This is a genomic window from Streptomyces sp. NPDC002888, assembly GCF_042888465.1.
Taxonomy (GTDB): domain Bacteria; phylum Actinomycetota; class Actinomycetes; order Streptomycetales; family Streptomycetaceae; genus Streptomyces.
Genome location: NZ_JBIAPU010000035.1, coordinates 56622 through 113069 on the forward strand (window position 1 = coordinate 56622; position 56448 = coordinate 113069).

A 56448-nucleotide genomic window follows, 5' to 3' on the forward strand; every position below is an offset into this window, starting at 1 on the left:
CACGGGCATCGCCACCGATGCCGCAGCCGCCCTGGCGCTGATCGCCCAGGACGCCGTCGATCTGCTCCTGTCCGCCGAGATCCGGCGCGTGCGCGTCTGCGGCGCGGACATGTGCGCCCTGCGCTTCGTGGACCGCTCCCCCGCCCGCAACCGCCGCTGGTGCTCCATGTCCCGCTGCGGCAACCGCACGAAGGCCCGCCTGCACCAGGCCCGGGCCGGACGGAGTGAGCGCACCCCGGCAGACTGAGCCCCCCACCCGCTCCTGGCGCGACCGCGCTCAGCTCACTCGGCGGGCCTCATGCGAAAGGCGGGGCCGGGGACGCTCTCGATGTCCACCGCCTGCACGGCGTGGCCCCGTTCGCAGAGGATCTGGGCGTCGACGTGCGCGCCGCATCCACGGTGCCGCGTGAGCATGGCCGGGCCCTCGGGGTCGGCGCGGTAGCGGTCACCCCACTGCAGGAGCCCCATCACAGCCGGGACCAGATCCATGCCCATGGGCGTGATCACGTACTTCGGCCGACTCCGCGAGCCCGGCTCCTTGTAGGTCTCGGTGGCCAGGATCCCCTCCTCGACGAGCATCTTCAGCCGCGCCGCGAGAAGGTTGCGAGGACAGCCGAGGACGCGTTCGAAGTCACTGAAACGGGACGAGCCGTACCAGACCTCGCGCAGGATCAGGATCGTCCACTTCTCCCCCACGACCTCAAGAGTCCGGGCGATAGAGCAGTTCGACATGTCCCGGTCGAGACGGGCGTCCATACCGGCGTCCTGAAGAGTTTCGGTCCTCGCATCCATGAGGGTGATTCTAACCTCTCCTGAGTTTACTTTCCTATACTCAGTCAGTAGCGTCGTGGCCAGCAGATCCACCCGGCCGCACACGAGAAGCGGGCGCGCAGGGGACCTGCCCCAAGAATCACATCGACCACCGAGACACCCACGCAGAAAGGGCGGCCGGCATGAAGGCATTCGTCGTCGAGAAGTACGGCAAGGACGGCGTGCGCGCCGCAGAGGTACCCGAGCCCACCGTCGGGGACCGTGACGTCCTGGTCAAAGTGAGCGCCGCCAGCATCAACCCGCTGGACAAGATGGTCCGCAACGGGGAGTTCAAGCAGCTCCTGAAGTACAAGCTCCCGTTCGTGCTCGGCCATGACGTGGCCGGTGTCGTGACGCGGGTCGGCTCCGCCGTACACAGCTTCAAGGTCGGCGACGAGGTCTACGCCCGTCCCCGCGACCTGCGGATCGGAGGCTTCGCGGAGTTCGTCGCGATCGACGTGGACGACGTCGCGCCCAAGCCGGCCTCGCTCACCCTCGAGGAGGCAGCCGCGGTGCCGCTGGTGGCGCTGGCCGCCTGGCAGATCCTCGTCGACCGTGACCATGTGAAGCCGGGCCAGAAGGTGCTCGTCCACGCCGGTGCCGGTGGCCTCGGGTCGACGGTCATCCAGCTCGCCAAGCACCTCGGCGCCACGGTGGCGACGACGACGGACACCGACACCGAAAAACTGGTCAGGAGCCTCGGCGCCGACGTCGTCGTCGACTACACCAAGGAAGACTTCTCCACGGTGCTGTCCGGCTATGACCTGGTGCTGGACTCCCTGGGCGGGGCGAACCTGGAGAAGTCACTGACAGTGCTGAAGCCGGGCGGCCTGGCCATCGGTGTCGTCGGCCCGCCCGACGCCGGGTTCGCCAAGCAGCTCGGCGCTCCCTCGCTGTTCAAGGTGGTCATGAACACCCTCAGCCGCAAGGTCCGCAAGCAGGCCAAGGCGCTGGGTGTGCGCTACCAGTTCTTCTTCATGCAGGCCAACGGCTCCCAACTGCGCAGACTCGGTGCCCTCTACGACAGCGGGCAGCTCCGCCCGGTCATCGACACGACGTTCCCGTTCGACCGGACGCTCGAGGCGATGGCGTACGTCGAGCAGGGCCGCACCAAGGCCGGCAAGGTCGTGGTCTCGATGGTGCCCGACAACGGCTGAACCCGTGCCGGCCACAGACCCTTGCGTCCGGCACGGTCACCACCCCCTTGCGTGAGGCGATGTCCTGCTCACCGGCGGACATGCTCAGGCCGGCGGTGTCCGTCCGTCGAGCGACGCACGTTGCCAGTGGGGAGTGCGGTCCTTGTCGACCAGGGCCGCACGGACGCCCTCCAGGAAGTCCGGCGTGCGGATGGTCGTGCGAGTGAGGGCGAGTTCGGCGGCCAGGCACTCGCGCAACGTGCGCTGCCTGCCCTGGGCCAGCAGAGCATGAGTGATCTCCAGGCTCTGCGGCGAGGCGGACTCCAGGGCGGCCGACGCGACTTGCGCCCAGGGGGTGCCGAGGTGGCGCAGGCGTTTGTCGATCTCGCCGAGGCTCGGCGCGCCGAACGCCCGGTCCACGTCTGCGCGTACCTCCGCCAGCGCGCTCTGCGCCACCGGGGAACGGCCGGCGAGGCGGTTCAGGACGACGTCCACCGGGTCGTCGGGGCTGTCGGCCAGGGCGTCCCCGACCGCTTCGAGCCCGTCCGCGGCGACGAAGTGCGTGGCCAGCCCCGTGTACAGGGCGTCGGCCGCGTCGAGCTGGTGCCCGGTCAGTCCCAGGTACATGCCGATCGCGCCGGGCAGCCTCGGCAGGAAGTAGCTGGCCCCGACGTCCGGGAAGAACCCGATCCCGGTCTCGGGCATCGCCAGCACCGCGCGCTCGGTGACGACGCGGAAGCTGCCGTGAATGGACAGACCGAGACCGCCGCCCATGCACACGCCGTCGATGAGCGACACGACTGGCACGGGATACTCGGCGATCCGGGCGTTGAGCCGGTACTCGGAGGCGAAGAACCGCTCACTGGCCTCGGCATCCCCGGCGAGGCTGTGTTCGCGGATCGTACGGATGTCTCCGCCGGCGCAGAACGCCTTCGTGCTGGTGCTGGCGAGCACCACCGCGGACAGCGGTGTGTGCTCCCACGCGGCGAGCACACGGTCGATGGCGGCGACCATGCCTGTCGTCAGGGCGTTGAGCGCCTTGGGCCGGTTCAGCAGGATGCGGCCGACGCCGCGGTGCACGTCGGCGAGAACCTCGATTGCAGCGGTATCAGTCATGGGCCGTCATCTCGTGCTCCGCGCCTCTCGTGGCCATCACAGTTGCTCACTCACAGGATGTCAGGCGTAGATCTGCGCGTAGGGATCCTGGATCTCGTCCACGGTGGGTACGACGGGGTTGTTGGCCGGGGATCCGGACGCGAGGGCCTGCTCGGCCATGAGGGGTGACAGGCGGAACCACTCGTCCTTGTCGATGCCGTGGGCTCTGGGGGTGGGCACCTCAAGATCCTGGCACAGGGCGCGGAGCGCCTCCACGAACTTCCCCGCGGCCACGGCGTCGCCGTCGCCGTCGGTTGCGGCTCCGAGGGCGCGGGCGCAGTCGGCGTACCGGCTCTCGGCGGCGGGCACGGAGAACGCCGTCACGGCGGGGAAGAGCATGGCGTTCGACAGACCGTGGGCGACGTGGAGGTGAGCGCCGATCGGGCGGCTCATGCCGTGCACGAGTGCCACTCTCGAGTTGGAGAAGGCGGTGCCGGCAAATGACGTCGCCCAGTTCACCGACGGCACCGCCGCCGACGTGCAGGATCCGCGGGAGGGAAAGGCTGGCGACCATGGCGGCCCTTTCAGCAGAACGGCGGGGCATCTCGCGCCCACTGCCCCGACTGTGCGACCCCGCACCGTGTGCAAACAACCACCAATGACGCACACCCGCTGTGCACAAATGCAGATACGGTCGGGCCGTGCACCCTCGCTCCCCGGACGAGAGCCCCGCCCCGCAGCCGGGCCGGCTCCCCTCGCCCCGTCGATCCGCGCAAACTCCGCGCGGACGATCTGCGCTACCTGCTCGCGGTGTCCCGCACCGGACGCCTGGTGACAGCCGCCGACGCACTGGGCGTGGACCACACCACCGTGTCACGCCGTATCGCCGCACTGGAAAAGCGCCTCGGCCTGCGCCTCATCGAGCGCGGCCCGGAGGGATGAACGCTGACGGACATCGGACGAGCCGTCTCGGAGAACGCACGCGCGATCGAGGAGGCCATCGACCGCGTCGTCGACACCGTGGCCGGCCAGGACTCGCCGTCCCTGCACGGCACGGTGCGCGTCACCGCGCCCGACGGCTTCGGCACCGCCTTCGCCACACCCGCCCTCGTACGGGTACGCCGCCGGCACCCCCGCCTCCAGGTCGAACTCATCACCGCGACACGGCAGCTCGCCCTGCGCCCGTCCGGTTTCGATCTCGCTCTCGTCATCGGCACTCCCTCCAGCAGCCGTCTGGTGACCGAGCACCTCACCGACTACACGCTGGGGCTCTACGCCTGTGACGACTACCTCACCCGGTACGGCCGCCCCGAGACGGCGGCCGAGCTGCGCGAGCATCCGCTCATCTTCTACATCGAGTCGATGCTGCAGGTAGGCGACCTCGACATCGACCGCCACCTTCCCGGCATGACCCCGGCATTCTCCTCGACGAACGTCTTCGCCCAGCTCGAAGCCACCCAGCAGGGAGCAGGCATCGGCGTCCTGCCGGCCTTCCTGACCCAGCGGACGCAACTGCGCCGACTACTCGCCGACGAGATCGACATCCGGCTCCCCATCACCCTGGCCGTCCGCCGCGAGGCCGTGACGCACCCCGCCGTACGCGCCGTCTGGACCGCTCTACGGCATGAGGTCGCCGAACGGGCCGCCGAACTGCTCCCGGAATGACCGTGCCTGCGGCGTTCGCTCTCGGGTGGCTCGGCAGCATCAGCTCGCCCGGAGATTCCGAACTCGAGTTCCGTCACACGCAATACCGAATCCTGACGGGAAAGGCAGTCGAGTCTCAGGCCGCCGATCCGCAACGGTAGGCGTCCTGAGTCGCCGACCGCTTTGCGAGTGGACCGGCGGGGGCCTGGTGTCGCCGTCAGCACGGGAGGCAGTGTCCTCCGTCGTCTCCCCCTCGCCGGCGCGTACCGCCGGGGGCGGCCTGCAGCCCCTGGAGGTGCAAGTGCACCCGCAGCAGCCGATGCCGCGTTCCCTGCCAGGGCGTCGCTCTCAGCGGCGGCCCAACGGCAGAGGAACACGGTGGGTCCACGGGGTGTCGTCGCCGCGTTCGACCATCCGAAGGGGATGGTCGAGCTTGCGGGCGGCCCAACCGACGAGGCGGCCGGTGCAGCCCCTTCGATCCAGACCAACCAGGCGCAGCCTCCGCAAGCACTCCCGGAAACGCGCCGTACCAGACCTCGCGCAGGATCCGGAGCATCCACGTCTCACCCCCAACCTCAAGGGCCCGAGCGATCGGGCGGTTCGACGTGCCCGGATCGAGAGAGGGCCACACCGATGCCCTCACAAGGGCCTCCTCGCATCCATGGGGGTGATTCCAACTCATCTGAGTTTACTTTCTTATACTCAGCCAGTAGCGTCATGACCAGCACATCGACCCGGCTGCCGCGGGGGAACCCCGCACGGCACCCGTCCGAGAAGGAGCGCCATCATGGGAGTCAGCAAGGAAGCACACGAGTTCGCGGAGTTCCTCGCGAGCGTGAGCGCTAAGTCGTCGACGCCCGGCCTCGACCTGGCCGTCATCCGCGACATCGTCGACTCGAACCACAAGGCGTCGACCGAGCCGGAAGGCGTCACCTACGCCGAAGTCGACGCGAACGGCGTCCCCGCCCTGTGGGCCATCCCCGAGGGCGCCGACCCCGACCGGGCGTTGCTCCACTTCCACTTCGGCGGATCCGTCACCGCCTCGATGCACTCCGACCGCAAGGCCGCGGGCCACATCGCGAAGGCGGCCGGCGCCCGCTCCCTCGTCGTGGACTTCCGCCTGGCGCCCGAGCACCCCTACCCCGCCCAGCTCGACGACGCCGAGACCGCCTACCGCTGGCTGCTCTCGCAGGGCTACCAGCCCCAGAACATCGGCAGCACCGGCCACTCGATCGGCGGCACCCTCGCGGTGATGCTGCCGCTGCGTCTCCTCGCCAAGGGCGAGGCCACCCCGGGTGCCATCGTCAGCGTCTCCCCGTGGACCGACCTCACTCTCCAGAACCCGGCGGTCGACGAGAACGAAGAGAACGACAAGATGCTCAGCCGGGGCACGCTCGAACTCTTCCGGGGAGCCTGGCTGCAGGATCCCTCCGTGGACTTCACGGCCCCCGAGATCAGCATCGCGAAGGCCGATCTGACCGGCCTGCCGCCCACGATCGTCTACTACGGTGAGTACGAGACCCTCGCCGACGACGGCGCTCAGCTCGGACGGCGCCTCGCGGACTTCAAGGTCACCACCGAGGTCCACTCGCTGCCCCAAGGGCAACACTCGTTCGTCCTGGGCGCGGGGCGCGTACCCGAGGTGGACCAGGCCATCGCCCAGATGGGCCAGTGGCTCCGCACGCACCTCGGCGCGTGAGCGAAAGCTGCGCCTGATGGCGGGGCCTGCAGGCCAGGCCGCCGCACCACCGCGATGCCGGTGACCGTTCCCCCCGGTCTCCGGCATCCTGCTCGACCATGCCGGCCGACATGCGGTACTGGTGTCCGGCACGGTTCCGCACGCAGCAACACCACCGTCCCTTGATGCCACAAAGGAGTGCGCGATGGGAACGTACGAGGATGTCTTCCGCGCCAGCACCGAGGACCCGGAGGCCTTCTGGCTGAAGGCGGCAGAGGGCATCGACTGGGATGTCACTCCGCAACGCGCCCTGGACTCCTCGGGCGCACCCTTCTACCGCTGGTTCCCCGACGGGCGGCTCAACGTCTGTTTCAACGCGCTCGACCGGCACGTCGAAGCCGGTCGCGGCGAACAGCGCGCGCTCATCTACGACTCACCCGTGACCGACACCCGGCGCACCTACACCTACACGCAGTTGAGGGACGAGGTGGCGGCCTTCGCCGGAGCGCTCGCGCAGCTCGGCGTGGGGCACGGCGACCGTGTCGTCATCTACATGCCGATGGTTCCCGAGGCCGTCGTCGCGATGCTGGCCTGCGCACGGATCGGCGCGGTCCACTCGGTCGTCTTCGGCGGATTCGCGCCGCGCGAACTCGCCCTGCGCATCGACGACGCGGCCCCCAAGGTCGTCGTCTCCGCGTCCTGCGGGATCGAGGGCAAGCGGGTCATCGCGTACAAGCCGCTGCTGGACCGGGCGATCGAACTCGCCGTCCACAAGCCGGAGAAGAGCGTGATCCTGCAACGCCCGCAGGAACGTGCGGAGTTGGGGCCCGACGATCTCGACTGGGGCGACCTGGTCGGCGCCGCGCCCGCGGCCGAGTGCGTTCCCGTCCCCGCCACGGACCCCCTCTACATCCTCTACACATCCGGAACGACCGGAAAACCCAAGGGAGTCGTGCGTGACTGCGGCGGCTACGCGGTGGCCCTGCACTGGTCGATGGACGCCGTCTACGACGTGGGTCCGGGCGAGACGATGTTCACCGGCTCCGATGTCGGCTGGGTCGTCGGGCACTCGTACATCGTCTACGCACCCCTGCTGGCCGGCGCCACGACGGTCCTGTACGAGGGCAAGCCGGTCGGCACCCCGGACGCGGGCCAGTTCTGGCGGGTGGCCGCCGAGCACCGGGTCAAGACCATGTTCACGGCGCCCACCGCCTTCCGGGCCATCCGCAAGGAGGACCCGAAGGGAACGCTCACCGCGGACCACGACCTGACCGGCCTGCGCCATCTCTTCCTGGCCGGTGAGCGCCTCGACCCCGAGACCTATCACTGGGCGAGCGCCCTGCTGGGCATCCCGGTGATCGACCACTGGTGGCAGACCGAGACCGGCTGGCCCATTGTCGCCAACCCCGTGGGCATCGAGGCCGCTCCCCTCAAGCCCGGGTCCCCCACCCGCCCGCTGCCCGGCTGGGACGTCCGTGTCCTCGACGCTTCGGGCGAGCCGGTGCCCCCGGGCGTCGACGGTGCGATCGTCGTGAAGCTCCCCCTGCCACCCGGCGCACTCCCCACCCTCTGGAAGGACGACGACCGCTACATCGCCTCCTACCTCTCCGCCTACGACGGCTACTACCTCACCGGCGACAGCGGCCACCTCGACGACGACGGCTACGTCTTCGTCATGGGCCGCACCGACGACGTCATCAACGTCGCCGGACACCGGCTGTCCACCGGCAGCATGGAAGAGGCCCTGGCCGCCCACCCCGACGTCGCCGAATGCGCCGTCATCGGCGTCGCCGACGAACTCAAGGGACAGGTGCCGCGCGGCTTCGTCGTCCTGAAAGCCGGCATCGACCGCGAACCGGGCGAAGTCGAGGCCGAACTCGTCCAGCTCGTACGCGAGCGCATCGGCGCCGTCGCCTCCCTCAAGGACGTCACGGTCGTGGCCGCCCTGCCCAAGACCCGCTCGGGGAAGATCCTGCGCAAGACGATGCGCGGCATCGCCGACGGCCACGACGAACCCATCCCCTCCACGGTGGACGACCCCGGCGTCATCGAGGTCCTGCGCCCTGTCCTCCGCCGCGCCGGTCACACCCCGTGATCGGCTGCCCCAGCCCTGGCCGACGGTGGGTGAGCGCGGCCACCGGACTCCGCGCGGCACGGTCCGTCGGCCGGGGTGGGCGTACCTTGTGATCATGGGTATCGACGCCCATGTCTTCCTCAGCGATCTCGCTCGGGGCCTCGCACCCCGAGCGGATCAATTGGCCGACGTGGTGCTGCAGCACCTGCTCGGCGAGCTTCCCGAGGTGTGGAAGTACGAGGACATCGCCGCCCAGGCGCCAGTAGGGTTGTCCGAACACGTCGCCGCCAGTCTGGATTTCCTCGAGCGCGGCCTTGATATGACCTAGGTCAGGACGCCACCTGGCGCCATAGAGTTCGCTTGCCTACTCGCTGAGCACGGGGTGCCGATCAGTCAGCTCCTCCGCGTCAATCGGCTCGCCCACGCGAGTCAGCTTGATCAGTTCTATGCGGAAATAGCCCGGGTTCGCCGGGTCCCAGGAGCTGATCAACGCGGCGACGGTCACGCTGAGCGCGATGGCCTTCGAGTACGTCGATCGCACGTCGGAACAGACTGTCGCTGCTTACCAGAGGGCACGCGACCGCTGGCTGCAGCGGCGGCTGCTCGTGATCAACGAGGCCGGGACACGGATCGGGACCACCTTGGACACCACCCGCACCCCGCAGGAACTGGCGGACGTCGGTGCCGACCACCTCGCCGACCTCGTCACCGTCGACCTCCTGTCCTCCGCCCTCCAGGAGGAGGGGACATACCCGGTGGACGGTCCTGCGACGCTCCGCCGCATCGCCCAGGCGGTCTCGGACGGCTGTCCGGACCCGGCAGTCGGCACAGGGCAGACACATACCTACCCGCACGGCTCGGAGCCGGCTCGCGTACTGGCCACCGGACAGCCCCTCCGGCTCCGTATCACCGCCGATGACATCCCCACTTGGCCGGCGATGTCAGCGGACAACGAGCTCGCCCTACGCACCATGGGGCTCCGCTCCATGCTCCTGGTCCCGCTGTGGGCCCGCGGGAGCCCGCTGGGAGTCGCACAGTTCGCTCGTGGTCACACGGCGGATCCCTTCGACGACGACGAACTGCTGTTGGCCCAGGAGATCGCGTCCCGAGCAGCGGTGAACATCGACAACGCCCGGCGCTACACCCAGGAGCGTTCCACCGCACTCGCCCTCCAACGCAGCCTGCTGCCACAAGCCGTGCCGGAGAAATCCGCCGTCGAGACGGCATCGCGCTACCTGCCCAGCGGATCGCGAGCGGGCGTGGGAGGCGACTGGTTCGACGTGATACCGCTCTAAGAACTGGCCTTCACCACCGAGCTCGTGGTCAGCGAACTGGTGACGAACGCCATCCGCTACGGCAAGAGCCCCATCCAACTGCGGATGATCCTTCAATCCGCCCTGACGTGCGAAGTTTCCGACGCCAGCAGCACGGCCCCGCACCTGCGCCGCGCCCGGGTCTTCGACGAGGGCGGCCGCGGCCTGCTCCTCGTCGCCCAGCTCACCGAACACTGGGGCACTCGACACAACCGCGAGGGCAAGGTCATCTGGGCGGAGCAGGCACTCCCAGCCTGCCTCGCCGACGTCTCATCCGCTATGGCCTGAGGTTCAAGCGGGAGATACGCCGCAAAACTTCCCACCCCCCGGGGACCCCACTTGCGCCAGCCCCCCAAGCCGCATAATATTACGGTCGTAATTCTATTGGACGCGCCGACGACAGCTCGGCCTGCAGGGGCACGGGCTGCGCCATCGGGCCCGAAGCAGAAGAGCCCGGTGACCCCGTTCACACGGTGTCCGCCCCCGCGCCTCTGCGATCCACCACCCATCATCTGAGGAATCACCCATGCTCAACGCCCTGTGGAACCCGACCGCCGCCGGAGAGATCGCCCTGCCCCACCGGCTGGCCATGGCCCCCCTGACCCGCAGCAGGGCCACCCCGGACGGCGTACCGACCGAGCTGAACGCCGAGTACTACGCCCAGCGCGCCTCACACGCCCTCATCATCACCGAGGGCACCCAGCCCTCCGCCGACGGCCAGGGCTACCCGGTGACCCCGGGCATCTACACCGAGGAACACATCGCCGGCTGGCGCAAGGTCACCGACGCCGTACACAAGGCCGACGGGCGCATCGTCATCCAGCTGATGCACGTCGGGCGGATCTCCCACCCGGACAACACCCCTCACCACCGGCAGCCGGTGGCCCCCTCCGCGATCAAGCCGGCGGGCCTCACGTTCACCGCGTCCGGGCTCCAGGAAATGCCGGTGCCGCGCGAGCTGTCCACGGAAGAGGTCGCCGCGACGGTCGACGACTTCCGGCGCGCCGCCGCGGCCGCCATCGCGGCCGGCGCGGACGGCGTCGAGATCCACGGGGCCAACGGATACCTGGTCAACCAGTTCCTCTTCCCCAGCACCAACCAGCGCACCGACCAGTACGGGGGCTCCCTCGACAACCGAATCCGCTTCGCGGTCGAGGTCGCCACGGCCGTGGCCGACGAGATCGGCGCCGGCCGCACCGGCATCCGGATCTCTCCCGGCAACCCCTTCCAGATCAACGACCTCGCGGAGAGCGACCCCCACGAGCTCTACCCGCACCTCCTGCGCGCCCTCGCCCCCCTCAACCTCGCCTACCTGCACATCGGCCACGGCGGCGACGAGGAACTCCTCTTCACCCTCCGCAAGCTGTGGCCCACCACGCTGATCCTCAACCGGGGCGGTGCCGACATCGCCACCCGCGCCAAGGACGTCGAAGACGGCCTGGCCGACGTCGTCACCGTCGGCACCATGGCCCTCGCCAACCCCGACCTCGTCGAGCGCGTACGCTCCGGCGCCCCCCTGAACACCCCCGACCCCAACACCTTCTACGGCGGCGGCGCGGCCGGCTACACCGACTACCCCACCCACGCAGCCTGACCAAGGGCCACGACGCCCAGCGAATCACCGACTTCGGGCGCCTCGACACGGCTGCGGCGCACGACGGTCCGGCAACCCGAGGAATTACGGGCCGCCACCGCCGTGCGCCGCAGCTGTTTCACCCCGCATCCCGGCGTTCTGCGCCGAGGTCGAGGGAGTCCGGCATCGCCGCACCGACATCACCGGTCGCCGCCGATGCTCACCTTTGAGCGGGAGGCACCGGGAAGAGCATGCAGCTACTGGTGGCGTGGGCGAGCAGACGATCCGTCCCGTCGATCAACTGCGCCTGGGCCAGGGCGGTTTGACGGCCCTTGTTGACCACCGTGCCGATGGCGCGCACCGTACCCGTGTCCACGGTGATCCGCCGCAGGAACTTCACCGTCAGGTCGAGCGAGGTGTACGCCATGCCCTGCGGGAGGGTGGACTGGACGGCGCACCCCGCCGCCGAGTCGAGCAGGGTGGCGAAGATGCCGCCGTGCACGCTGCCGATCGGGTTGTAGTGCTCCTCCCCCGGCGTCAGCGAGAAGACCGCCCTGCCGGGCTCCACCTCGTCCAGGGTGAAGTCGACGGTGTAGTTGATGGGCGGTCCCGGCAGTCGCCCCGCCTGCAGCTCGCGCAGGAAGTCGATGCCGGCCATGCGTCGGGCGGCTTCCGCCAGGAGCGCGGGATCTTCCCATTGATACGTACGCGTTCGTCCCACGACCAGCGCCTTCCCATCTGACTTTTACAAGTGAAGCTAGCCGCGAGCCCATCTGGCTGTCAATGACGAAGCCAGGCCCCTACGATGGCGGGATGGAGTGGCTTGAGGCGAGCATGGAGAACTGCCCCGTCCAGCGCACGCTCGACGTGGTCGGAGAGAAATGGACGTTGCTGATCCTGCGTGACGCCGTCAACGGAGTCCGCCGCTTCGACGACTTCCACCGCCACATCGGCCTGTCGGAGGCCGTCCTCAGCGACCGCCTCCGGAAGCTGACCGCGGCCGGCGTCCTCAAGACCGTCCCGTACCAAGAGCCGGGCAGCCGCCCCCGCAAGGAGTACCGCCTGACCCGCAAGGGCTGGGACCTGTGGCCCGCCCTGATGGCGCTGAGCCAGTGGGGCGAGACGTACACCCTCGGCCCCGAGGGCCCCGTACTGGACGTCCGTCACACCGACTGCGACGCTCCGGTCCGCGTCGTCGTCGAGTGCTCCGCGGAGCACTCCGCCCTCACTCCCGGGGAAGTCACCGCCCGGCTGGGACCTGGCGCCCGCCTCCGGACCTGAGCCATCGCTCCCGGTCCGTACGATCACAGATCAGCGGCCGAAATCACCTGTCGATCGTAATATTACGTGTGTCAGGTCATGGATTAGTCTTGAGCACGAGGCAGCGGCCTTACGGAGCGAATGGAGGAAGCCCGTGGTGCGTTACGCCAAGGAGCACAAGCAGGTGACGCGGCAACGCATCATCGAGACGGCCGGCCACCGGTTCAAGCAGGACGGCATCGACGGCTCGGGCATCTCCACGCTGATGTCGGACGCAGGGCTCACCAACGGAGCCTTCTACGCCCACTTCGCCTCCAAGGACGACCTCGTCGCCCATGTCGTGGCCGAAGAACTGCGCACCCAGGTCGCGAGTTACGGCACCCTGCGGCCCGGCCGCCCGGGACTCGAGGATCTCATTCGCGAGTATCTCTCGCCCGAGCATCGGGACCACCCCGGCCTCGGATGCCCTTCCGCCGCCCTGCTCGACGAGGTCGGCCGCTGCGGAGACGGGACCAAGCAGGCCTACACCGACGGCGCGCGGAACATCCTCGATGAGATCGCCGCCCGTCTGAAGCCCGAGGATCCCAAGTCCGCCCGCGGCACAGCCATCGGGCTCTACACCATGCTGGTGGGAACGTTGCAACTGTCCCGCGCCCTCTCCGACCGTAAGTTCGCCGACGAGGTCCTTGAGCAGGGAATCGAGAACGCCCTCGCATTCATGAGGTGAGGGGAAGACCTACGGCCGCCCGCGGACTCACAGGAAGGCTTCTCCGCGAGACCCGTGCTTTCGTCGGGCCCCCCTTCGCCGGACTCAAGGACTCAGAAAGCGACGAGCAGGCACCTCGAGCCGCTCACCCAAAGGGCGTCACGGCTCTCAGGCAACGTCCTCGGCCCGAGCGACGACTGCACTTCACGCCCACTACCGTCCGAGGAACTCGAGAGCCGTCTCCACGAACTGCCGGTGGAACTGGAAGACGCCACCGTGGCCGGCGTCGGGGTAGATCACCAACTCGGCGTTCGGCAGTCGTCGTGCCAGGTCGGCCGAGTTCTTGGACGGAACCATCCTGTCGCTGTCACCGTTCGCGACGAGCACGGGCTGGTGGACGACGGAGAGATCGTGGGGCTTCTCCAGGCCCCAGCGGTGAATGGCCTTGAGCTGGTTGCTGTACGCGATGGGGGACATGGCCTTGTCCCGGTCGGCGGTGCGCTCCTTCAGGCGGGCCAGGAACTCCTTGCCGGCCCGGCGCCCGCCCGCGGTGCGGGTGAAGAAGAGGAACTGCTTCGGGTCCTGGAAGGTGAGCAGGGCCCGGACGGTGTCGAGATGGGACAGCACCGTCACGTTCTTGATGCCCTCACCGCCCGCGGGACCGGTGCCGCTGAGGATCAGCTTGCGGACGAGCTGCGGGTCGGTCTGCACGATCACCTGGGCGATCATGCCGCCCATCGAGAAGCCGTGGATGTCGACGCGCTCCAGTCCGAGCGCCCGGATGAACGTGACGGCATCCTTGGCCATCTCCTGGATGGTGCGCGGGGTCGAACCGGTGGAAGTGCCGACGCCCCTGTTGTCGAAAGTGATGACGTGGTGCTTGGCGGCGATGCCGTCGACGACCCGGGGGTCCCAGTTGTCGAGGACTCCGTAGAGGTGGTTGAGAAAAACCACCGGGACGCCGGAGCGGGGACCGAGCTCGCGGTAGGCGAACGTCACTCCCCCGGCGGCGATGGTGCGGGTCGGCGCATTCTTGTACGACGTCACCACGTCGCCTCGTACTTCCTGCGAGTCACTCACGGCCGTGCCTTTCAGAATGGGGTTTCTGCGACGACGCCGCCCCCCTCCTCTTTAGGTGGGGAGGGCACAGAGCAGTTACCCGCGTCTCCCGGCTGCGGCTGCAGCTGCGGGGTCGACGCCAAAGGCGTGGGCATCGGAACCCTGAGCGGTCGAGCCCCTCAGCATCACGTCGACGATTAAAGTATGACTGTAATTCCATGGAGTGGCAAGCCGACGGCTCGACCGTCTGGACCGTCGTACCCGGTGTTGCAGGTCGACTGGTCCAAGGCCGCCCCGTTGGCGGTCGACCCCCCGGCGACCTCGAGGCACTTGCCGCTGTTGACGTTGGTGAAGGTCACGTAGCCGCCGATCACCGTCGTCTTCGTCCACAGTTGCTGTGCGGCTCCGGTGCACGTCGACTGGACGGCGACCGCACCGTCGGCGGTGGAGGCTCCGGAGATCTGCAGGCACTTGCCGCTGTTTACGTTGACCAGCTCGTAGTTGGAGCCGACGGCCGTCGGCACCCACTGCTGTTGGCCCCGGAGTTGCAGTTCCCCGCGTTCACGGCCGCGCCGTCCGCCGTACTCAGGAACCAGACGTCCGCGCACTTGGCGCTGTTGCGGTTCAGCAGGTGGTTGTTCGCAGCCCCCAGGGGGCCGGCGAGGACGGGCCAGCCGCCGGAGAAGGTGACCTGGCGTATGTCGAGGGTCTCCTGCCCGGAGTTGTTCCCGTCGTAGTAGTGGTAGGCGAGGAACTTCGACGAGCCGTCGTCGTAGGCGTCCGCACCGCCCGCGGCCACCCTCGGGTAAGCACCGGTGAGGACGCTGGTCCCGCCGCCGGAGGCCATGTCGGTGCCGTTCTGGTCGAGGTACGGCCCCGTGATGCTGGTGGACCGGCCGACCACGGTGTAGTAGGTGCTGTTGACCCCGTTGCAGCAGTTCCCCTTGGAGCCGAAGAGGTAGTAGTAGCCGCCATTGAGGATGATCGCCGGCAGCGCGGGCCGTCTCCGTCTCGGGGTAGAACAGGTAGAGCACGTCCTTCAGGTCGGCATCGGGCTTGGCCATGATGCCCAGGACCTTCTCGCTGAAGGGCGGAGCGTCGGGCACCCAGCCGGCCGGGCCGCTGCCCGCCACTATGAGCTTGCGCACCAGCTCGGGGCGCCGCACGGCCACCCGCTGGGCCACGATGCCACCCAGGGACCAGCCGAGCAGGTCGGCATGCGCGAAGCCGAGTGCGTCGATGAACTCGATGGCACCCTCGGCGAATCCCTCCAGGGAGTCGCGCGGCTCGCCGTCGGTGTAGCCGACGCCGACGTTGTCGAACACGATCACGTCGTGGTCGGCGGCCAGGTAGTCCAGGAACTCCGGGTCCCACCAGTCGACGGTCCCGCGGAAGCGGTTCAGCAGGACCAGCGGGACACCGCCCTGCCGACCCATCCGCCGGTAGGTGAACGTCGCGGAGGGGCCCTCCACGGTGAGGTTCTCGGCCTTGTCTGTCAGATACGTGCTCATGATGCCCTTCCCCTGTTGACGGGTGTTCGCGACATCTCGCGGGCCGCCCGCGCGGCACACCGAAGACGTGCTGGTACGGCGGGACGGAGTTCCCTTCGCCGGCACCCGATGTGCTGAGCCGGCATTGTCGACCAGGTCGCGGATCCGCCCGAATGGGCCGATCACCTGCTCGACCACGTTGGTGACGTAGGCGTCCCCGGTTGCATCGAGCTCGCTCGAGGTGCATCAGCCGCCGCGACGGGTGACATCCCTGTCTTCCGGCTCATTTCGATCACCCCGGATCCGCCTTGCCAAGCGCAAGGGGGTGCCTCCCGGGTGACGAGTAGATTACGCTCGTAATATTATGCATGGGGGCGCCGGGCGCAAGCGGGTTCTCGCGACCGACCGCACTCCACCGACCCCGAGCCGGCCACGCGCCTCACCATCGACCGGACAGTCACCGACATCCCGGGATTATTGAATTACGTTCACAATGCAATACAGGGAGTGAGCCCGCGGAGAGCGAGCGACCCCTCCGAGGAACGAGGAGGCGTGCGGTGCGATACGGGACAGAGCACAAGCAGGCGACCAGGCAGCGGATCATCGAGGCGGCCGGGCGCCGGTTCAAACGGGACGGCATCGACGGCTCAGGCATCTCGGCACTCATGAAGGACGCAGGACTGACCAACGGCGCCTTCTACACCCACTTCACGTCGAAGGACGACCTCGTGGCCACCGCGGTCGCCGACCAGCTACAGGCGCAGAACGCGAACGTCGTCGCCCAGGCGGCACCCGGCCGTGCCGGACTTGAGCAGATCGTGCGGTGGTACCTGTCCGCCCAGCACCGCGACAGCTCCGACGACGGCTGCCCCTCCGCCGCCCTGCTCGACGAAATCCGGCGCTGCACGGACTCGACCAAGCAGGCGTACACCGACGGCGTACTGATGGTCATCGACGGCATCGCCGCCCGCCTGGCACCCGACGATCCGCTTTCGGTCCGGACCAAGGCACTCAGCGCCTACGCCATGATGGCCGGGACGCTGCAGCTCTCCCGCGCCCTCGCCGACAGGCGTCTGGCCGACGAACTCCTCGAGCAGGGCATCCACAACGCCCTCGCACTGCTGGACGTCGTGCACGAGTGCGCCAGGACCTCCACCTGAGGCACCCGCAGTACGCGCACGTCCGCACCGAGGCCGCCCCGGCTGCACCTGGGCATCACACCGCGACAGCCCTGAGAGCACCAGGCCCACTTGCGGCCCGCCGACTCACCGCATAACATTATGATCATACTTTAGCGGGTCCTGCCCCTCCCCGCCCGCGGGGAGGGGCCAGCATCCACAAAGGCGAACGGGGCAGCTCTGGAAGGCTCTTCCTCCGATCGAGGAAAAGGCCGGTCGCTACACCCGGCACGCCCCACCCGCGCGCGCCACCGAGGACACTCACCCCTCCGTCGGCAGCCGGGGCCAAAAGCTCCGCCCCCCATAAAACCCATGGCACAAAAACTGGCATCGAGGCCCGCAGGATCCGGCCCGTCGTCGACACCGTGTTCCCATTCGAGTCGGCCCGAGAAGCGCTGGAGTACGTCGAAGCGGGACACGCGAAGGCCGGCAAGGTCGTCCTCAGGATGACGTGGGGAGCAGCCCTGCCGGGCGATCAAGGTCCTCCCCAGCCCCGGAACGGCACCGCCCCCGACAACGAGAAATGCCCTCAAAGCGCATGACGAAGGCCGTCCTGCCGCACATGCGCGCACAGGGAAGCGGACGCATCATCAACATCTCGTCCATCCTCGGGTTCATCCCCCAGCCCTACATGGCCGCCTACGCGGCGCCCGATCGAGGGGTACACCGAGTCCCTGGACCACGAGATCCGCGAGCACGGGGTCCGGGCCCTTCTCGTCCAGCCGGCCGGCACCAACACCTCGTTCGAGGCGAACGCCGTCGAGCCCGACATGCCCATGCAGATCTACGCGGAGCAGCGGCGCATCGCCGACCAGGTGGCGGCGGCGTTCAACAGGGACGGCGACGATCCCGCCACCGTCGCGAAGGCGATCGTCGCGGCCGCCACCGACTCCAAGCCGCAACTGCGGTACGGCGCCAGCCGGAGCGCCCGGCGCATCAGCACGGCGCGCCGCTTCATTCCCGCCGGGGCCTTCGACGGGCAGATCCGCAAGGTCAACAAGCTCGCCGGCTGAGATCTGCACCACCGAAGGCGTGACCGCGGGCCGCGGGAGTCTCCTGGGACTTCTCCGACGGCGCAAGCTGCGTGCCGCTTGCCCCACGTCCCGGGCGATTGGGCCTCGCCCCGAGAGCCCCAGGTCTCCGTGTAGCCGCCTCCTGCCTGCGGTGACAGTGGCAGGGTGGCGGCAGGGCGATCCTCAAACCAGGACAGGCCTCCAGTGTCGAGGCCGTGGGGGGGGTGACGGCGACGCAGGCGAGGCGGGCTTCGCCGTCGTCGATCGGACCGGGAACGGCGCGGCCGGTGCCGTCCGGAGATCTTTAACGGTGCGGGTTACGTCGGGTCGTGACGGTTGGTGTGAGCCCGCGCCATGCCGGAGGGATGAGGTATGCCGATGGTGGTGGGCTGACGGCCGAGGAGCGGGCTCGGCGTGAGCAAGTCCGGCTCGCGGCGGCTGACTTGATCGAGGCTGGGGCCAGTGTCGGGGAGGTGGCCCGGCGGCTCAGGGTGACTCGGCGGAAAACCTGTTCGACCGACGTTCCAAGATCGGTTGAGAGACGGCTTCCAACGCCGCATCAACGGCTCGGAACCGCAGCCGTTTTGCGTCAGTATCCGACCGTCAGGTGGTTGGGCTTGCATCGGTCGGCCGTGGTCAGGCTTCTGGGCTCCTTGCCGCCGGCTGGTCGCTGTTGCCGTGTGCCAGTGAGGCGAGAATTTCCTTGCGGCAGACATCGAGGATTTCATCCGCCAGCGGAGAACCGTCCGGGCATGCCCGCGACAACATGATCGCGCCGACCGAATGGGCGAGCATGTCGATCACCATGGTGCGGGCCGCGCGCTGGTCCGCATCCCCCGGCGTATCACTTTGGGCCTGGAGGACCGCCACCAGGTTCTCGATCCCTGCCGCGAACTCTGTTCGGATGTCCGCCGGCTGACGTGCGGCGTCGCCGCCAAGGGCCGCGATGGTGCAGCCGTCATCGCGCCCGTCGCGATGCTCCCGGGAGACGTAGTGCTCGACGAACTCGGCGGCGGCCATGCCTTCCGTCCGTGCCACGGTCTGTGAGAGCCCGCTTGCGGACGCTTCGGCCATCAGGTCGGCCTTGGAGCGGAAGTGCTTGTAGAACCCGCCATGGGTGAACCCGGCGGCTGCCATCAGTTCCGCCACGCCGACACCGTCATAGCCGCGCTCACGGAACAGCCTGGAGGCTGTCGCGACGATGTGGGCACGGTTCTGCTCTGCCTGCGCCTTGGTGACCCGCATGTCCAGCCGCCCTTCCTTCGGTCGACGCTCGACGGTCAAGCATACATAGATGTCGATCGACATCAAAGAGCTTGACTTTTTAGATGACGATCGTCATCGTATTGCTCACGCCCTCCAGAAAGGCTCAGGCCATGAGTGACACGCATGTGACCGCACCGACTCAGTACATCGAGGTCGACGGCGACCGGTTCGCCTACCGACGCTGGGGCAAGCCCTCCGGCGTCCCGATCTTCCTGGTCCAGCACTTCCGCGGGGGGATGGACAACTGGGACCCGCTGCTCACCGACGGCCTGGCCGAAGGCCGTGAGGTCATCCTGTTCAACGGGCGCGGCATCGCCTCGTCATCCGGCACACCGCGCAACCGGATGGAGGACATGGCCGACGACATCGCCGCGGTCATCCGGGCGCTGGGGCTGGAGCAGGTCGATCTGCTCGGCTTCTCGATCGGCGGTTACCAGGCGGAGGAGGTCGCGCTGCGCCACCCGCAGCTGGTGCGCAAGCTCCTCCTGCTCGGTACCGGCCTCCGGGGCGGGGACCCGACGAGTGACCCCAAGGTGCCTGAGTACGCGCTGAATCCGGTCCCCACGCTGGAGGACTTCCTCTTCCTGTTCTTCGGCCGTTCGGAAGCCGCGGTCGAAGCGGGCCGGGCCTTCTGGGAGCGACGTCACCAGCGGGCCGACCAGGACACGCCGAGCTCGCCCGCGGTCGCACAGGCACAGTTCGAAGCGGCTATCGCCTATGCGGAACCGCTGCCGGGCGAGAATCCCTATGCCTTCCTGAACGCGATCACCCAGCCGACGCTGGTCCTCAACGGCGAGAACGACGTGATGATCGCCTCGATCAACTCCTGGCACCTCGCCCAGAACATCCCCAACGCTCAGCTGCTGATCTACCCCGATGCCGGGCATGGAGCGCAGTTCCAGTACCCCGAGCGGTTCCTGAAGCACGCCCTTCAGTTCCTCGACGAGTAACCCCTGCAGGGCTTCGGTGCAGTCGCTGACGCCTGGTCCGTGATGACGGGCCGCAGGCTCACCGGATCCCCGGAATGCGACAGTCACACCTTCCCAGGCGTCTCGGTGAAGGCGGGGGCAGTCAACCTGCCGTATCTGCTGCGCGAACGCCCCGCCCACGCTCTGACGCTGGCCGCCGATGACACTGCCCGTCTCACTGCGGTGGAGGGTTGGGACACGGTGCTGCTGTGGGCGCTGCTGGTGCCGTTGTTCGAGACACTGCTTCAGCCGGTCCGGCTGCGGGCGGCAGGAGAGATCTTCCCGCGCACGGAACAGCAGCGGTTCTGGACAGCGATCGAGGAGCGTTTCCGGCTGCTGGGCATCGACGAGAGTGCGCTGGAAGGCTTCCGCTTCGGCGGCGGCTGGCACCAGCTGGACCGTGCGGGACAGCAGCAGGCTCGCCTGGCTTTGCTGGACACTCTTGCCGCTGCCGATCTCGTGGAGCTTGTCGCACGTCACCGGATCCAGCGGTTGCAGGGGCTGATGGCTGGTTTCGCCAAGAAGGCCAAGACGGGAACGGCCCTGGCGCGGCGGGTGCTGACCAGAGAGTTGCAGCCGGTCGTCTCCGCGTACTTCGGGGGCGACTGGCTGGCTGTGCTGGACTACCTTCAGGCTCCCCCTCACCCGGATGAGGAGACCATCACCGCTCTGCCCGAGCCTCGTCTGTACGTCGGCATGGCCGCGCAGACGGCCGGCATGGCTGCCGAGGCGGGCATCGCGGAGGACGAGGTTCATGCGATGCTCGCGGCCTTCCTCGGCGGCGGCAGCTCCGTGTCCCCTGTGGAGGAGCGGGCTGCGGCCCTGCGCGGCTGGTGGGCGGCCTTCGACCAGGCGCACGCCGACCAGTCACGGGGAATGCCGTCCTTGTGGGGGCTGGTCGATCAGGATCTGATGAGTCTGAACCGGACCGAGCAGGGTTCACCCCCCAGTTGTATCGGCAGCGACTGCCCTCCGATGTCCTCGAACGGGTGGGGCGGCTGTGGGAGACGGTGACGCTCCAGCGGCACCCCGGCAGCATCGTCAGCAACCCGCGCCCGCACCAGACCATGGCCGAAGCCCTCGGTCCCGCGGCCGAGTTCTGGCACGGCGTGGGCCTGACCGCCTGGTTCGTGTGCGAAGGCCCCTACTCCCGAACCACCTTGGACCGTCGACCGCTACTACAGCAGGCCCCTGGCCGCCCTGCGCGCGGCCGGATGCCCCGTCGACACCGCCTTAGTCCGCGAACTGGGAGCCGCCGAACAGCTCCTGGGGCCGGAGTAAAGAGATCACCGACAGCGAGGACAGTACGGTCGATACCCCGTACGGGCAGGTGACGTTCACCTCCAGCATGAGTCACGGCAGCCGCCGGGAGGGCTTCGAGCGGGTACGGGACCTCATCACACGACGACGTCGCGCCTGGGCCGAGCAGCATCTCGGCGCCTACGTGCAGCACCACTGGCGTTCCGAGCTGGAGGACGTCGCCCGTGACCACCACCGCTTCGTCGCCGCCAAGGGGCGGCCGCCCACGCTGACCCAGTTCGCCCGGTTCGCCACCACGGCAGCCAACCACTGGACGGGCGGCGACCTGGGAGCGCTGTACACGGCCATCGGCGAGCCGGCGCCATCCCAACAGGAGCGGCCTACCCGCCTACTGACTGAGGACGGCTACGACTTCGCCCGCCGGGTGTACCAGGAGCTGGGGGCAAGCCCGTCGACCACGACACCTGGATGAACAGCCCGGAAGAAACCCAACGGCAGTGGCAGCTCAGCCGTCTGGCCACCGAGAGCCTGCGCTACCTCCAGCTACAGGAAGCACTCAGGCAGCCGCCGACCGCCAAGGAGTGCCCAGCGTCTGACCTGGCCCTGGCCAGGCGAGGAAACCGAAGGCCGGCCCATCCTCCAGCGCGTCCTTGCCACGCTGACCCGTGCCAGCCTGGCCCCGGCCACTACCCGCTCCCCCACCAGCCCGCTACCCGGCGACTGCGGACGAGGGGAGCCAACGCGGCCATCCGGACCGAGCCGACGACGGTCCGCATCACCTGCACCGGCGCACCCGTTGACGTGTCCGCTGTACTCCTCACCCGCAACGGCAAGGTACGCAGCGACCACGACCTCGTCTTCTACAACCATCCCCGCCACGAGGGGGTCCACGTCGCAGGAGACACCGTCACCGCCGACCTCGACCTCATCCCTGACGACATCGCAACCATCGCCGTCATCGTCAGCATCGACATCGAGGCCCAACCCGCCGCAGTCTTCGACCAGCACACCCAGTGGCAAGCAGACATCACCCAGCCCTCCGGCACCCAACTGACCTTCACACCTGGCCCCTTCTCCTCGGGTGAAACCGTCACCATCGCGGTGGAGCTCTACCGCCACACGACCGGATGGAAGGCCCGCGCTGTCGGGCAGGGCTACGACACCGGCCTCGCGGGCCTGGCCACCGGCTACGGCATCGACGTCGAGACCTGACAGGCGTAGATGGGGTCACCGAGAAGCCTTGATGCCGCTGTTGGAGACCCGTCTTCATAGGTCTCCAACAGCGGCATCAGCCGACCCCCACCCTCACAGTTCATGACATGCACACGCCATTTTGCGCGACCGCAACTCCCCCCGACTCACTCCTCGCGAACTCGACGTGCCGGCCACCGCACGCCTTCTGCCACTCATCGCCGTCCGGCAAGGCAGCGCAGGCCCAGCGTCGCGCTGATATCGGAGTGCGAAGTGGCTCGGGACCGCACCGTGATCGGCACTACCTCAACGTGATTCACAAGCACTCGGCTTGGAGGGTCCGCCAGTAGGGCGCTGGCGGCCCCTTTCAGTGCGAGCGGTGGCCGGTGGAATGGATCCCGGTCGGCAGTGGCCCCGCTATGCTCCGACCGGCCGCAGCGAGGTGAGGCGTGCCATCTCGTCTTCCGAGAGCCGAAGCGCGCCGGACGCCACGTTCTGCGCGAGGTGGTCCGGATCACCGGTCCCCGGGATCGCCAGCACGTGCGGCCCCTGCTGCAAGGTCCAGGCCAGCCGGACCTGCGCGACGGACACACCGTGCGCGCGGGCGACGGCGCACACCTCCTCGCGATCGCTGGCAGCCGGACCCGCCTCGCGCCCGGGACCGGCGATCGCGAAGAACGGGACGAAGGCGAGGCCGAGTTCACCGCAGAGCCGCAGGAGTGCCCGGTCCTCGCTCGACGCACCGATCCCGTAGGGGTTCTGCACGCAGACGACCGGGGCGATGGCCCTGGCCTCGGCCAGTTGCTCGGACGTGACGTTGGAGATGCCGAGGTGGCGGATAAGCCCGGCATCGCGCAGTTCGGCCAACGCGCCGAAGTGCTCGCCGATCGAGCCGGTCCGCCGGCTCGGTGGCACGCGCAGGTTCACCACGTCCAGGTGATCGCGACCGAGTTGGCGCAGGTTCTCCTCGACCTGGCCGCGCAACTGTGCCGGCGCAGCCCACCACCACGCGCCCGAGGGATCGCGGCCCGGCCAGACCTTGGTGGTGATGACCAGATCCTCCGGGTATGGCGCCAGCGCCCGGTTGATCAGCTCGTTGGCGGAGCGCGTCGCCGAGAAGTAGAACGCGGCGGTGTCGATGTGGTTCACACCGAGCTCGATCGCCCGCCGGAGCACGCCTATCGACCGATCGCGGTCGCACGGCACGCCGCGGTCGAAGGGCGCGGTACCCGTCAAGCGCATCGCGCCGAACCCGACGCGGTTGACGGTATGGTCACCAAGTTGCCAAGTACCCGTGGCAGGCGCGTGTGGGCTCATGACATGGATCTCCTCTTGCGGTAGGAACAAGAACCGATGGGTGGGGCGCGGCGCGCTCAGGTCGCTCGGCAGGGCGAGGACCTCGAAGCCGGTCCACCAGTGTCGAGGCAGGCCGAGCCCCGGGCATGAAAAAAGCCTCCCCGGCGGATCGGAATCCGCACCGAGAAGGCTCACGTGATGACCAGGATTCTAGCAGGGCAGGGCGTCCAGCAGCAGGTCATCGAATACGCGGGCTTCGAGGGCGGGTATCCCAGCGGTAGAGGGACCAGGCGCGTCGGATGAGGCAGCGGACGGTGATGATGGCGCTGGCCAGGGCGATGAAGAACTCGACCGGAGCTTTTCGTCGCTCGGTGCAACGGCGGAGCTTGCCGAAGTTGTTCATCCACGAATTCGTGCGTTCAACCACCCAGCGCCCGCCGGCCTGGATGGGAGTCTTCGCACCGCGCTTGGCGATCTGGCCGGTGATCCCTCTCGCCGGCAGGTCCTGGTGGACCATGCTGTAGTCGTATCCGGCGTCCAGGCTCAGCCGCGGGCTAGCGGGTAGCGGCCCCAGGGCTGCTTGAAGGTCGGCGAAAGCGGTCGAGGGTGGCGGGCAGCAGAGTGTGGTCGCGGGTGTTGGCCGGTGCGGGATCGGTGACCAAAGGAATTCCCTGACTATCAGTCAATTGAGAACGCTTGATGCCTTGTTTGGCCCGGTCGACGGGGCTCTTGCCCGCGCACTCGCCGCCGGAGGGCGCTTTGGCGATGCAGCCGTCGGCGGACAGCTGGTCGAGTTCGAGGCCGATCACGCGGTCGTAGGCGGCGAGAACAAGCAGCCTCAGCGTCTCCATCACCCCGGCGGCGATCCACTCGTCGCGGCGGCGCAGTGTGGTGGCGGAACAGTCCTTGTCAGCCGCGCGCTCGTATCCGCAGCCGAAGACCAGGACTTGCACCAGCCGGTCGAAGACCACGGCGTCGCTAATGCGCGGGTTGTGGCAGCCCCACGGATGACGGTCCTCACGGACGGGCAGCAGGGCGAGGAACTGGTCGCGGATCGGGTCGAGAATGCATGATGGGACGGCAGGCACGGATCCCCTGGTGATCATGAAGCGTAGAGAACTCCATGATCGGGCGAACCGTGCCTGCACCGCTACGGCCCCCGGCACAGCACCTACTGGCGGACGCCCTTAGGGGTCCTTGCACAATGCCCGCCCGGGTCGCGCGGCCTGGTGCCGCACCTCGCCGCGTTGCCGAAAAGCCCTAGTAGCTCCTCCCCCATCGAGGGCTCTCCGGCGCCTTGCGATGCACGGCACCAGACCACGCGACCTGATCGGGCGCTCATTGTGCAAGGACCCCTTAAGAAGCCGTATCTGAACCGAACCTGATCGCTTGATTTCCGCTGGTCAGGCATGGTCTAGCTCGGGATGAGGGAGGCATGCGGCGTCTTGTTTCGGCTCCGTGATCGAGGGGTGCGCGATGGCGTCGGTGTTGGGAATGCTGGAGGAGCGGGAGACAGCGGCCCGGGTGCGGGTGGAAGGGCTGCGGGAGGAAGTCGCGCGGCTGGCCGGGGTGTTGGAGGCCGCGGAGATCGAGCTGGACCGGCGGGTGATCGCGCGGGAGGAGCTGGTCGAGGCCCTGGCGGCCTCGGCTGCCGATACCACCGCCGTGACCGAGGCGGAGGCAGAAACCGTGCCCGCGCCGGTGCCGGGCTCGATCGTGCCGCCTTGGCGCGAAGGACTGCCGGTGACGGTGCTGGCGCCGGACTGCCAGCGGATTCTGGGCGTGCTCGACGGACGGCGGCCCGCGGGTCAAGGACTGCTGAAGGCCAGGGAGATCACGGTTCAGCTGGGCTTGGAGACAACGCGGCGAAGGTCGAGGGGGTGCGCTCGAAAGCCCGGCGTCTGGCGGAGCGCGGGTGGCTCCTGCAGGAGACCTCGGGGGCATTCAGCGTCGGCCGACGGCCCGTGGCCGTGCCAGACGCCGGCCCATCCGCGTGACCATCGACCACCGGATCATCGCCTCGCTGCTGGTTGGCAACGTCTCATAGTCCCGGGCCAGTCGGCGCGAATGCATCAGCCACGCGAACGTGCGCTCCACCACCCACCGCCTGGGCAGTACCGCGAACCCCTCCATGTCGTCGGTGCGTTTGACGATCTCCAAGGTCAGCGCGAGTTTTGACGGCACCAGTCGACGAGGGAGCCGGTGTACCCGCCGTCGGCCCGGACGAGGGTGATGTCGCGGTGCAGGCGGCGCAGCCGCATCAGCAGGCTTGCGGCGGCGTCCCGGTCGCCGATGTTCGCGGCGGTGACCGCGACGACCAGGAGCAGGCCGAGGCAGTCGGTCACGATATGCCGCTTGCGGCCGCCCACTTTCTTCCCGCCGTCGTAGCCGCGTGAGGCGGCCGGCACCGAGGCCGCGGCCTTCACCGACTGTGCGTCGATGATCCCGGCCGTCGGCTCCGGCTCACGGCCCTCCCGCTCACGCACCCGTCCGCGCAGCCGGTCGTGGAACTCTGTGATCAGCCCGTGCTCGCGCCAGCGGCGGAAGAAGGCGTAGACCCGGCCCCAGCCGGGAAAGTCCGCGGGCATCGCCCGCCAGGAGATCCCGCCCGCGACCAGGTAGCGGATCGCGTCCAGCAGCTGGCGGTGGCAATAGCCCTCGGGCTGCCCGCCTCTGCCCTGGAGCCAGGCCGGCACCGGCAGCAAAGGCCGCACAACCGCCCACTCCGCGTCCGAAATGTCGGAGAGATACCGGCGTTCCCGGTCCGGATGGTCGGCCGCGTTGCCGTACACATGCGCGAGGCAGTCACACGATGGAGCAGCCGAGTTGGACTGGACGGGTTCGGACACGTACAACAACGACACTAGGGCCTCCCGGCGCTGCTCGGTTAGATCCGCATCCCCGAGCTACCGAGAAGCCCTGTCTTCATGCGCGCACAACAGGAAGATCACCCCGGCGGGAAACCTGTTAGACCCGCACGTTCCATGATCGGTTGAGATACGGCTCCTGAAAACTGCCCAGCACTCAGAACAAACACCGTTGCAGTATTAAGGTCCTCATCACTCCCGGAGGGGTCGCAACAGTGCACGGGGCGCCAGATGCCGGACATCTCCGCAGCTCGTCCTCGTCGCCCCTGAAGGGGTCGCAACCCGAGCGTGTTCATGGTGGGCGGCCTGGTGGTCATCGTCCTCATCAACTCCTGGTGGTCCAGCAGGTGCGACTCGTCGATCACGACCGCGGTGCGTCCGCGTTCGTCGACCTCCGCGGCCAGCGGCGGACGCCTGAACTGACGGGCATTCACCTCGCGCGGTTCCTACTGGACCCGTGCGAGGTACCGGTGGAGGTCACGGAGTACCTGGCGGGTCGGCTGGAGATCGCCGACGCCGGAGCATCACCTGCTGGAACTGGAGCTGGCGGCCGCCGCCGAAGCCCGGCAGACGGCGGCGCAGCCGCTGACTGGGGAACGGCTCACTGGATCAGCTCGATGTGCGGATGGTCCGGGGATACCGGGCAGACGTGCAGCTGCAGATCGTAGCCTCGGGCGAGGTCGAGCATGGTCGGGTTGTGCGGTTCGGGATGGGTGGTGGATGACAGAGAGCGGGCTCGGTCCTCGTCGGGAATCCAGTCGGGATAGTTGGAGTTCCATTCGCCCGAGGCGATGGTCAGCAGCGGATCCATCTCGGTGCCGCATGAGGGGCAGAGCCGGGGTAGGGGATCGGTGAGGCCCCAACGGGTCCATCCACCGACCTTCCAGCCGGGAGCGACGGACATCCTGCCCGTGTAGAGCTCGTTGTAGAAATCCTTCGAGTAGGGCGTGTCAGAGCTGTCCAGCGGGTACGGCGTGTTGTCAAAGCTGTCCAGAGCGGCGCCGGCCGTCTGCCACCTGCGCCAGTCCTCCAGCTGCCGCTGGAGCTCCTTGCCCAGTTCCATGATGTTGGGGTATTCGGTGATCTGCTCCGGCGCGAGCAGGCACGGCTCCGGCAGGTAGCCGGGGAACTGGATCGCGGGCGGCTCGGGGGGTGTGTCGAGGATGTCGGTGACTGTGGCGGCGGACCGCCAGAACAGCGCGGTCTCGGGCTGCGCGGGGTGGTCGAAGGGGCACCACAGCACTTGGAGCAGATCTGCCTCGGCCTGCTTGGGCGGGCGCAGCAAGGGGACGTCACGTACGTACAACTGGGCCACGGGCAGCATGGCGATCGGGCCCTCGGGCCACGGGCGGCCGGCCTTGATCCGCTCCTCGATCGCCAGCTCCTCGGGCGTGTACCGGGTCCCCGGGGGATCGCCGCCCGGCCGGTTCGCCACCGCTGCCCGGATGCGTCGCCGCTGCCGCACGTCCTCGGGCGAGAGGATCTCGTTCCACCCGTCCCACTCGTGCGGTCCCTCGCAGTGCGGCCACGGCTCGTCGGCGGGCCACAGCAGCGGCCCGCCGACGGAGCTGTCGTACGGCGTGGGCGACCCGGGGCGGGGATGCAGCCGGGTCGCCGTGCGTGCCAGCGGGGCCAGTTGCGGGGCGACCGCGGTGACGTCGACCAGCCGCGGCGGGGTGGTACGGATGCGGAGTGCGGCGGCAATGCTCATTGCCCGCTCGGCGCACACCGACCGGATCTCGTCCAGCAGCTCGGGGTAGTGCTCGCCGTACGTGTTCAGCGCATGCCACACCGCGTCCAGTGCTGCTATGAGCGGGGCGGGCTTGGCGGCGGCGAGCACGGCGGGAAGAGCGAAGTGCGGCTGTGAGATCCGTCCCGGGGTGCGCGGCGTAACGGCAAGGGGCACCACGACGACCTTGTGCCCTGTGTCCGCGAACGGCGGCGGGACGTACGGCGGCCACTCCGGAGGTATCGCTTCGAGCACCGTCCTGTCCGGTACACGAGGGTCGGAGCGCAGGGCCTCCCACATCCGGGCCGGGTCGTCGAACGGCGGCGGCAGAGGGCGTCCCTCTGCCGACTCCGAGAGCGCCTGGGCGACCCACGGCACATCGGTCAGGCCCGCAGCCTCGCAGGCCCGCCGCGCGGCCAGCAATGCCACTGCACGCTGGACCTCGGGACCCACGACATCGAGGGCGTGCACCAGGTCGCTGTCGAAGCGGAGCAGACCGAGGACGTTGCTCTCGCGGGCACCGCGCAGCCTCTCGCTCGGCAGCCGCCCGCCCCACTCCCACTCCTCGTGGTGCAGGCGGCGCCCCTCGACGGCTTGTTCGGCCCGCTCCTCGGCCGCCCGTTGGAACACCTGGCGAGTCAGGCGTTCGGCCTCGGCGAGCTGCTCGGGCGTACGCGCCGTCCGGCGCACGTTCCAGTGCAGGTCCCCGGCCATCCGCGAGGTGTGGCGGATCACCTCGTCCGGGCGGGGTGGGGCAGGCCAGAACTGCAGGAGGTAGCTGTCCGCCCGGGACTCCCCAGCCACTCTGGTGGAGAGTTCCCGTCCCTCGTCCATCCCCCGGGCGCAGTACCGGACCCGGTAGTCGGTTCGGGCGAGACCCAGGTCCCACGTCGCCTCGCCGTCCCCCTGCACCAAACTTGTGCGTTCCGACTCGGGGCGGAAGGACACCTCCATCACGTCATCCCAGACCGGGTCCAGCACAGGGGCTGCGTCGTGGACTTCCACGACAAAGCCGACGTCGCCCGCGTACAGCCCGGTGGACAGGACGATCACACCTGGGACCGCAGCCCCGCACAACCCCCCGATCTGGTACGCGAGCGCCTTGGCGAGGTCAGGTCTGGCGCTGTCCGGATCGCTCTCGACGTAGATCTGACGATCGTGAACACGCACCTCGCCTGCGACCGGCCTACGCACAGCACTCCCCTCGTCAAGGACGGCCTCAAAGCCCCTGTCGGGCAGGCCGTCACGTGCCTCGCATCATGCCGCAGGCCACTGACAACACGGCCGACGACGCCGCGAGGCCGACGGTGACATCGATGATGCGGCCACTGACGCAAGAGGGTGTCGGTCACGATGTGCCGTTTGCGGCCCGGCACCTTCTTGCCGCCGTCGTAACCGCGTGAGGCTGCCGACACCGTCGCGGCGGCCCGCACCGACTGCGCGTCGATGCCCCCGCCGTGGGCCCTGCCTCGCGGCCCTCCCGTTCACGGACTTCCCGCGCAGCCGGTCGTGGAAGTCTGTGATCAGCCCGCGCTCGCGCCAGCGGCGGAAGAAGGCGCGGACCCGACCCCAGCCGGGAAAGTCCGCGGGCATCGCCCGCCACGAGATCCCGCCCGCGACCAGGTGACGGATCACGTCCAGCAGCTGCCGGTGACAGTGACCCTCGGGCGATCCGCCCCTCCCCCAAAGCCAGGCCGGCACCGGCAGCAGAGGCCGGACGGCCGCCCATTCCGCGTCCGACATGTCAGACGGATACCGGCGTTCCCGGTCCCGGTGGCCGACCGCGTTGCCGTACGCGTGCGCGAGGTGATCACACGATCGTGCAGCCGCGTTGGACGGGAGGCGTTCGGAGGCGCACAACAACGACATCAGGGCCTCCCGGCACTGCTCGGTTGGATTCGCATCCTCGAGCTACCGAGAGGCCCCGTCTTCATACGCGTACGACGGGAAGATCACCCCGGCGAAAAACCTGTTCGACCCACACGTTCCATGATCGGTTCAGATACGGCTTCTTGAGGTCGCGCAGATAGGCGCGGTGGGGAGCCCTGTCACGAGATAGGCACAGCCTCTGTGCGATCACGTACTTGCCACGCTCTGTGATCACTGGGGTCTGCCTCGAGCGGAGTGGCTGTACGCCTGGCCCAGAAGGTGCAGAGGATCTGGGGCCTGCTCAGATCGCCGGTACAGCCATCGGGGAGCGAGTTGCGGCGGAGATGAGAATTTCGCGGGGTACTCGCCCTGCTGCGGCAAGGACGCGGCCCACTGGGTAGGCGTGGACGCCTGCCGGGAGGCTTCCGCGGCGACCGCTGAGTACCACGTCGATGGAGCCCATGGTGCTGTGCGATTCCGTGGTTCGGTCCAATCGCCGCAGTGTTTGGCGAGCGACTGCTTCCGCACTGTCGTACAGGGTGGTTCCGGTGGGCAGGCTCTGCAGAATCTCTGGCGCCACCAGGGGGTAGTGCGTGCATCCCAGCACCACGGAGTCGCAATTTTTGGGGGTTCGCTCGGCTGCGTCGGCGATCGCTTCCGCTGCTGCGGCCATGTCGCCCTGGTCGATCGCCTCGGCCAGACCGGGGCATGCGACACGCGCGACAGGCCGGCCGTTCGCGTAGTCCGCGATCAGGCGATCCTGGTAGTCACTCGACGTGGTCCGGACGGTTGCCCACACGGCGAAGCCTTGGCCGGTTGCTGCGGCCGATTTCACGGCGGGCACGGTTCCGATCACGGGTACGCGCGGTTCGAACCTCTCGCGCAGAGCGCCGATCGCGGTGACGGTGGCGGTGTTGCAGGGGACCACGATGGCCTCCGCGCCCCGCTGGACGGCCAATTGAGCGGAGGTGAACAGACGGTCCGTGACGAAGGAGGCCGTTCTCGATCCCCAGGGAGCGCCGTCGGGGTCCAGAAGCAGAAGCAGATCGAGTTCCGGGGCGAGGTGCCGAAGCCAGCCTGCAGTGGAAAGGAGGCCAAATCCTGAGTCGATCAATGCCACCGTCATGGGGTCAAGTTACCAGCCAGGTCTTGCCGCCTGGCTGCACTGGTACGGCCCACGGACCACTGCGAAGCTCTGTGAATGAGTAGGCGCGGACGCCGTGGCCGGTGAACGGGTGTGAGTAGTTGAGGTACAGAAAGTGCCGCTGAGATTGATCTTGGTCGGGTTGGTCTACTTCGCGGGCGCGTTGAGCTGGCGGGGTACAGCGCCGGCGCGCATGTCCGGGATGAGGTCCAGCCAAGGTGAGCCCAAAAGCCTTCATGGGATGATCTTGGTGGGTCAGCAGTGCGGTTCGGCGGGAGCGTTCTGGGCCGGGTCGCGCTCGTCGTCTTGGTCGGTTTGATCGGTCCAGGTGCCGAAGGGGCGGCCGGGCAGGCCGGCCTCGTCGGCACCGAGCTGGAGGGCGCCACCCTTGAGTCGGTGCGCGCCCGGGATCACCGGGTACCGCGAGAACTTGGGAGATCGAACCGGGAGCTGGATCTTCCCAAGGGCAAGGTCGGCTCCGCCTACCTCAAGTACTGTGACTTCGCGTGATCGAATCCGAGATTGAGATCAGCGAGGATCTGGTCCGCGACCTGCTGCGGGAACAGCATCCGGACCTGGCCGAGCTGCCCATCCGCGAGGTGGAGGGCGGCTGGGGCAACCAGATGTGGCGCCTCGGGGACAAGTTGGCCGTCCGGATGCAGCGGATGGACAAACTCCCCGATCTGCAGCTCAAGGAGCGCCGCTGGCTGCCGGTGCTGGCCCCGCGCCTGCCGCTTCCGATCCCGACCCCGGTGCGGAGCGGGGCACCGTCCGAGCGTTTCCCCAAGGTCTGGACCGTCATGACATGGGTTGAAGGCACGCCGCTGGACCACGGCTCGATCACCCGCGGCGACCACGCGGCCGACACGCTGGCGGCCTTTCTCAAAGCGCTGCATGCGGAGGCGCCCGCCGACGCGCCGGACGCCTCGGACTTCGGCGCTCACCCCAGGAAGTGCACGGACGGCTTCGAGAACTTCCTGCAGGCCGTGGACCTCGGCCGCTTCGCCGAGGACGACATCCGGGCCGTGTGGGACGACGCGGTGGTGGCTCCCGAGTGGGAGGGCCGGCGGGTGTGGGTGCACGGCGACCTGCATCCCGCGAACGTCGTCGTCGCGGACGGGACACTGGCGGGCATCGTCGACTTCGGCGCAGTCTTCGCCGGCGACCCGGCATGGGACCTTGTGGCCGCCTGGCTGCTGCTCCCCGCGGGCGGCGCCTCACGGTTCTTCGACAGCTACGCACAGGCGGACGAGGCGGCGGTACGACGGGCGCGCGGGCTGGCCGTGATGAAGAGCCTGTTCCTGATGCTGATGGGCCAGAACGGGGACCGCGGCCTGCCCGGCGGCAAGCCGAACTGGGGGCCCGCAGGCCGGTCGGCACTTGATCGTGTCTTGAAGGGCCTTTGACGTCGGCATAGATCGACCGTCCCTGGCCCGGTCTGGTACTTGGAATTGGGCTGGTCAGTGAAAGGATGATCTTGGCGAGTCAGCAGTGCAGGTCGGCGAAAGCATCCTCGGCCGGGCCGTGCTCGTCTTCCTGGCCGTCCTGATGAGTCCAGGTGCCGAGGGGGCCGGGCAGGCCGGCCTCGTCGGCGCCGAGCTGGAGGGCGCCGCCCTTGAGTCGGTGCGGTCCGGGGATCACCGCATGCCGCCGTCGAGCTGGGCCGGGACGCGGCCGGCGCGGAGTTCCTGCAGGTCCGGGATGTGGTCGTACAGCGTCCCGGGGCTGACGCCGAGCAGGCGGGCGATCGAGGTGATCGAGTGCTCGGGGTTGGGCAGCATGTCGCGGGCGGCGCGGATGATGTCCGCGTTGACGACGGTGGGCCGACCGCCGACCCGGCCGTGGGCGCGGGCGGAGGCCAGGCCCTCGCGGGTGCCGGAGACGATCAGCTCGCGGATGAACTCGGCGAGAGCGGCGAAGACGTGGAAGATCAGGCGCCCGCCGGCGGTGGTGGTGTCCAGGCGCTCGTGCAGCGAGGCGAAGCCGATCTCCCGGCTCCGCAGCTCGCCGACCATGTTCACCAGGTCCTTGAGCGAGCGGCCGTAGCGGTCAAGCGCGGGGACCACCAGGGTGTCGCCGCTCTGGAGGAAGGCGTGGCACGCCTTCAGCTCGGGTCACAGGTCGTCGTTGCCGGACTTCTTGTCGGCGAAGATGCGGCGGCAGCCGGCGGCGGTGAGGGCGTCGATCTGGCGGTCGAGCTTCTGACCGCCCGTGGACACCCGCGCGTAGCCGATGCGGATGTCGGTCAGGCGTGCGGGTTCGGCAACCAGGAGGTCGAAGGCGGCAGGTTCAAGTGGCGTGCTCACGCCCGGATTCCTGTCAGAAAACGGTGATCTCGGGTTGTTGAACCACCGGGGTTCTTGAAGGAGTTTTTGAAAACCTGGCGGGCCTTCCGGCCGCCCGTCCGGCGATCTTCAACAAACGAAGGTTTCTTGACGACTCAGGGACTTGGGCGATGCGGATGAGCTTCTGTGACGGGCGAAGCGAAGGCGCCCGGGTGCTGGCTGAGCAGGTCGAGAAGCAGGGCGCGGGAGCGAAGGCCTCACGTGCTGGACAGCCGATTCCGGAAGCCCGAACAAAACCCCTTGCCCAATGGTCAAGAAGTGTTGACCATTGGAGGCATGCCTACCGATGATCTTCCCGAGACGTTCCACGTCACCACTGACGAGCAGCTACGCGCCGTTTCCAATCTCACGCGTCACCGGATCATGGCCGTGCTCCGCTTCGAGCCCGCGACGATTACGCAGATCGCCGAGCGAGTGGGCCTTGCGAAGGGGAGTTCCAGCTACCACGTACGGCTGCTCGAACGGGCCGGCCTGGTGAGGGTGGTACGAACGCGGAAGGTCCGGGGAGTCACTGAGCGGTACTACGCAATGGCCGCGCGGGCGATCGTGCTGCCGGATCCGGGCGAGGGAGGGCCGGATGTGCTGATGCGGCATGCGGTGGCGGACCTGGAGGCAGCGCCGGTGGATGGCGAGCGGCACGTACGAATGGCGCATCTGCGGCTCACCGAGGAGCAGTTCGCGGAGCTGGGGGCGCGGCTGCAGGCACTGGCGGACGAGTACCGGGAGCTGTCCGATCCGTCGCTGCCGGACGCGTCACTCGTCTTCGCACTGTTCCACCAGGCACCGCGCGAGCAGGCCGAAGGGGACGCCAAGTGACTTCAGACGTTGGGAAGTTGCCGACCGGGTTCGGGCGGCTATGGACTGCACAGACGGTGTCCTCGCTCGGTGACGGGGTGTCGCATGCCGCGCTGCCGCTGCTCGCGTTGACGTTGACGCGGGATCCGATGGCGCTCGCCGTCGTCACAGCCGCCGGAACGCTGCCGTGGCTGCTCTTCGGGGTGCTCGGCGGTGCGCTGGTGGACCGCTGGGACCGTCGCCGCACGATGTGGGTCATGGACGCGGCGCGTGCGGTGCTGCTCGCGATACCGGCGGCAGCGGCCGCACTCGACGTGCTGAGCATTCCACTGCTCGCGGCCGTCGCCTTCCTGCTCGGCCTCGGCGGACTCTTCTTTGACACGGCCGCCACGGCCTATCTGCCGGATCTGCTCGGCCGCGACCCCGCGTTCCTGGAGCGCGCCAACTCCCGCCTGCGCGGCACCCAGACCGCCGCGTCCGGCTTCGCGGGGCCGCCTGCGGGCAGTGCCCTGCTCGCGCTCGGGCGGGCGGTTCCGCTGCTCGCCGACGCGGTGTCGTTCGCGCTCTCCGCACTGCTCGTACGGTCGCTGCCTGCCGCACCCCGGCCCGTACCGCAGGCCCGTGAGTCGCTGCTTCGGCAGGCGCGGGCCGGCGCCTCGTACGTATTCCGGGATCAGTTGCTGCTCGGGCTCGCGCTGCGTCCCGCGGTCGGGAACATCGCCTTCCTCGCCGTGGAGACCGTACTCGCCCTCTTCGCGCACGATCGTCTCGGCATCGACACCTTCGGCTTCGGCCTGCTCCTCACGGCGGAGGCCACCGGCGGTCTGCTCGGCGCGGGCATCGCCTCCTTCCTCGGCCGACTACTCGGCACCGGCACCGCACTGACCTGCACGGCCGCAGTCGAGGGACTCGCCGTCCTGGGCCTTGCCGCCGCCCCGAACCCGTACGTCGCCGGCCTCGCGCTCGCCGTCTGCGGAGCGGGCATGGGCGCCACGATGGTGCTCGGCCCCTCCCTCCGACAGGCGATCGTCCCCGCCCACCTGATGGGCCGGGTCGCCTCCACCTCCCGCATGCTCGCCATGTGCGCCGCCCCGTTCGGCGCCTTCCTCGGCGGCTGGCTGGCCACCACCTACGACGTGCGCACCCCGCTCTGCACCGCCGCCCTCCTCCTCCTCACCATGACCGCCGTCACCGCGACCATGACCAGCAACCGCCAGGTTAAGGCGGCGCTGCGTGCCGCCACTCCGGCCGATGATCCAGATCACCCGGAATCCTGGGACCCCGTTCAGGAGGGTGCCATTCAGGGCTCCTCGAGGTCGTTGAGCCAGTGCTGAGCCCAGCTCGGCGTTCCTCGCCTCGGCCCGGAGCGTCGGGCGCCTGGCCTCCACAGGATGCAACGAGTGGCCCAGCGGGAGGCGGGGTGCGCCGCCGTCAATCCTCGTCGTCCTCGACAGCCTCCGAGTCCCGGAAGGGGCGCAGGCCCTGACCGGGTCCGCCGGCCTTGATGTCGAACAGATAGCGGCCCAGGAAGTTGATGTGCCGGTCCTGGAGCGGGGAGAGGCGGGCCACGTCCTCGTCCGTGATGTCGTGGCCCTCGGCGCGGAGCTGGGCGACGGCGGCATCCAGGTAGCGGGTGTTCCACGGGACGACGGCGTTGAGGACCAGACCGAGGGCGGCGAGCTGGTCCTCCTGGCCCTCCCGGTACGCCTGGCGGATCTGGCCCCGGCCGCCCTGCGGGGTGAGGAGAGCGGCCACCTCCGCCTGAGTGGCTGATCCAGCACGGGCTCAACCGCACGAACGTCGACGCCGTGCACACCGGTGAGTGCTGGGCAGCGGCCAAGAACGGCCGGTGCCGTCCGGTCACACGGCAGCAGGCGCTGGAGGCACTGCGACAGCAGGTGCCCGCCTGCGTCCACTGCCGACCGGACACGGCCCTCGGCATCCTCCACTAGTAGCTGTCGTAGCTGGGCTTACCGTTCGGCCGGTAGACGCCGACGATGGTGCCGCCCTTCGTCGTCGAGACGCTGACCGGCTCCAGCGCAGTGGGGATCGCTCCGTCGGCGAACAGCCGCTTGCCGGTGCCGATGATCACCGGATGGATGGTCAGCCGGTACTCGTCGACGAGGCCGTGCTGCATGAGGGTCTGGGCGAGGTCGCCGCTGCCGACCACGTTGATGTTGCCGCCGTCGGACACCTTCAGCCTGCGTACAGCATCGACGATGTCGCCCTCCAGCAGCGTGGAGTTCTGCCACTCGACGGACGTCAGGGTCCGAGACGCCACGTACTTGTGCATGCTGTTCATCCGATCGGTGAACGGGTTGCCGGGATCGGCGGTCGGCCAGTACGACGCGAAGATCTCGTACGTCTTACGGCCGAGCAGCATCGCGTCGGAGTGCTCGTACCAACCTGCGATGGCCGTGCCGACCTCGTCGTCGGCCACCGGTTTCTGCCAGCCACCGTGCTCGAAGCCGCTCTCAGCGTCCTCGTCCGGACCGCCCGGCGCCTGCATGACGCCGTCCAGCGTCAGGAACGTGCAAACGATGATCTCGCGCATGGTGCGCTCCCTTCGTCGACGGGTAGACCGCACAACCGCCGGAAACTCATCGGCGGAACTTCCGCGGCCGGGCTGCAGTGACTGGCTGCCGGGCGACTGCTCCCTGCCCGACGGCGCTGCCGGTGGTCGACGTGGAAGGCATCACGGCATGACGTGGTCCTTGCCCAAGCCGATGCTGACCCTGGCCGTCGAAAGCCCTGCCCTGCGCACCGGGTGGGCGGCGGAGCCGAAAATATCGACAGGGTTTTGTGTTGTCCGTTGTCCATCGCGAGCTCGGCCTCTCTGCCCCGGCCAAGGCGCCTGCGTGGGACAGTGTTGGACTGCCAGGGGGCGTTGTCCGTCGAGGCTGGCACCGTGGTGCTGCGCTCACGCCGGGGCACCGACATGGGGCCGGCCTTCCCCGAGATCGTGGTCGCAGCCGGGCGGCTGCCGGACGCGACCGCGATCGACTGCGTTATGTGACCTGTGGGGGTGTCTCAGCCCCAAGGTGTCTCAGGCGGCGCAGCTCCCATAGACGAGACGTGACGGGCGTCGCGGCCACGTGCCGCAGCGGCCGCTCAGAGGTGGCCGTCCAGGAACTTCCGTACCTCGGCGATTGTCATAGGCCCCGTGCCGTGCGCCACCGCCTCTCCCTCCTTCAGCAGGACGTAGGACGGGGCTCCGGTGATCCCGTATCGCTCGGTTGCGGCCGGACAACGCGTGATGTCGGCGCGGACGGCCGTCAGGCGGCCCGTGTAGTCGTCGGCGATGCCACCCACGACGAGGTCCATCACCCGGCAGGGCTCGATTGCCTTGGGCCATGTCCCGGTGAAATATGCGAGGACCGGAACTCCGCTCATCCCGAGGATGAAATTGAACTCCGCGTCCTCACGGGGGCGGTGAACCCGCTTCGCCATGGAAGCTCCTGACCTCACGTTCCGTCATTCCATCCCCATCATCCCTCGCGCGGTGTACCAGGCCGGCCCGGTCGGTCCTCCGGTTGACCTGTGTGAAGGGAGGCACGGGGCCGTCGCAGACCACGGTGGTCCCCGGCGCGAGCGGCCCGGCCCCCCGCCCCTGGTGACCCGGCCTGGCCGCCCCGCCGGTCACCCAGCTGTGCAGCCCGCCGCGCGCCCGTGGGTCAGCTCGTGCCAGGACAGCGCCCTCCACGACGACATGAAAGCCGCTTTTCAGGGCATAGCGGCCCAGATCACCGACCGGATGCTCGATAAGCGCGTCGACGAGCGGGCCGGCGCGCATCGTCCACCGGATCCAGTCGAGCCGTATCCGCCACCGCTCTTCTCAGAGACAGCGCCCGACGGGCTTCCCGAGGCCTTGCCTGGTCTTCACATCAACCCCCGGTCTCAGCTGGCTCATACCGCTCTTCCCCGGGCCGCATGAGCCAGCTGATGGCACCGAGAACGAGGCGCACGATTCCTGGACTGCTCGCGGACGCGGGCGTGGACGGTCGAAGTACGCGTCAGCTGACCCGAAGACCGACCGCCAGAGTCAGTTCAAGGACCCGGTGTGGCGATGCGAGATCCGGAAACAGCTCCCGCAGCTGCGACATCCGGTACCGGACTGTCTGGGGATGGACGAACAACGCCGCCGCCACCTCGTCCCGTCTGCCCTGGTGCAGCAGCCACTCCCGCAACGTCTCCTCCAGCCGCCGCGCGGTCGCGACAGGCAAGGTCCGCAACGGTGCGAGGGCTCGGGCACGCAGGTCTGCGAACGCGTCCACGTCGGCGCTCAGCACCAGCTCGGGCAGGTGGTCCTCGGTGTCGCGAATATCAGAGGAGAGCATGCGCGCGCGTACGGCTCGTGCGTACGAGGCGGACGCACGAGTCCATGGCCGGGCCGGGCCGACCACGGCGGTGCGGTCGGTCAGCTGCCGCAAGAGATGTGATCGGTCGGCATCGGGGACGAGCAGCACACCGGTGGCGTCCGGCAGATCGTCGAGGACGAGGGTGCTCGGGTCGAGCACGCGGTAGGCGGGCCGGGCCTGGGCGGCGGGCAGCAGGACCGCGGTCAGCGAAACCGGAGGCTGCCACCCGGCCCGTTGAACAGAGGCCAGCAGCACGTCCGGGCTCGCGCCGGCGAGGAGGTCGCGGGCCAGGTGTTCCAGGTGGCGCTCGTGGGCCCTGCCATGGGCGGCCAGTTCGTCGGCGTGGCCCGCGGCGCTCGCGGCGGAGAGCTCGTCGATGTAGGCGAAGGTCAGCTCGGCGAACTTGGCGACCTCGGCGGCGGGCAGACCCGCGGGTACGGCACCCGCTGCCAGGCATCGCCAGGCCACGCGGGCGCCGACGCGGTAGGCGCTGAGCAGGGCGTCCATCGAACGGCCGTCGCGCGCCTCGCCGCGGCCCAGCTCGTAGGCCGCGTCACCGGCGTCGCCGCCTGTGGCGTTCCCGCTCGCGAGGTCCAGGTAGTGCCCCAGGGCGGTGCGGACGGCTCGGCGGATGGTGCCGCCCATGCGGCCCGAAAGGGCGTTGGCGTAGGGAGGGACCTCGTCGATGATCGCCTGGACGACCTCGTCGGCGGTGCTCTTCAGCGCGGCCCGCAGTGCGGTGACCGTCGTCTCATCCAGGGCCAGTTCGCTGGCCCTCCGGATTGCATGGCTCACGTTTTGTTCCCTGCGAACAATTCAGCCGACCAGATTTACGTCCTGCGGTCAGGACTTTACCCCTTGAGGCGCAGCAAGCTGGAGTCATGACGAGTACAGCCCTCCGCAGCAGGGCGTGGAAACTGCTGGAGATGGTCACGACGCCGCTGCTGCCGTCGGACTACCTCGACCTGGTCAGCCCGCTGCGTGCGGGCGCTGACCTGCGTGGGCGCATCGAGGCCGTGCACCCCGAGACGGGTGACGCCGCGACTGTCGTAATCAGGCCGGGACGGGGCTGGCGCGGCCACACAGCCGGTCAGTACGTGCGGATCGGGGTCGACGTCGACGGGGTGCGCCTGTGGCGTGCCTACTCCCTCACCTCGCCGACCAACCGCCAGGACGGCCGCGTCACGATCACCGTGAAGGCGATCCCGGACGGCAAGGTCAGTAACCACCTGGTCCGTAGGGCCACACCGGGCACGCTGATCCAGCTCGACCAGCCGACCGGTGACTTCGTGCTGCCGCAGGCCAAGCCCGCCAAGGTGCTCTACCTGACGGCCGGCAGCGGCATCACGCCCGTGATGGGCATGCTGCGCGACACCGAGTTCGACGACGTCGTCATGGTCCACTGCGCGCCACAGCCGCAAGACGTGATCTTCCGCAACGAACTGCACGACCTGGTCGCGGACAAGAAGCTGCGGCTCACTGAGGTGCACACAGACACAGACGGCATGCTCGACATCGCCCGTCTCGACGAACTCGTGCCCGACTGGGCCGAGCGCGAGACCTGGGCTTGCGGGCCCGCGGGCCTGCTCGACGCCGCCGAAGAGCACTGGACCGAGCACGGCGTACAAGAGCGCCTGCACACCGAACGCTTCCGCCCCAGCATCGTCGTCGCCGGCGACGGCGGCGAGGTCACGTTCAGCGCCACCGGCAAGACCGTCGACGCGGACGGCGCCACGCCGTTGCTGGACATCGGCGAGGAGGCCGGCGTGCTCATGCCCTCCGGGTGCCGCATGGGCATCTGCTTCGGCTGCATCACGCCGCTCAAGGCGGGCGCAGTCCGCGACCTGCGCACCGGCGAGATCACCGAGGCCGAGCCGGGCGTCCTCATCCAGACCTGCGTGTCCGCCGCGGCGGGCCCCTGCGACATCGAACGGTAGGAGCACCTTGACCGCCATCGACCCCACCGCCCACCTGACCGCGGAACAGATCGAGGAGCTTGGCCGCGAGCTGGACGCGATCCGCGACGAGGTGATCGCCGGCCGCGGCGAGAAGGACGCCGCCTACATCCGCAAGGTCATCTCGGCGCAGCGCAAGCTCGAGCTGGTCAGCAGGGGCGTGCTGCTGTTCTCGATCTTCCCGCCCGCGTGGCTGCTCGGCACCGCCGGTCTGTCCGTGGCGAAGATCATGGACAACATGGAGATCGGCCACAACATCCTGCACGGCCAGTGGGACTGGATGCGAGACCCGAAGATTCACTCCACCACCTGGGAGTGGGATCACGTCTCGCCGTCCGAGCAGTGGAAGCACTCGCACAACGAACTGCACCACACGTACACCAACGTGATCGGCAAGGACAACGACCTCGGCTACGGCATCATGCGCGTCGACGAGGACCAGAGGTGGCACCCGTTCCACCTCGGCCAGCCGCTGTGGAACTTCATCAACGCCTGCTTCTTCGAGTACGGCATCGCAGCGTACGACCTGGAGCTCGGCAAGAACCTGCACAAGCGTCGCCGCAAGAACCCGGAGTTCCGCGCGCGGGCCAAGGCCGTGGGCCGCAAGATCCGCAAGCAGGTGCTCAAGGACTACGTGATCCACCCGCTGCTGTCGGGCCCGTCGTTCCTCACCACGCTCGCCGCCACGTTCACCGCGAACCTGGTCCGCAACATCTGGACCCACTCGGTGATCATGTGCGGGCACTTCCCCGAGGGCGTGCAGGTCTTCGAGCGCCGGTCGATCAAGGGCGAGACGCGCGGCCAGTGGTACCTGCGCCAGATGATGGGCTCGGCGAACATCAGCGGCAGCAAGGCCATGCACTTCATGACCGGCAACCTGTCGCACCAGATCGAGCACCACCTGTTCCCGGACCTGCCGAGCAACCGGTACGCCGAGGTCGCGGTGAAGGTGCGCGCGCTGTTCGAAAAGTACGAGCTGGAGTACGTCACCGGGCCGCTGCCCAAGCAGGTGTTCTCCGCGTGGCGCAAGGTCTTCCGGCTCTCACTGCCGAACAAGAAGCCCAAGGTCAAGACGCCGGACCGCGAGCAGGAGCTCGTCGCGGCCTGATTCCCGGTATTGGTTCAGATCTTCCGGCCGTACCGGCGGCACCGCCGGGTTCGGTGAGATCCGTTGCGGACGGTGGGCGGCCGCGACATCAGACCGTACGACACGGGACCCGGGCAGCCCGGTGTCCGGCTGCGCTGCCTGGACGTGCGCCAGGAGCTCAGCACACAGCCCCCGGCGAGGTGTTGTAGTGCGCTGACCTGCCGTGGTCGGGCCGGTAGTCGGGGGCGTACGCGCACTCGGTTTGCCGACGGGCGGGCTGGGTGGAAGGCATCGGCTGTGACGTGGACACTGCCGGAACCGATGCTCGCCGCCCCTGTGTCCGACCCTGCGCTGCTGCCGGGGTGGGCGGGTGAGCCGAAATGGGACGGATTCCGGGCCGCCGTCTCCGTCGACGCGGGCCGGATGGTCTGCGCTCCAGGCGCGGCACGGAAATGGGGCCGGCGTTTCCGGAGGTCGTAGTCGGGGCCGTGCAGCTGCCGGATGCGACCGCGATGGACGGCGAGTTGGTCGTATGGGACGCCGCGGGTCGCCTCACGTTCGAGCGGCTGCAGAACCGGCCACGCGCTGTCAGTGGGCTGTGCCACGATGTGTTCACGGCCCGCTCCGGGCTCGTCACAGACGTTCGGGCCGACGCCTGAAGGGGACGCACGATGACAGAGCACGACCGCACCGCGGGAGAGACCGTGGTGGTCCCGGTGACCCAGGACGGGGTGCGCATCCAGGTGTTCGCGCGCTCCGCCGAGGCCGCGGCGGACGGCGAGGAGACCGAGATCGGCGCCCGTCGCCCCGGCCTCGACCAGGTCATGTCCGGGCTGAACGCGGTGGCGCGGGCCGTGGGCGAACAGGCCCGGCAGAGCACGGCGAGCAAGGTGACGCTGGAGTTCGGCTGCGACATCGCCCTGGAGTCGGGCTCCCTGGTGGCCGCCATCGGCAAGGCGAGCGCCAGATCGGCGTTCAAGGTCACGCTCGAATGGGACAGCACCTCGGCGTGACGGGCCTTCCCCCGGGGAGGCAGGAGTCGGCACTGCTGGACTCCGTCGTCGCACTCGAAGTGCCCTCGCCCGACGGCGAACCGCTCGCCGTGGGCACCGGCTTCTTCGTGGCGCCCGACGTGGTGGCCACGTGCGCCCACGTGGTGGCCGCCTCGGCGGCGGAGCTGCCGCGCAGGATCGTGGGCCGCATCGCCTCGCGCTCGCTGGTCCTGGAACTCCAGGCGCGTCCGGAGCGGTACTTCCTGACCCCGGGGGACGGGCTCGACCTGGCGTTCCTCCAGGTCACCGACGCCGACCGGCGGGAGAGCCCCGCCTCCCTGCCGCTGTCGGACCGGCTGGCCGTCGGGGACGCGCTGTGGACCCATGGGCACCCGTCCGGCATGTTCCGCGCCGGGCAGTCCGCGACCTTCACCTACGAGGGCACGTCCGCCCGTGCCTTCGAGCTGCCGAATAGCCTGCACCGGCTGCGCGGCGCGGTGGTGACCGCCGGGTTCAGCGGCAGCCCCGTCCTCAACCGCCGGACGGGGTGCGTGGCCGGCATGCTCACCACCGCCGACCGGACCGGCAGTTCGCACATGGTCGGGGCGCGCGAGCTGAGCGCCCGGCTCGATCCCGGCTGGTGCGACAGCCGGTGGAGCGCCGACTGCCGGACCTGGCTGGGCACGCTGTCGGACGCGCAGATCGAGGCGGGCGGCTGGCCCTTCCTCGGACCGCGGCTGCGCGAGTTCCTGGACATCTCCGCGCGGGCCGCCTGGGAGCACCCGTACCCGGGCGTGGTCCCCGGCACGGTGCCGCCGCCGCTGTCCACCGTCTACGTCCACCAGCACGCGACGGCGTACCGGGGCCTCGACCCGGTGCCGGACGACGAGGCGCGGACCCCCGCCGACGCGCTCCTGGACCACCCCGACGACGTGATCGTCTTCGGCGGACCGGGCTTCGGGAAGTCCAGTCTGCTGCGGTCTTGGATCACCACCGTCGCCCGCAGGTGGACCGAGGAGCACTTCTACCACTCGGTCCCCGTCCTGGTCAGGGCCGCGGACCTGGTCGGCGACCGGCCCTTCGCGAGCCTCCTGCACGACGCCGTCTCCCGGGAGCTGAGCGGCGCCGGGCTGGTCAGGCCGATCCGCGAGGACCTCTTCGCCGCTTCCCCGGCGCCGGGCGTGCGCTGGCTGCTGCTGGTGGACGGCTTGGACGAGGTGATGAGCCCGGAGGGGCGGCAGCGCGTCCTGGGCAAGCTCGCCTCGATCCGGGAACAGGACGCGTACGCGCACCAGTTCCGGTTCGTCCTGGCGACCAGGCCCACCCTCGACGTCCGGGACGTGCCGGAACCCCGGTTCCGCTGCTGCTCGTTGCTGCCCTTCGACCTCCAGCAGCTGCCCAGGTTCGCCCGCGCCTGGTTCACCGCCCTGGGCCTGCCGGAGCCGGAGGCGAGGACCACCGCCTTCCTGAATCACGTCAGGATCCCCAGCGTGCGGCACCTGGCGACGGTGCCGCTGATGGCGACCATGCTCTGCCAGTTGCACGCCGACTCCGGCCAGGAGCCGCTGCCCCGGGGCCGCTGGGCGCTGTACACGCGGTTCATGGACCTGCTCCGCGCCAAGCAGTACGGCGAGCGGGCCAACGTGCTGGAGCAGGCGCACGCCGTGCTGGACCGCCACGGCGCCGAGGGGGCCCGCGCGGCGGAAGGACTCGGCGCCCTGACGGATCACGTCCTGCGGGAGCTGGCGCTGGCCAAGTACCGCGGGGACACCACCCCCGAGCGGCAGTTGATCGAACGGTGGACGGGCCACCTGCGGCCCGCCTCGCTCCGTCCCGAGCGGTGGAGCGCGCTGTGCGAGGAGGTACTGCTGCGCGGCGGGCTGGTAGTCCGGCGGGGCGGCGGCCTGGAGTTCGTCCACCAGACGCTGCTCGAACACCTCGCGGCGCAGGCCACGGTCGGGGACCCCGAGCGAAACCGGGCCGCCTACCGCTCGATCGTCGGCGGCTGGCCGCGCAGACGCCGGGTGGCCCCGCTGACCGCCGTCGAGAGTCCCTATGTCGACTTCCTCATCTCTTCCTGGTCCGGCCGTCCGGGGTTCGCGCGGCTGCTCGCGCACTGGGCCAGGGAGCTGTACGGCGCCCAGTACGTCGCCCGGCTGAGCGGCGAGGGCGTCGCCCTTCCCCGGCGGGTGCTGCGGGCGGCCACGCGGGAACTGTTCGCGGTGGTCCGCGACGAGCGGCGCGACCCGTTCGACCGGCTGCGGGCCGCCCGGGCGCTGGTGGACCTCGGGGACGCCCGGGGCACCGCGGAGATCTCCTCGTTCGCGGCGCTCCCCGCGCACGACCTGGGATCCCGGCTGCATGCCGCGGAGATGCTCGCGGACCTCGGCGCCGCGGACGCCCATGAGCTGCCGGTCTCCGTCGCCGGCGACCAGGAGACGGACGCGGGGCGCAGGATCAGGGCCGCCGAGATCCTGGGCCGGCTCGGTGACGAGCGCGGCGCGCGGGCGCTGGCGGACCTCGCCCGGTCCTCCGAGACCTGGTGGGTGGACCGGCTGCGCGCCACGGAGTCCCTGGACCGGACCGCGCCCGACAGCGCCGTCGCCATCCTGCTCGGCATCGCCGTCGACGGCCGGACCCCCACCCATGTCCGGTCCGCCGCGGTGGAGGCGCTCTCCCGGCTCCACCCGTACTCCGCCTTCCAGTACCTGCGCGAGACCGCCGGGGACCGGGAGCGCCCGGTGTCCTCCCGGAGCCGGGCGCTGGAGGCCCTGGAATGGCTGGGCGGGAAGGACTCCGTCGAGTGCCTGGCCCGGATCGCCCAGGACCCCTCGGAGGACCGCCTCCTGCGGTTGTCGGCCGCCGACGGGCTCTCCCGGCTCCGGGACCCCCGCGTCGTGGACACCCTGGCTCACCTGCTGACCGGGCCGTCCGACGAGCCGGCGCTGATCCTGCGGGCGGCCGAGGCGCTGGCCCGGCACGGCGACCCCAGAGCGGCCGACGCGCTGGCCGCGATCGCGGCGACGGAGCGGCTGACCGGACCGGAGCGGCTCCAGGCGGGCCGGGCGCTGCTCTCCCTCTCCGACCCGCGCGGCCAGGACGTCCTGTACGCCCTGGCCAGCGACCCCGCGACCGGGACCGGGCTGCGCCTGCAGGCCGCCGAGGCGCTGGACGGCGTACGGGACCCGCGGGCGCTGTACCCGCTCACCATCATCGCGCTGCACCCTTCGGCGCCCCGGGCGTCGCAGATCCTGGCCGCCGAGCGCCTCGACCAGTTCCGCACCCGCAAGGCCGCCGACGCCCTGCTGTCCGTGCTGGACAACCCGGAGCTGCTGGAGGAGATGCGGGTGCGGGCCGGCACGCTCCTGGCGGACCTCGGCGACGGCCGGGCACGCCGCTGCCTGGAGCAGCTCGCCCGGTCGGCGTTCGGTCCGGCGGCGCGGATCCGCGCCGCCGGCGCGCTGGGCAAGATCGCCCCGGAGGACGGGTGCCGGGCACTGGAGGAGCTACTGACGGACGCGTCGGTCGACGCGCACTCGCGCATCCGGGCACTGGAGGCACTGTGCCGGGCGCACCCGGAGCGGGCCAGGCAGGTGCTGCCCGACGTGGCGGCCGACGCCCGCCAGGTGACGGAGGTCCGGATCCGCGCGCTGGCGCTGACCCGGGGCCGCCTGCTGCCGGAGACGAGCGCCGCCCACCGGGCGGTCGCCGCCGCCCGGCACCTGTCGCCGATGGTCCGCGTCGGCGCGGTCCAGGTGTTGCAGCACCTGGGCGGCACGGACGTGCTGGACCTGCTCGGACGGCTGGCCAGGGAGCCCAACCGCTACCTCCAGACCAGGGTGCTGATCACCCTGGCCCAGCTGCAGCACGCACCGGCGGCGGCCGCGGCCCAGGACTTCATGTCCGACCCCAAGGTGCCGATGCGGAACAAGTTCGAGGTGCTCCAGGTGCTGGCCGACTCCCCGGTCGGGGAGCTGCGCCGAGTCGTCCGGGACGTCTCGCTCGGCGCGGTCCCCTCCGATCTGCTGCGGGACCACTGCCGCGCGCTGCTCGCGGAGGCACGCAGACCCGGCCCCCGCACGGCCGGCACCGACTGACCGCGCGACGGCTCCCGTCCCGCGCCTTGGCCCTCGCCCTGCGCGCTGGCCCTCACCCCGGCACCCCACTCCGCACGACCACACCGGCGTTCACCCCGTGAACTCCCTCGCGTCCTGACACAGCTCCAAGTAGGCGCTGCACGCCCGGCCGTGTGTCGGGCTCCCTGCCAGGCTTCTGCCCGGCAGGGAGCCGGAACCGGCACCGCGGCCGCAAAGCGGCGGGCGCTCAGGGCCGACATGCCAGGGTTGTGGACGACACCCTGCTGGACCGGCTGGAGACAGCGCTCAACGAGCTCAACGGAACTCCCCCGGACCGCAAGCCCTTCGCAGACGTCGACAAAGACGTCTCCAGGTCCTCGTCCACGCAGCTGAGCGCGCCGCGCGGCGCAAGCCACTGCGGCGAAGCGGCCGGATTCCGCACCCCGCGCCTACAGGGCTGCAGGAGGAACGTTCAGGGCGGGGAGGTTCTGCGGTGCGCTCAGCTGGGTTGCGGGCGCGCGGCGCATTATCTGGGCCAGGTCGCGGCGTATGCGTTCGGCTTCACCGCGCACCTGGGTGGGGATGCCCCCGCGCTCGGCGACGAGACGGCTGAAAACGGGGGTTTCCTGGAACACGGTAGGGACTACTGACCTTCCACCTGCATCCGGGACGTCAGCCACCCCACGGATCAGACAGAACGGGCGCGCCACAACATTCTGACCGCCGCCTCACATCTGCGACGGCGGCAGGACGCGCCCTCCGGAACGGGGGGCTGAGTTCCAGCGCCCGGCATCGGGAGCGTGGGTCCCGACCGTGGCCGAAGCCCCACGCTCCGAGCTGTACATCCGGGGAATCAGGCGCCGCTCCATCCAGACAGCGGGACTGGACCCTCCCCTTCTTCACCGTCCGGAAAGTCAACGCCCGACACCCACAGAGTCATGCGCGTCCTTGCGGCTCTTCCTGAAGGGCCGCCCGATGCTCCCGCCCATCGGACGCGAGCGGCTCCGCCGGGCGCCCCTCCAGTTCCCGCTGCCTGGCGGCCAGGGCCCTCGCCAGCATCTTCGCCCGGTAGGGGTTCGATGAGCCGAGGGCCTTCGCCACCTCCACGGCCTCGTCCAACAGGGCCAACCGTCGCTCAGGCAACTCCCGCACCAGGGGCGAAGCGCTTGCCTCCACCAGGACGTACGCCAGCTTCGACCCGTACGCCTCCGGCTCCACCTGTGTCAGAAGGCGGTAGATCCACATCCCCTCGGCACCGCGCACCACCCGCCGGTTGGCACTGAGCAGCCTGACCCTCGCCAGCACTACCATGTCCTGATCCATCGATCCCCTTCGTCGCGCCACCCCCGGCCGGTGCACGTCACACGGCGAGACAGCACGGCTAACGCGCCGACAGCCGAGAACGGTTGCCGACACGTTGGCCGGGGAGTGGATGACGGTGAGTCTGGCGCGCGGTAACAGCTGCCACAAGGCCTAACGGACGTGCGCTCGGTCCTACCGAAACCACCTCCGAACAGGCATGATGGACCTGACACTCGCGCAAGGCCCGTCTGCCACCCACTCGCTTGGACGCAACCACGGCATCCTGTGATTGATCAGACGCCCTCCTAGGCACGCTGATGCGCAGCTCGAGTCCTCCCAAACAGGCGGCGGCAGTTAGGTTCTCACCCTCGGACTGTCTGGCGACCTTGAGCTCAAGCGGACGGCGTGACCGGGGACCGCAGGCCGAGGCACTGCTCGCGGTACCGGGGACCAGCGCGCCGGCCAAGCGCCGGTCCGGCAGAACGCGTTCAGCGGTGAGGTGCCGGAGGCAGAACGCGCTTGAGGAACTCCAGCCGCGTCTGACGGGGGAGTTGGCTGTCCAGCCCCAGGGCGGTGCGGATTGATTCGGCGGTGACGTCGCGCGGGATTTCCAGGCGGCGCTCGGCGTCTCCGATGATCTCGCCGATGACGTGGTGGGCAGCCAGAGGATGGTGCCCGATCAGCCAGTCCAGCATTTTGGCCACCGGTGTCACGATGCCATAGAAGGTCGTGGGCCCGGTATCTCCCGTTGCCTCGTCCAGTTCCTTGCCGTAGGCGAGTTCGTCGAGAAAGGCGTAGCGGACGGTGGCCGCGAGATCGTAAGGGCTGATGATCCCTTCTGTATCGGCTGCGACGTTCCAGGCGAGTTCGTCGGCTACCTCGTGTACGGCGGCTTCGTTGCGGTGGCGCAGTGCCCAGCGTTTGCGCCGGTCGGGCCGTTCCCACAGCACGCCGAAGAACAGGCGTGCCAGTCGGTGGCGAAGTTCGGAGGCGCCGATGGGCGGGTTGTCGTTGTCTGAGTTGAGCGTGGCAGCGGTGCTTTCAGGTGAGCGGTGGCGTTGTTCGGCCCAGTCCTGGGCCACGGTGGCGGCCCACAGGTTGCGGTTGTTGACGGTGGCCTGGGGTGGGGGGGGACGTCGCGTTGGTTGCGGGAGATGTAGGCGCGCAGGGTGGAGGCGGCGATGCCGCCGATCTCGGCCATCTCTGGTACGCCGATGAGCTGGTCCGTGGCGAGTTCGGGGGCGGAGAGGCGGACCACGCACTTCGACAGGGGGCGGGCGTTTCGGGGGCGTCGGGAGGCCCAGAAGGCGAGGTGGTCGTTCCAGGGGTCGGGGGCGGTGCGTCCGGGGCGAAGTTGGCGACCTTCAGCAGGCGCCCGCCGGCGGGGTGGGCGTTGTCGTCGAGGAGGTCGTCTGCGGTGATGGTGGTCGCTGCTTTGACTGGGCGCCGGTCGTAGCGCTCGCTGGCGGCGTCCCAGACTTGGTCGGGTCGGTACCAGGTGGTTCCGTCCCACCAGTAGCCGCCGTGGCGGAAGAGGAGTTGGGGGCCCCACAGGCTGCTGTACCAGGAGGAGGAGTCCTTGTCGGGGACCAGGAGGACGGTGCGGCCGTTCGGGGTGGTGGCGCACGACCCAAGAGAGGTCGTTGCGGATCGGATCGGTGGTGAAGGCCAGCCAGGATCCGTTGGTGGTGCGGTCTTTGTCCCAGCGGCCCAGGTGCTGCCTTCCTCGTGGCGGCCGATGGCTTCGACGGCGGCAGGGTCGTCGACGGGAATGTGGCCGTCATCGAGCGGGAAAAGACGCGCGCCCCGGCAGCACCGCCCCGACGAGGGACTCGGACGCTCCCGGGGCGGCCTGACCTGCAAGATCCACCTCGCCGGTGAGGGCGGACGCCGCCCACTGGCCCTGCTGATCACCCCGGGTCAGTGGGGCGACGCCCCGCAGCTCATCCCGGTCATGGAGCGTGTCCGTGTCGCCCGGCTGGACGGCGGGCGTCCCCGGACTCGGCCTGACCATCTCGGCGGAGACAAGGCGTACTCCTCCCGCCGCAACCGCCGCTACCGCCGCTACCGCCGCTACCTGCGACGACACCCGATCAAGCACACGATCCCCGAACCGAAGAACCAGCGGGCCAACCCCAACGCAGAGGCAACAAGGGCGGCCGGCCCGCCGGCTTCGACAAGACGATCTACAAACGCAGGAACGAAGTTGAGCGAACGATCAACGCGCTGAAGAACTCCCGGGCCGTGGCCACGAGATTCGACAAGCGCGCCTACATCTTCCACGACACCGTCACCGTGGCTTCGATCCGCCTTTGGCTCAAGCCGTGATCAGCCGCATTACAGGGCATCGGCCCGCCAGTACCTACGATCCCTGAACCAGCGGAGAGAATCTGGGAGGCGTGCGTCACCGCCGCCGGACGCCATCGCGCTGCTGGGCCGCGTCGTGGCCCGGCGATCTCGGCAGAAAGAGCAGTCGTCCTCCACTTGGCCTTCGTGACAACATCTGGGTGTGACGACGTTGTTCCTGACGGTCGGTTTGCCAGGGGCCGGAAAGACCACGAGAGCTCTGCAGCTGGCCAAGGAGCACAGCGCGCTGCGGCTGACGCCGGATGAGTGGATGATCCCGCTTTTCGGCGATCCGCAGCCGGATGGGAAGCGCGATGTGCTGGAAGGACGGCTGCTCTGGCTTGGTCTGGAGGCGCTGAGGCTGGGAACCAACGTGGTCCTGGATTTCGGGTGCTGGTCTCGTGACGAGAGGTCCGCGATCCGCTGGTTGGTGATGTCTGTGGGCGCGTCCTGTCAACTTGTATACGTGCCGGTGGACCATGAGACCCAACGTGCTCGGATAGCCCATCGCCAGTCGACCACCCCTGATCAGACCTTCGCGATGAGCGAGACGGACCTCTTGCACTGGAGGACGCTGTTCGAGGAGCCCGACGTCACGGAACTCGATGGACATGAGGTTGGAAGTCCGCCTCCTGGGTGGGCAGGATGGCCGGAGTGGGCCGCCGATCGGTGGCCGTCGCTCGCGTGACTGTCCGGCCAACCTTGGTGCGGCCCAGTACTGGGGGCGGGAGCCTGGGGCCAGGCCAAGTACGGTCTCCCGCCCGTGCCGTCACGGGGTCGACGCCGTCGTCCAGGCTTGCGCTCTATACGGCCGGCGTCCAGGTGCCGGACTCACCGTACGAACCCAGCTGGCAGCTGAAGCGGCCATCGGGGACGACGGGGGCGCGAGTCGATGACGCCGGCGCGGCCGGCGGCCGTGCGGCCAGCGCGCTCGCGAACGCGAGGAGGAAAAACCTCTTGCGCTGAACCAGGGCCGAGCCTGAAATGCGAAACCCTCACCGAACGATAGTGCCTGACCTGCCGAAACATGGCGGGCTGCCACAGCCGCACGTAGGGGCACGGTGTCCGGCGTCTGAACCGGCGCTGCTTGCCACCGCCGTCGCAACCACACTGCGTCATGGCTGCTCCGCATTCACGGCTGCCGTACTGCCTCCAGGATATGGCCTCGCCTGCGCAGGGAGGGTAAGACGGCGGTCTGGTGTGTCGGCGGTGTAGGCGTCGGCATCGAATTGGCGCAGGCGGCGCACGAGCTGTCCGGTGGACCATGGCCAGGCGAAGGCATTGTGCCCGGTGGAGGTGAAGTAGTAGCTGGTGCAGCCGCCCGTGTTGTAGACCGTGGTCGCGAGCGCCTCCTGGACGGCGGTGTTGTGCGCGGCCTGAGCGGCCGACCGGACGTTCAGGGCGCGGTGACCGCCTTGGTCGAGGTGGGCCAGAGCGGCGGTGATGTAGGTCAGCTGGGCTTCCAGGACCGTGATCGCGGAGGTGGAGCCGCCGAGCAGGTTGGGTCCCAGAAGGAGGAAGAGATTGGGGAAGCCGCTCACGGTGGTGCCCAGGTACGCCTGCGGTTGGCCGCCCCAGGCTTCGTCGAGTGTCTGGCCGTTCGTGCCGTGCAGGGTCGTGGCCAGCGGCAGCTCACCGACGCGGAAGCCCGTGGCTTCGATGAGCACGTCGGTGTGGACGGTGGTGCCGTCCACACCGACGACCTCGTTGCCGCGCACGGCGCTCACGACGGTGGGATGCAGGCGCACGTGCGGCTGGGACAGGGCCTGGTAGAAGGTGCTCGACGTCAGAAGACGCTTGCAGCCCAGCCGGTAGTCCGGTGTCAGGTGCCGGCGTAACTGTCCGTCGCGGACCGCCAGGCGTAGGTGAGCGCGGGCGCCCGCCTCGAGGAGGCGAGCTGCCTGCGGGTGGCGGAAGGCGTAGCCGAAGCCCTCCTGCAGGGTGTACTGGCCGGCGCGCAGGACGCTGCGCGCGCCGGGGACGCAGTCCACCAGCCGGTTGAGTGCTGCGGGTACCGGCAGATCGGGCTTGGGCAGCACCCATTGGGGTGTGCGCTGGAAGAGGTTCACGGTCGCGGCCTGTGCTTCGATGGCCGGGACGATCTGGACGGCGGAGGCGCCGCCGCCCACCACGGTCACCTGCCGCCCGGTCAGGTCGACGCTGTGGTCCCACCCGGCGGTATGGAAGACGGGGCCGTCGAAGTCCTCGATCCCGGGCACCTCCAGGCGGCGCGGGACGTGCCAGGGGCCGGTGGCCAGGACCAGAACCGCAGCACTGTAGGGTCCGTCGCTGGTCTCCAGCAGCCAGCGGCCGGCTGTCCCGTTCCACCGGGCCCCCAGCACCTGCACACCGCAGCGCAGCACGTCACCGAGCCGGTAGCGCTCGGCTGTCGCCCGCAGATAGGCGAGGATCTCCCGCTGCCCGGCGAAGACCCTGCTCCAGGCTGCATCCGGTGTGAAGGAGTAGCTGTAGAGCGTCGAGGGCACATCACAGGCGCAGCCCGGGTAGGTGTTCTCCCTCCAGGTGCCGCCGAGGTGCGTCCCCTTCTCCAGAACGAGGACGTCGTCGAACCCTGCCTCGCGAAGCCGTACCGCGGCCCCGATCCCGGAAAACCCCGCTCCCACGACCGCAGCCCGCACGTCCCTGACCGTCCGCTCACCCTGCGCCGGGATCACAGCGACGCTCCAGCCGTGCAACCGGCGCACAGGCCACAACCCGCACGTAGCTCTCGCAAAGCCGTCCGGCAAGCAGAAACCGGCAGCCAGGGCCGTTGTACGGCGGGCTGGGCGGCAGCGTCGGGCAGCAGGACAATCGGAGTCAGGCCCCGCTCGAGTGGTGTGATCACGTACCGCCAACGACTATCACTCTGCGGCGTCACCCCCGATGAGCCGAATTCGACACGTCCGCAAAAGGCTGCCCGGTCAGTGCTACAGGGCGGGCCGCGACACCGGGGCGGACTCCATGCGGCGCATGCCAACTGCCAGACTCAAACCAGCTCACGGCCGTCCCCTGGTTCCCACCCCACTGGGGCTGGACGGCTACACCGACCCCAAATAGCGGGCTGCCACAACCGGCAAGCTGCGGGCTGGCGGTGTGTCTCATTCGGATGATCGTGGCCTTGTCCGGTCGGCTGCTCCGCTACCGCGCCGTTATGAGCGAGCCATTCGCCCAGGCGAGGACCATCCGGCGTGCGGGATCTGTCCGTCGAAGCGGCTGCCACGTGGGGCGTTCGTGGTCTACGACCGGCCGTCCTGGGAGTGCCCGTTCAACCCCCAGGACGGCTTCCGGTACACCGCCGACGGGACTCCGGCGTGCGTGCATCCGCACAAGGTGGGGCTGGAGCCTGATCGGACCGCTCCCCCGCCGAAGCCCGTCGACGACGTGGCGGCGGAGGTTACGCCGCGGCGGCCGAGAGGATGGCGGCCTTCCTTCCTCGGTCGGTGACGCTGATCCGTGCGTAGATTTCATCGAGGACCTGGCGGCGGCGCTCGGTCTCGGTGGCGTCGATCCAGTAGCGCTCGTTCACGGGTCCCCACGCGGCCCGGTACGCCTGGTGTGTGAAGTCGCCGGGGTTCCAGGTGCCGCCGGCGAATCCGTCCTCCATGTCGGTGGCGTGGACGAAGCGGATGCCGGTGCGGTCCTGGATGCGGGACATCACGGTGAACTGTGCGATCCGCGCGTGGGACATGACGTCGACGGGCACGGGCTGGGCGAGTTCGGCGGCCTTCTCGTCGCCGCCGGTCAGCTCGTACATGGCGGACTTGAGCGCCATGACCCGGGTGGTCTCGATGAACAGCGCGGGCGCGTCGGCGAGCGCGTCGTAGTCGAGGATGCTCGGGTAGCCGTAGAACTCGTCCCAGTCGCTGTTGTACTTCGCGCAGCTGTTCCACAGACGCTGCCACTCCTCTTCGGCCTGCCAGGTGTCGAGGATCTGCCGGGCCCGGGCGGCGACGGCGGCGGGTTCGATGACGGTCGTCATGGATGGTGCCCCTCTCGTGTCTCGGTCGGAGTCGAGCGGTGCGCCCGGCCCGAGCAGGGCCGGGGTGGAGCGGGGGTGGTGCCGGCGCCGCGCACCCGGGGACCAGGCGGGTCTCGCCCGGGTGCGCGACGGATCAGGGGGCGGCCGACCCGGTCGGCTCGCTCTGGGTGAGGCGGTCGAGCCGCTCGTACAGCGCGCGCACGAGCCGGGCACGGTCCTGGACACAGGCGGCGGTGCCCTCGATCGGCGCGGACAGGAGTCGGCCGGCGTCGCCCAGGACGACGTCGGCGAGCGCACGCCGGCCGTTGTCGGCGGGAAGCAGCTGGACATGGCACTGGACGTCGGCGGCGACGGCGCGGGCGTGGCCAGTCAGCTGCAGGGCGATCTGCGTGTAGTCGCGGGAGGCAAGGCCCGGGGTCGTCCAGGCGAGCACAGCGGTGACGAGCGCTTCGTACGGGGCGCGGTCCAGGGGGAGTTCGGCCTCGATCAGTCCCTGGGGGTCGTACAGGACCGTGTGCGTACGGCTGGTCATCGCTGCCTCGCGTCGTCGGTGGCGCGGCCGGTGTCGCCGGTCGTGGCGTGGCGCGTGAGGAAACGGACGAAGCCACGGTCAGCGCGGGCCAGCAGGGCCGGGGAGGGAACGCCATAGCCGGGCTGCTGGAAGCCGCGGCCCGTCGGGGCCTGGCCCGTGGTGTCGAGGGGTGCGCGGATGAAGTCCCGCCTTGCCGTTGGCTGGTGGCGTCGGTGGTGTTGACGCTACGGACGGCGTGGGCGGCTGCTCAAGGAAATTGCGGTTTATTGCGGAGGTTCACTCCAGAGCGTCGATGGCGGCCTGGATGAGGGCGCGGGCGGCGTCGCCGTACACGGCCATCTCCGCGAGGCTGACGAACGCCTTCGCGTATTCGGCCAGTTCGCGCGGCTGTGTCACCTTGATCTCCGCCGTCAGCGTCTCCACCACGGCCTGGGTGTCGTCGTGGAGGCAGAACGCCTCCAGCGGCCGCACGGTGCGCTGCGCGGTGAACGGGATGATGCCGAGGGACACGGACGCCAGCGGCATCACGGCCAGGAGGTGGCGCAGCTGCCCGCGCATGGCGTCGGAGTCGGCAGTGCGGTAGCGCAGGACGGATTCCTCCATGAGGACGACGTAGCGGTGGCCGCCCTCGTAGAGGAAGCGGGAGCGGGCGACGCTCGCGGCGACCGCTTCGGCGACGTCGTTGGGGGTGTCCTGGAAGGTGGTGATCTGTTCCACGAGGGCGGTGGCGAACGCCGGTGTCTGGAAGAAGCCCGGCGGCACGTTGGAGACGTAGGTGCGGCAGATGCGGGTCTGCTCGTGGAGGGCGTACCAGCATTCTTGGACCTTGCGCATGCCGTTGCGGTGCAGGCGCGCCATTCCAGGTACATGGAGTCGACCGCTCGGGCGGTGGCGATCAGGTCGTCGGCCTGGTCGTCGGCGCCGCAGGCCGCGCACCAGGTGCGGATGTCCGTGTCCAAAGGGGGGCCTCGCCTTTTTGGAGGCGGGTGGTCTTCGCGGGGTGCCAGCCGCACCGGGCGGAGAGTTCCTTCCCGGTGAGGCCGGCGTCCTTGCGCAGGTGCT

53 protein-coding genes and 9 pseudogenes (1 of these 62 cut by a window edge) are annotated in these 56448 nt (G+C 69.3%); 32 read left to right on the forward strand and 30 right to left on the reverse strand.

Annotated elements, in window-relative coordinates:
- The first annotated feature begins 109 nt into the window (after positions 1-109).
- On the forward strand, positions 110-247 hold the full coding sequence (locus ACFYWX_RS40180) for a CGNR zinc finger domain-containing protein (protein WP_389430046.1): 138 nt from the start codon (positions 110-112) through the stop codon (positions 245-247).
- A 35-nt stretch (positions 248-282) separates the two neighbouring features.
- On the opposite strand, the gene ACFYWX_RS40185 is transcribed toward ACFYWX_RS40180, so the two are convergent.
- Positions 283-756: a winged helix-turn-helix transcriptional regulator gene (locus ACFYWX_RS40185; protein WP_389430129.1), complete on the reverse strand. Its 474-nt coding sequence runs from the start codon at positions 754-756 to the stop codon at positions 283-285.
- A 197-nt stretch (positions 757-953) separates the two neighbouring features.
- Here ACFYWX_RS40185 and ACFYWX_RS40190 point away from each other — a divergent pair, with 197 nt between their 5' ends.
- Positions 954-1967, forward strand: a complete 1014-nt coding sequence (locus ACFYWX_RS40190) for an NADP-dependent oxidoreductase (protein ID WP_389430047.1) — start codon at positions 954-956, stop codon at positions 1965-1967.
- Positions 1968-2051: 84 nt separating this feature from the next.
- On the opposite strand, the gene ACFYWX_RS40195 is transcribed toward ACFYWX_RS40190, so the two are convergent.
- A complete protein-coding gene (locus tag ACFYWX_RS40195) occupies positions 2052-3062 on the reverse strand; it encodes an enoyl-CoA hydratase/isomerase family protein (protein ID WP_389430048.1) in 1011 nt (336 codons plus the stop codon).
- A gap of 60 nt (positions 3063-3122) precedes the next feature.
- On the reverse strand, positions 3123-3710 hold the full coding sequence (locus ACFYWX_RS40200; RefSeq protein ID WP_389430049.1) for an iron-containing alcohol dehydrogenase: 588 nt from the start codon (positions 3708-3710) through the stop codon (positions 3123-3125).
- Here ACFYWX_RS40200 and ACFYWX_RS40205 point away from each other — a divergent pair.
- The 5 genes from ACFYWX_RS40205 to ACFYWX_RS40225 all read left to right on the forward strand — a co-directional run bounded on the left by ACFYWX_RS40205 (position 3684) and on the right by ACFYWX_RS40225 (position 8765).
- Positions 3684-3983, forward strand: coding sequence for a LysR family transcriptional regulator (locus ACFYWX_RS40205; protein WP_389430051.1), 300 nt, complete (start codon positions 3684-3686; stop codon positions 3981-3983). The genes ACFYWX_RS40200 and ACFYWX_RS40205 overlap by 27 nt on opposite strands.
- 78 nt (positions 3984-4061) lie before the next feature.
- Positions 4062-4706: a LysR substrate-binding domain-containing protein gene (locus ACFYWX_RS40210; RefSeq protein ID WP_389430053.1), complete on the forward strand. Its 645-nt coding sequence runs from the start codon at positions 4062-4064 to the stop codon at positions 4704-4706.
- A 766-nt stretch (positions 4707-5472) separates the two neighbouring features.
- Positions 5473-6384, forward strand: a complete 912-nt coding sequence (locus ACFYWX_RS40215) for an alpha/beta hydrolase (protein ID WP_389430055.1) — start codon at positions 5473-5475, stop codon at positions 6382-6384.
- Between the two features lie 184 nt (positions 6385-6568).
- Positions 6569-8458 carry a propionyl-CoA synthetase gene (locus ACFYWX_RS40220; RefSeq protein WP_389430056.1) on the forward strand — a complete coding sequence of 630 codons (1890 nt, stop codon included), beginning with the start codon at positions 6569-6571 and terminating at the stop codon, positions 8456-8458.
- Between the two features lie 94 nt (positions 8459-8552).
- Positions 8553-8765, forward strand: coding sequence for a hypothetical protein (locus ACFYWX_RS40225; RefSeq protein WP_389430057.1), 213 nt, complete (start codon positions 8553-8555; stop codon positions 8763-8765).
- A gap of 36 nt (positions 8766-8801) precedes the next feature.
- Here the strand turns inward: ACFYWX_RS40225 and ACFYWX_RS40230 are convergent, their stop codons facing one another.
- Positions 8802-8942 (reverse strand): hypothetical protein, encoded by a 141-nt coding sequence (locus ACFYWX_RS40230; protein ID WP_389430058.1) that lies wholly within the window; start codon positions 8940-8942, stop codon positions 8802-8804.
- 10 nt (positions 8943-8952) lie between these two features.
- Here ACFYWX_RS40230 and ACFYWX_RS40235 point away from each other — a divergent pair, with 10 nt between their 5' ends.
- From ACFYWX_RS40235 to ACFYWX_RS40245, 3 genes are all read left to right on the forward strand, one after another.
- A complete protein-coding gene (locus ACFYWX_RS40235) occupies positions 8953-9732 on the forward strand; it encodes a GAF domain-containing protein (protein WP_389430059.1) in 780 nt (259 codons plus the stop codon).
- Between the two features lie 24 nt (positions 9733-9756).
- The gene (locus ACFYWX_RS40240; protein ID WP_389430061.1) at positions 9757-10038 is read left to right on the forward strand and encodes an ATP-binding protein; all 282 of its coding nucleotides are present in this window, start codon (positions 9757-9759) and stop codon (positions 10036-10038) included.
- Positions 10039-10276: 238 nt separating this feature from the next.
- Positions 10277-11344: an alkene reductase gene (locus ACFYWX_RS40245; RefSeq protein ID WP_389430062.1), complete on the forward strand. Its 1068-nt coding sequence runs from the start codon at positions 10277-10279 to the stop codon at positions 11342-11344.
- Between the two features lie 199 nt (positions 11345-11543).
- On the opposite strand, the gene ACFYWX_RS40250 is transcribed toward ACFYWX_RS40245, so the two are convergent.
- Positions 11544-12044 carry a PaaI family thioesterase gene (locus ACFYWX_RS40250; RefSeq protein ID WP_389430063.1) on the reverse strand — a complete coding sequence of 167 codons (501 nt, stop codon included), beginning with the start codon at positions 12042-12044 and terminating at the stop codon, positions 11544-11546.
- A 92-nt stretch (positions 12045-12136) separates the two neighbouring features.
- On the opposite strand from ACFYWX_RS40250, the gene ACFYWX_RS40255 reads away from it, so the two are divergent.
- Positions 12137-12604: a winged helix-turn-helix transcriptional regulator gene (locus ACFYWX_RS40255; protein ID WP_389430064.1), complete on the forward strand. Its 468-nt coding sequence runs from the start codon at positions 12137-12139 to the stop codon at positions 12602-12604.
- Positions 12605-12737: 133 nt separating this feature from the next.
- Positions 12738-13310 carry a TetR/AcrR family transcriptional regulator gene (locus tag ACFYWX_RS40260; RefSeq protein ID WP_389430065.1) on the forward strand — a complete coding sequence of 191 codons (573 nt, stop codon included), beginning with the start codon at positions 12738-12740 and terminating at the stop codon, positions 13308-13310.
- Between the two features lie 192 nt (positions 13311-13502).
- Here the strand turns inward: ACFYWX_RS40260 and ACFYWX_RS40265 are convergent, their stop codons facing one another.
- From ACFYWX_RS40265 to ACFYWX_RS40280, 4 genes and pseudogenes are all read right to left on the reverse strand, one after another.
- Positions 13503-14369 carry an alpha/beta fold hydrolase gene (locus ACFYWX_RS40265; RefSeq protein WP_389430067.1) on the reverse strand — a complete coding sequence of 289 codons (867 nt, stop codon included), beginning with the start codon at positions 14367-14369 and terminating at the stop codon, positions 13503-13505.
- Positions 14370-14545: 176 nt separating this feature from the next.
- A complete protein-coding gene (locus ACFYWX_RS40270) occupies positions 14546-14872 on the reverse strand; it encodes an RICIN domain-containing protein (RefSeq protein WP_389430131.1) in 327 nt (108 codons plus the stop codon).
- Positions 14830-15342 carry a family 43 glycosylhydrolase gene (locus tag ACFYWX_RS40275; RefSeq protein WP_389430133.1) on the reverse strand — a complete coding sequence of 171 codons (513 nt, stop codon included), beginning with the start codon at positions 15340-15342 and terminating at the stop codon, positions 14830-14832. The genes ACFYWX_RS40270 and ACFYWX_RS40275 overlap by 43 nt, the downstream gene beginning before the upstream one ends.
- Before the next feature lie 25 nt (positions 15343-15367).
- Positions 15368-15859 (reverse strand): annotated as a pseudogene (locus ACFYWX_RS40280) (alpha/beta fold hydrolase); the annotation flags it as partial.
- A gap of 536 nt (positions 15860-16395) precedes the next feature.
- Between ACFYWX_RS40280 and ACFYWX_RS40285 the strand changes: the two are divergent.
- The 3 genes and pseudogenes from ACFYWX_RS40285 to ACFYWX_RS40295 form a co-directional block, all read left to right on the forward strand.
- Complete coding sequence (locus tag ACFYWX_RS40285) at positions 16396-16998, forward strand: TetR family transcriptional regulator (protein WP_389430069.1); 603 nt, start codon at positions 16396-16398, stop codon at positions 16996-16998.
- Between the two features lie 347 nt (positions 16999-17345).
- Positions 17346-17558 (forward strand): zinc-binding dehydrogenase, encoded by a 213-nt coding sequence (locus ACFYWX_RS40290; protein ID WP_389430134.1) that lies wholly within the window; start codon positions 17346-17348, stop codon positions 17556-17558.
- A pseudogene (locus ACFYWX_RS40295) lies at positions 17552-18029 on the forward strand (SDR family NAD(P)-dependent oxidoreductase); the annotation flags it as partial. The gene ACFYWX_RS40290 and the pseudogene ACFYWX_RS40295, both read left to right, overlap by 7 nt.
- A gap of 636 nt (positions 18030-18665) precedes the next feature.
- Here ACFYWX_RS40295 and ACFYWX_RS40300 read toward each other — a convergent pair.
- Entirely contained in the window at positions 18666-19337 is a 672-nt protein-coding gene (locus ACFYWX_RS40300) for a TetR/AcrR family transcriptional regulator (protein WP_389430071.1), read from the reverse strand.
- Positions 19338-19405: 68 nt separating this feature from the next.
- Here ACFYWX_RS40300 and ACFYWX_RS40305 point away from each other — a divergent pair, with 68 nt between their 5' ends.
- From ACFYWX_RS40305 to ACFYWX_RS40320, 4 genes are all read left to right on the forward strand, one after another.
- Positions 19406-20245 (forward strand): alpha/beta fold hydrolase, encoded by an 840-nt coding sequence (locus tag ACFYWX_RS40305; RefSeq protein WP_389430072.1) that lies wholly within the window; start codon positions 19406-19408, stop codon positions 20243-20245.
- Positions 20246-20350: 105 nt separating this feature from the next.
- Positions 20351-21277, forward strand: coding sequence for a hypothetical protein (locus ACFYWX_RS40310; protein WP_389430073.1), 927 nt, complete (start codon positions 20351-20353; stop codon positions 21275-21277).
- Positions 21278-21611: 334 nt separating this feature from the next.
- The gene (locus tag ACFYWX_RS40315; RefSeq protein WP_389430074.1) at positions 21612-21995 is read left to right on the forward strand and encodes a hypothetical protein; all 384 of its coding nucleotides are present in this window, start codon (positions 21612-21614) and stop codon (positions 21993-21995) included.
- A 329-nt stretch (positions 21996-22324) separates the two neighbouring features.
- Positions 22325-22735 (forward strand): TerD family protein, encoded by a 411-nt coding sequence (locus ACFYWX_RS40320; protein ID WP_389430076.1) that lies wholly within the window; start codon positions 22325-22327, stop codon positions 22733-22735.
- Between the two features lie 396 nt (positions 22736-23131).
- On the opposite strand, the gene ACFYWX_RS40325 is transcribed toward ACFYWX_RS40320, so the two are convergent.
- The 8 genes and pseudogenes from ACFYWX_RS40325 to ACFYWX_RS40360 form a co-directional block, all read right to left on the reverse strand.
- A complete protein-coding gene (locus ACFYWX_RS40325) occupies positions 23132-24031 on the reverse strand; it encodes an aldo/keto reductase (protein WP_389430135.1) in 900 nt (299 codons plus the stop codon).
- A 217-nt stretch (positions 24032-24248) separates the two neighbouring features.
- Positions 24249-25098, reverse strand: a pseudogene (locus ACFYWX_RS40330) (IS5 family transposase).
- Between the two features lie 856 nt (positions 25099-25954).
- Positions 25955-26802: pseudogene (locus ACFYWX_RS40335) on the reverse strand (IS5 family transposase).
- A 676-nt stretch (positions 26803-27478) separates the two neighbouring features.
- Positions 27479-28588, reverse strand: a complete 1110-nt coding sequence (locus ACFYWX_RS40340; RefSeq protein WP_257569721.1) for a hypothetical protein — start codon at positions 28586-28588, stop codon at positions 27479-27481.
- A gap of 1067 nt (positions 28589-29655) precedes the next feature.
- Positions 29656-30039 carry a hypothetical protein gene (locus ACFYWX_RS40345; protein ID WP_389430077.1) on the reverse strand — a complete coding sequence of 128 codons (384 nt, stop codon included), beginning with the start codon at positions 30037-30039 and terminating at the stop codon, positions 29656-29658.
- 139 nt (positions 30040-30178) lie between these two features.
- Positions 30179-30475, reverse strand: a pseudogene (locus tag ACFYWX_RS40350) (transposase); the annotation flags it as partial.
- Positions 30476-30776: 301 nt separating this feature from the next.
- A complete protein-coding gene (locus ACFYWX_RS40355; protein WP_389430079.1) occupies positions 30777-31601 on the reverse strand; it encodes a glutamate racemase in 825 nt (274 codons plus the stop codon).
- Between the two features lie 273 nt (positions 31602-31874).
- A complete protein-coding gene (locus tag ACFYWX_RS40360) occupies positions 31875-32033 on the reverse strand; it encodes a hypothetical protein (RefSeq protein ID WP_389430080.1) in 159 nt (52 codons plus the stop codon).
- A 92-nt stretch (positions 32034-32125) separates the two neighbouring features.
- Here ACFYWX_RS40360 and ACFYWX_RS40365 point away from each other — a divergent pair, with 92 nt between their 5' ends.
- Positions 32126-33025, forward strand: a complete 900-nt coding sequence (locus tag ACFYWX_RS40365) for an aminoglycoside phosphotransferase family protein (RefSeq protein WP_389430082.1) — start codon at positions 32126-32128, stop codon at positions 33023-33025.
- Positions 33026-33104: 79 nt separating this feature from the next.
- On the opposite strand, the gene ACFYWX_RS40370 is transcribed toward ACFYWX_RS40365, so the two are convergent.
- Together ACFYWX_RS40370 and ACFYWX_RS40375 are read right to left on the reverse strand one after the other, a co-directional pair.
- Complete coding sequence (locus tag ACFYWX_RS40370; protein WP_389430084.1) at positions 33105-33260, reverse strand: hypothetical protein; 156 nt, start codon at positions 33258-33260, stop codon at positions 33105-33107.
- Positions 33257-33925: pseudogene (locus tag ACFYWX_RS40375) on the reverse strand (recombinase family protein). Before ACFYWX_RS40375 ends, ACFYWX_RS40370 begins: the two are co-directional and overlap by 4 nt.
- Positions 33926-34240: 315 nt before the next feature.
- On the opposite strand from ACFYWX_RS40375, the gene ACFYWX_RS40380 reads away from it, so the two are divergent.
- Both ACFYWX_RS40380 and ACFYWX_RS40385 read left to right on the forward strand, forming a co-directional pair.
- Positions 34241-34780, forward strand: coding sequence for an ArsR/SmtB family transcription factor (locus ACFYWX_RS40380; protein ID WP_389430086.1), 540 nt, complete (start codon positions 34241-34243; stop codon positions 34778-34780).
- Positions 34777-36093 (forward strand): MFS transporter, encoded by a 1317-nt coding sequence (locus ACFYWX_RS40385; protein ID WP_389430088.1) that lies wholly within the window; start codon positions 34777-34779, stop codon positions 36091-36093. Before ACFYWX_RS40380 ends, ACFYWX_RS40385 begins: the two co-directional genes overlap by 4 nt.
- Positions 36094-36190: 97 nt before the next feature.
- On the opposite strand, the pseudogene ACFYWX_RS40390 reads toward ACFYWX_RS40385, so the two are convergent.
- A pseudogene (locus ACFYWX_RS40390) lies at positions 36191-36490 on the reverse strand (Tn3 family transposase); the annotation flags it as partial.
- Positions 36491-36531: 41 nt separating this feature from the next.
- On the opposite strand from ACFYWX_RS40390, the gene ACFYWX_RS40395 reads away from it, so the two are divergent.
- Positions 36532-36711 carry a DUF6233 domain-containing protein gene (locus tag ACFYWX_RS40395; RefSeq protein ID WP_389430136.1) on the forward strand — a complete coding sequence of 60 codons (180 nt, stop codon included), beginning with the start codon at positions 36532-36534 and terminating at the stop codon, positions 36709-36711.
- Here the strand turns inward: ACFYWX_RS40395 and ACFYWX_RS40400 are convergent.
- Positions 36708-37313, reverse strand: coding sequence for a dihydrofolate reductase family protein (locus ACFYWX_RS40400; RefSeq protein WP_389430089.1), 606 nt, complete (start codon positions 37311-37313; stop codon positions 36708-36710). The two genes, ACFYWX_RS40395 and ACFYWX_RS40400, sit on opposite strands and share 4 nt — an antisense overlap.
- Before the next feature lie 333 nt (positions 37314-37646).
- Between ACFYWX_RS40400 and ACFYWX_RS40405 the strand changes: the two genes are divergently transcribed.
- Positions 37647-37775 (forward strand): hypothetical protein, encoded by a 129-nt coding sequence (locus ACFYWX_RS40405; RefSeq protein WP_389430090.1) that lies wholly within the window; start codon positions 37647-37649, stop codon positions 37773-37775.
- A 95-nt stretch (positions 37776-37870) separates the two neighbouring features.
- Here ACFYWX_RS40405 and ACFYWX_RS40410 read toward each other — a convergent pair whose 3' ends face one another.
- Both ACFYWX_RS40410 and ACFYWX_RS40415 read right to left on the reverse strand, forming a co-directional pair.
- A complete protein-coding gene (locus ACFYWX_RS40410; protein ID WP_319235853.1) occupies positions 37871-38209 on the reverse strand; it encodes a thioredoxin domain-containing protein in 339 nt (112 codons plus the stop codon).
- A gap of 563 nt (positions 38210-38772) precedes the next feature.
- Positions 38773-39912: a PucR family transcriptional regulator gene (locus tag ACFYWX_RS40415; RefSeq protein ID WP_389430091.1), complete on the reverse strand. Its 1140-nt coding sequence runs from the start codon at positions 39910-39912 to the stop codon at positions 38773-38775.
- Positions 39913-39998: 86 nt separating this feature from the next.
- Here ACFYWX_RS40415 and ACFYWX_RS40420 point away from each other — a divergent pair, with 86 nt between their 5' ends.
- From ACFYWX_RS40420 to ACFYWX_RS40445, 6 genes are all read left to right on the forward strand, one after another.
- Entirely contained in the window at positions 39999-41054 is a 1056-nt protein-coding gene (locus ACFYWX_RS40420; protein ID WP_389430092.1) for a ferredoxin reductase, read from the forward strand.
- 7 nt (positions 41055-41061) lie between these two features.
- Positions 41062-42180 carry a fatty acid desaturase family protein gene (locus tag ACFYWX_RS40425; protein WP_389430094.1) on the forward strand — a complete coding sequence of 373 codons (1119 nt, stop codon included), beginning with the start codon at positions 41062-41064 and terminating at the stop codon, positions 42178-42180.
- A 467-nt stretch (positions 42181-42647) separates the two neighbouring features.
- Positions 42648-42818, forward strand: coding sequence for a hypothetical protein (locus ACFYWX_RS40430; RefSeq protein WP_389430096.1), 171 nt, complete (start codon positions 42648-42650; stop codon positions 42816-42818).
- A 12-nt stretch (positions 42819-42830) separates the two neighbouring features.
- Positions 42831-43172, forward strand: coding sequence for a CU044_2847 family protein (locus ACFYWX_RS40435; protein WP_389430098.1), 342 nt, complete (start codon positions 42831-42833; stop codon positions 43170-43172).
- On the forward strand, positions 43151-47248 hold the full coding sequence (locus tag ACFYWX_RS40440; protein ID WP_389430099.1) for a HEAT repeat domain-containing protein: 4098 nt from the start codon (positions 43151-43153) through the stop codon (positions 47246-47248). The genes ACFYWX_RS40435 and ACFYWX_RS40440 overlap by 22 nt, the downstream gene beginning before the upstream one ends.
- Before the next feature lie 248 nt (positions 47249-47496).
- Positions 47497-47877, forward strand: a complete 381-nt coding sequence (locus ACFYWX_RS40445; RefSeq protein WP_389430100.1) for a hypothetical protein — start codon at positions 47497-47499, stop codon at positions 47875-47877.
- Between the two features lie 286 nt (positions 47878-48163).
- Here the strand turns inward: ACFYWX_RS40445 and ACFYWX_RS40450 are convergent, their stop codons facing one another.
- Both ACFYWX_RS40450 and ACFYWX_RS40455 read right to left on the reverse strand, forming a co-directional pair.
- Positions 48164-48550 carry a hypothetical protein gene (locus ACFYWX_RS40450; protein ID WP_389430101.1) on the reverse strand — a complete coding sequence of 129 codons (387 nt, stop codon included), beginning with the start codon at positions 48548-48550 and terminating at the stop codon, positions 48164-48166.
- A 467-nt stretch (positions 48551-49017) separates the two neighbouring features.
- Entirely contained in the window at positions 49018-49611 is a 594-nt protein-coding gene (locus ACFYWX_RS40455) for a hypothetical protein (protein WP_389430102.1), read from the reverse strand.
- Between the two features lie 710 nt (positions 49612-50321).
- On the opposite strand from ACFYWX_RS40455, the pseudogene ACFYWX_RS40460 reads away from it, so the two are divergent.
- Positions 50322-50857 (forward strand): annotated as a pseudogene (locus ACFYWX_RS40460) (IS5 family transposase); the annotation flags it as partial.
- Between the two features lie 181 nt (positions 50858-51038).
- A complete protein-coding gene (locus ACFYWX_RS40465) occupies positions 51039-51563 on the forward strand; it encodes an AAA family ATPase (protein ID WP_389430103.1) in 525 nt (174 codons plus the stop codon).
- Between the two features lie 427 nt (positions 51564-51990).
- On the opposite strand, the gene ACFYWX_RS40470 is transcribed toward ACFYWX_RS40465, so the two are convergent.
- From ACFYWX_RS40470 to ACFYWX_RS40485, 4 genes and pseudogenes are all read right to left on the reverse strand, one after another.
- Positions 51991-53550, reverse strand: coding sequence for a flavin-containing monooxygenase (locus tag ACFYWX_RS40470; protein ID WP_389430104.1), 1560 nt, complete (start codon positions 53548-53550; stop codon positions 51991-51993).
- Between the two features lie 719 nt (positions 53551-54269).
- On the reverse strand, positions 54270-54854 hold the full coding sequence (locus ACFYWX_RS40475) for a hypothetical protein (protein ID WP_389430105.1): 585 nt from the start codon (positions 54852-54854) through the stop codon (positions 54270-54272).
- Positions 54855-54987: 133 nt separating this feature from the next.
- Positions 54988-55386 (reverse strand): restriction endonuclease, encoded by a 399-nt coding sequence (locus ACFYWX_RS40480; RefSeq protein WP_389430106.1) that lies wholly within the window; start codon positions 55384-55386, stop codon positions 54988-54990.
- A 276-nt stretch (positions 55387-55662) separates the two neighbouring features.
- Positions 55663-56448, reverse strand: a pseudogene (locus ACFYWX_RS40485) (helix-turn-helix domain-containing protein); it runs 61 nt beyond the window's last position.

Bases quoted from the DNA above. Each gene is read 5' to 3' on its own strand.
- ACFYWX_RS40180 (WP_389430046.1), top strand. From the start codon at position 110: ATGTGCGCCCTGCGCTTCGTGGACCGCTCCCCCGCCCGCAACCGCCGC.
- ACFYWX_RS40185 (WP_389430129.1), bottom strand. From the start codon at position 756: ATGGACGCCCGTCTCGACCGGGACATGTCGAACTGCTCTATCGCCCGG.
- ACFYWX_RS40190 (WP_389430047.1), top strand. From the start codon at position 954: ATGAAGGCATTCGTCGTCGAGAAGTACGGCAAGGACGGCGTGCGCGCC.
- ACFYWX_RS40195 (WP_389430048.1), bottom strand. From the start codon at position 3,062: ATGACTGATACCGCTGCAATCGAGGTTCTCGCCGACGTGCACCGCGGC.
- ACFYWX_RS40215 (WP_389430055.1), top strand. From the start codon at position 5,473: ATGGGAGTCAGCAAGGAAGCACACGAGTTCGCGGAGTTCCTCGCGAGC.
- ACFYWX_RS40220 (WP_389430056.1), top strand. From the start codon at position 6,569: ATGGGAACGTACGAGGATGTCTTCCGCGCCAGCACCGAGGACCCGGAG.
- ACFYWX_RS40225 (WP_389430057.1), top strand. From the start codon at position 8,553: ATGGGTATCGACGCCCATGTCTTCCTCAGCGATCTCGCTCGGGGCCTC.
- ACFYWX_RS40235 (WP_389430059.1), top strand. From the start codon at position 8,953: ATGGCCTTCGAGTACGTCGATCGCACGTCGGAACAGACTGTCGCTGCT.
- ACFYWX_RS40245 (WP_389430062.1), top strand. From the start codon at position 10,277: ATGCTCAACGCCCTGTGGAACCCGACCGCCGCCGGAGAGATCGCCCTG.
- ACFYWX_RS40255 (WP_389430064.1), top strand. From the start codon at position 12,137: ATGGAGTGGCTTGAGGCGAGCATGGAGAACTGCCCCGTCCAGCGCACG.
- ACFYWX_RS40300 (WP_389430071.1), bottom strand. From the start codon at position 19,337: ATGTCGATCGACATCTATGTATGCTTGACCGTCGAGCGTCGACCGAAG.
- ACFYWX_RS40305 (WP_389430072.1), top strand. From the start codon at position 19,406: ATGAGTGACACGCATGTGACCGCACCGACTCAGTACATCGAGGTCGAC.
- ACFYWX_RS40315 (WP_389430074.1), top strand. From the start codon at position 21,612: ATGAGTCACGGCAGCCGCCGGGAGGGCTTCGAGCGGGTACGGGACCTC.
- ACFYWX_RS40325 (WP_389430135.1), bottom strand. From the start codon at position 24,031: ATGAGCCCACACGCGCCTGCCACGGGTACTTGGCAACTTGGTGACCAT.
- ACFYWX_RS40340 (WP_257569721.1), bottom strand. From the start codon at position 28,588: ATGAGCATTGCCGCCGCACTCCGCATCCGTACCACCCCGCCGCGGCTG.
- ACFYWX_RS40355 (WP_389430079.1), bottom strand. From the start codon at position 31,601: ATGACGGTGGCATTGATCGACTCAGGATTTGGCCTCCTTTCCACTGCA.
- ACFYWX_RS40380 (WP_389430086.1), top strand. From the start codon at position 34,241: ATGCCTACCGATGATCTTCCCGAGACGTTCCACGTCACCACTGACGAG.
- ACFYWX_RS40400 (WP_389430089.1), bottom strand. From the start codon at position 37,313: ATGCGCGAGATCATCGTTTGCACGTTCCTGACGCTGGACGGCGTCATG.
- ACFYWX_RS40410 (WP_319235853.1), bottom strand. From the start codon at position 38,209: ATGGCGAAGCGGGTTCACCGCCCCCGTGAGGACGCGGAGTTCAATTTC.
- ACFYWX_RS40420 (WP_389430092.1), top strand. From the start codon at position 39,999: ATGACGAGTACAGCCCTCCGCAGCAGGGCGTGGAAACTGCTGGAGATG.
- ACFYWX_RS40435 (WP_389430098.1), top strand. From the start codon at position 42,831: ATGACAGAGCACGACCGCACCGCGGGAGAGACCGTGGTGGTCCCGGTG.
- ACFYWX_RS40440 (WP_389430099.1), top strand. From the start codon at position 43,151: ATGGGACAGCACCTCGGCGTGACGGGCCTTCCCCCGGGGAGGCAGGAG.
- ACFYWX_RS40450 (WP_389430101.1), bottom strand. From the start codon at position 48,550: ATGGATCAGGACATGGTAGTGCTGGCGAGGGTCAGGCTGCTCAGTGCC.
- ACFYWX_RS40475 (WP_389430105.1), bottom strand. From the start codon at position 54,854: ATGACGACCGTCATCGAACCCGCCGCCGTCGCCGCCCGGGCCCGGCAG.
- ACFYWX_RS40480 (WP_389430106.1), bottom strand. From the start codon at position 55,386: ATGACCAGCCGTACGCACACGGTCCTGTACGACCCCCAGGGACTGATC.